General features: G+C 58.9%; 44 protein-coding genes and 1 pseudogene. 23 read left to right on the top strand and 22 right to left on the bottom strand.

Annotated elements, in window-relative coordinates; all coding sequences use genetic code 11:
* From EGI20_RS03870 to EGI20_RS03860, 3 genes and pseudogenes are all read left to right on the top strand, one after another.
* Window positions 1-190 (top strand): annotated as a pseudogene (locus tag EGI20_RS03870) (septum site-determining protein MinD); the annotation flags it as partial.
* The gene (minE, locus tag EGI20_RS03865; protein ID WP_498629773.1) at window positions 159-365 is read left to right on the top strand and encodes a cell division topological specificity factor MinE; all 207 of its coding nucleotides are present in this window, start codon (window positions 159-161) and stop codon (window positions 363-365) included. The pseudogene EGI20_RS03870 and the gene minE, both read left to right, overlap by 32 nt.
* Window positions 366-460: 95 nt before the next feature.
* On the top strand, window positions 461-1,387 hold the full coding sequence (locus EGI20_RS03860) for a LysR substrate-binding domain-containing protein (protein WP_498629771.1): 927 nt from the start codon (window positions 461-463) through the stop codon (window positions 1,385-1,387).
* Between the two features lie 231 nt (window positions 1,388-1,618).
* Here the strand turns inward: EGI20_RS03860 and aspS are convergent, their stop codons facing one another.
* From aspS to EGI20_RS03845, 3 genes are read right to left on the bottom strand one after another with little or no spacing between them, the layout of a single operon-like run.
* Window positions 1,619-3,421, bottom strand: coding sequence for an aspartate--tRNA ligase (gene aspS, locus EGI20_RS03855; protein WP_498629774.1), 1,803 nt, complete (start codon window positions 3,419-3,421; stop codon window positions 1,619-1,621).
* 13 nt (window positions 3,422-3,434) lie between these two features.
* Window positions 3,435-4,112, bottom strand: coding sequence for a DUF502 domain-containing protein (locus tag EGI20_RS03850; protein WP_498629769.1), 678 nt, complete (start codon window positions 4,110-4,112; stop codon window positions 3,435-3,437).
* A gap of 1 nt (window position 4,113) precedes the next feature.
* Window positions 4,114-4,353: an FmdB family zinc ribbon protein gene (locus tag EGI20_RS03845; RefSeq protein ID WP_498629767.1), complete on the bottom strand. Its 240-nt coding sequence runs from the start codon at window positions 4,351-4,353 to the stop codon at window positions 4,114-4,116.
* Between the two features lie 231 nt (window positions 4,354-4,584).
* Here EGI20_RS03845 and fabI point away from each other — a divergent pair, with 231 nt between their 5' ends.
* Genes fabI through EGI20_RS03830 form a run of 3 tightly spaced genes read left to right on the top strand, consistent with a single transcriptional unit; the run spans window position 4,585 to window position 7,455 of the window.
* Complete coding sequence (gene fabI, locus EGI20_RS03840; RefSeq protein ID WP_498629765.1) at window positions 4,585-5,361, top strand: enoyl-ACP reductase FabI; 777 nt, start codon at window positions 4,585-4,587, stop codon at window positions 5,359-5,361.
* Between the two features lie 10 nt (window positions 5,362-5,371).
* Window positions 5,372-6,304 (top strand): phosphate acetyltransferase, encoded by a 933-nt coding sequence (locus EGI20_RS03835; protein WP_498629763.1) that lies wholly within the window; start codon window positions 5,372-5,374, stop codon window positions 6,302-6,304.
* On the top strand, window positions 6,301-7,455 hold the full coding sequence (locus EGI20_RS03830) for an acetate/propionate family kinase (protein WP_498629761.1): 1,155 nt from the start codon (window positions 6,301-6,303) through the stop codon (window positions 7,453-7,455). The genes EGI20_RS03835 and EGI20_RS03830 overlap by 4 nt, the downstream gene beginning before the upstream one ends.
* Window positions 7,456-7,524: 69 nt before the next feature.
* Here the strand turns inward: EGI20_RS03830 and rpsT are convergent, their stop codons facing one another.
* Entirely contained in the window at window positions 7,525-7,788 is a 264-nt protein-coding gene (rpsT, locus tag EGI20_RS03825) for a 30S ribosomal protein S20 (RefSeq protein ID WP_124734128.1), read from the bottom strand.
* Window positions 7,789-7,917: 129 nt separating this feature from the next.
* On the opposite strand from rpsT, the gene murJ reads away from it, so the two are divergent.
* Window positions 7,918-9,453: a murein biosynthesis integral membrane protein MurJ gene (murJ, locus tag EGI20_RS03820; protein ID WP_498629759.1), complete on the top strand. Its 1,536-nt coding sequence runs from the start codon at window positions 7,918-7,920 to the stop codon at window positions 9,451-9,453.
* Between the two features lie 59 nt (window positions 9,454-9,512).
* Here the strand turns inward: murJ and EGI20_RS03815 are convergent, their stop codons facing one another.
* The 15 genes from EGI20_RS03815 to EGI20_RS03745 all read right to left on the bottom strand — a co-directional run bounded on the left by EGI20_RS03815 (window position 9,513) and on the right by EGI20_RS03745 (window position 28,014).
* A complete protein-coding gene (locus EGI20_RS03815; RefSeq protein ID WP_498629757.1) occupies window positions 9,513-9,860 on the bottom strand; it encodes a hypothetical protein in 348 nt (115 codons plus the stop codon).
* A gap of 93 nt (window positions 9,861-9,953) precedes the next feature.
* On the bottom strand, window positions 9,954-13,070 hold the full coding sequence (locus EGI20_RS03810) for an efflux RND transporter permease subunit (RefSeq protein WP_498629755.1): 3,117 nt from the start codon (window positions 13,068-13,070) through the stop codon (window positions 9,954-9,956).
* Between the two features lie 11 nt (window positions 13,071-13,081).
* Window positions 13,082-14,182 carry an efflux RND transporter periplasmic adaptor subunit gene (locus EGI20_RS03805; protein ID WP_498629753.1) on the bottom strand — a complete coding sequence of 367 codons (1,101 nt, stop codon included), beginning with the start codon at window positions 14,180-14,182 and terminating at the stop codon, window positions 13,082-13,084.
* A 17-nt stretch (window positions 14,183-14,199) separates the two neighbouring features.
* A complete protein-coding gene (mltA, locus tag EGI20_RS03800; RefSeq protein ID WP_498629752.1) occupies window positions 14,200-15,456 on the bottom strand; it encodes a murein transglycosylase A in 1,257 nt (418 codons plus the stop codon).
* Window positions 15,457-15,664: 208 nt separating this feature from the next.
* Window positions 15,665-16,036, bottom strand: coding sequence for a thioredoxin (gene trxA / locus EGI20_RS03795; RefSeq protein ID WP_498629750.1), 372 nt, complete (start codon window positions 16,034-16,036; stop codon window positions 15,665-15,667).
* Between the two features lie 131 nt (window positions 16,037-16,167).
* Window positions 16,168-17,373 (bottom strand): sodium/glutamate symporter, encoded by a 1,206-nt coding sequence (gene gltS, locus EGI20_RS03790; RefSeq protein WP_498629748.1) that lies wholly within the window; start codon window positions 17,371-17,373, stop codon window positions 16,168-16,170.
* Window positions 17,374-17,418: 45 nt separating this feature from the next.
* A complete protein-coding gene (locus EGI20_RS03785; protein ID WP_160794325.1) occupies window positions 17,419-18,369 on the bottom strand; it encodes a class I SAM-dependent methyltransferase in 951 nt (316 codons plus the stop codon).
* Between the two features lie 165 nt (window positions 18,370-18,534).
* A complete protein-coding gene (gene coaD, locus EGI20_RS03780; protein ID WP_220789266.1) occupies window positions 18,535-19,032 on the bottom strand; it encodes a pantetheine-phosphate adenylyltransferase in 498 nt (165 codons plus the stop codon).
* Between the two features lie 139 nt (window positions 19,033-19,171).
* Window positions 19,172-20,140, bottom strand: a complete 969-nt coding sequence (locus EGI20_RS03775) for a peptide ABC transporter ATP-binding protein (protein ID WP_124734118.1) — start codon at window positions 20,138-20,140, stop codon at window positions 19,172-19,174.
* Complete coding sequence (locus EGI20_RS03770) at window positions 20,137-21,114, bottom strand: ABC transporter ATP-binding protein (RefSeq protein ID WP_124734117.1); 978 nt, start codon at window positions 21,112-21,114, stop codon at window positions 20,137-20,139. Before EGI20_RS03770 ends, EGI20_RS03775 begins: the two co-directional genes overlap by 4 nt.
* A gap of 10 nt (window positions 21,115-21,124) precedes the next feature.
* On the bottom strand, window positions 21,125-22,045 hold the full coding sequence (locus EGI20_RS03765) for an ABC transporter permease subunit (protein WP_160794323.1): 921 nt from the start codon (window positions 22,043-22,045) through the stop codon (window positions 21,125-21,127).
* Window positions 22,046-22,055: 10 nt separating this feature from the next.
* Complete coding sequence (locus EGI20_RS03760; RefSeq protein WP_498629745.1) at window positions 22,056-23,084, bottom strand: ABC transporter permease subunit; 1,029 nt, start codon at window positions 23,082-23,084, stop codon at window positions 22,056-22,058.
* Between the two features lie 193 nt (window positions 23,085-23,277).
* Window positions 23,278-24,870, bottom strand: coding sequence for an ABC transporter substrate-binding protein (locus EGI20_RS03755; RefSeq protein ID WP_498629743.1), 1,593 nt, complete (start codon window positions 24,868-24,870; stop codon window positions 23,278-23,280).
* A 288-nt stretch (window positions 24,871-25,158) separates the two neighbouring features.
* The gene (locus tag EGI20_RS03750; RefSeq protein ID WP_498629741.1) at window positions 25,159-26,754 is read right to left on the bottom strand and encodes an ABC transporter substrate-binding protein; all 1,596 of its coding nucleotides are present in this window, start codon (window positions 26,752-26,754) and stop codon (window positions 25,159-25,161) included.
* A gap of 138 nt (window positions 26,755-26,892) precedes the next feature.
* Window positions 26,893-28,014: a beta-ketoacyl-ACP synthase III gene (locus EGI20_RS03745; protein ID WP_498629740.1), complete on the bottom strand. Its 1,122-nt coding sequence runs from the start codon at window positions 28,012-28,014 to the stop codon at window positions 26,893-26,895.
* Window positions 28,015-28,300: 286 nt separating this feature from the next.
* Between EGI20_RS03745 and iscR the strand changes: the two genes are divergently transcribed.
* The 10 genes from iscR to udk all read left to right on the top strand — a co-directional run bounded on the left by iscR (window position 28,301) and on the right by udk (window position 35,293).
* The gene (gene iscR, locus EGI20_RS03740; protein ID WP_498629738.1) at window positions 28,301-28,786 is read left to right on the top strand and encodes a Fe-S cluster assembly transcriptional regulator IscR; all 486 of its coding nucleotides are present in this window, start codon (window positions 28,301-28,303) and stop codon (window positions 28,784-28,786) included.
* A 29-nt stretch (window positions 28,787-28,815) separates the two neighbouring features.
* Window positions 28,816-30,033, top strand: a complete 1,218-nt coding sequence (locus EGI20_RS03735) for an IscS subfamily cysteine desulfurase (RefSeq protein ID WP_498629736.1) — start codon at window positions 28,816-28,818, stop codon at window positions 30,031-30,033.
* Window positions 30,034-30,090: 57 nt separating this feature from the next.
* On the top strand, window positions 30,091-30,474 hold the full coding sequence (gene iscU / locus EGI20_RS03730; RefSeq protein ID WP_124734109.1) for a Fe-S cluster assembly scaffold IscU: 384 nt from the start codon (window positions 30,091-30,093) through the stop codon (window positions 30,472-30,474).
* A 9-nt stretch (window positions 30,475-30,483) separates the two neighbouring features.
* Window positions 30,484-30,807, top strand: coding sequence for an iron-sulfur cluster assembly protein IscA (iscA, locus tag EGI20_RS03725; RefSeq protein ID WP_498629734.1), 324 nt, complete (start codon window positions 30,484-30,486; stop codon window positions 30,805-30,807).
* Window positions 30,808-30,869: 62 nt separating this feature from the next.
* Window positions 30,870-31,403, top strand: a complete 534-nt coding sequence (hscB, locus tag EGI20_RS03720; protein WP_498629732.1) for a Fe-S protein assembly co-chaperone HscB — start codon at window positions 30,870-30,872, stop codon at window positions 31,401-31,403.
* A 42-nt stretch (window positions 31,404-31,445) separates the two neighbouring features.
* Window positions 31,446-33,305 (top strand): Fe-S protein assembly chaperone HscA, encoded by a 1,860-nt coding sequence (gene hscA / locus EGI20_RS03715; RefSeq protein WP_498629730.1) that lies wholly within the window; start codon window positions 31,446-31,448, stop codon window positions 33,303-33,305.
* 12 nt (window positions 33,306-33,317) lie between these two features.
* A complete protein-coding gene (gene fdx / locus EGI20_RS03710) occupies window positions 33,318-33,659 on the top strand; it encodes an ISC system 2Fe-2S type ferredoxin (protein ID WP_124734105.1) in 342 nt (113 codons plus the stop codon).
* Between the two features lie 22 nt (window positions 33,660-33,681).
* The gene (iscX, locus tag EGI20_RS03705; protein ID WP_498629728.1) at window positions 33,682-33,876 is read left to right on the top strand and encodes a Fe-S cluster assembly protein IscX; all 195 of its coding nucleotides are present in this window, start codon (window positions 33,682-33,684) and stop codon (window positions 33,874-33,876) included.
* Between the two features lie 91 nt (window positions 33,877-33,967).
* Window positions 33,968-34,606 carry a glutathione S-transferase family protein gene (locus EGI20_RS03700; protein ID WP_498629726.1) on the top strand — a complete coding sequence of 213 codons (639 nt, stop codon included), beginning with the start codon at window positions 33,968-33,970 and terminating at the stop codon, window positions 34,604-34,606.
* Window positions 34,607-34,678: 72 nt separating this feature from the next.
* Window positions 34,679-35,293 carry a uridine kinase gene (gene udk / locus EGI20_RS03695; protein ID WP_498629724.1) on the top strand — a complete coding sequence of 205 codons (615 nt, stop codon included), beginning with the start codon at window positions 34,679-34,681 and terminating at the stop codon, window positions 35,291-35,293.
* A 73-nt stretch (window positions 35,294-35,366) separates the two neighbouring features.
* Here the strand turns inward: udk and EGI20_RS03690 are convergent, their stop codons facing one another.
* On the bottom strand, window positions 35,367-36,896 hold the full coding sequence (locus EGI20_RS03690) for a fumarate hydratase (RefSeq protein ID WP_498629722.1): 1,530 nt from the start codon (window positions 36,894-36,896) through the stop codon (window positions 35,367-35,369).
* A 157-nt stretch (window positions 36,897-37,053) separates the two neighbouring features.
* On the opposite strand from EGI20_RS03690, the gene EGI20_RS03685 reads away from it, so the two are divergent.
* The 6 genes from EGI20_RS03685 (at window position 37,054) to EGI20_RS03660 (ending at window position 42,755) form a co-directional block, all read left to right on the top strand.
* On the top strand, window positions 37,054-37,656 hold the full coding sequence (locus EGI20_RS03685; RefSeq protein WP_498629720.1) for a TetR/AcrR family transcriptional regulator: 603 nt from the start codon (window positions 37,054-37,056) through the stop codon (window positions 37,654-37,656).
* Window positions 37,657-37,749: 93 nt separating this feature from the next.
* Window positions 37,750-38,844 (top strand): N-ethylmaleimide reductase, encoded by a 1,095-nt coding sequence (gene nemA, locus EGI20_RS03680; protein ID WP_498629718.1) that lies wholly within the window; start codon window positions 37,750-37,752, stop codon window positions 38,842-38,844.
* A 72-nt stretch (window positions 38,845-38,916) separates the two neighbouring features.
* On the top strand, window positions 38,917-39,600 hold the full coding sequence (locus EGI20_RS03675; RefSeq protein ID WP_498629717.1) for a type 1 glutamine amidotransferase domain-containing protein: 684 nt from the start codon (window positions 38,917-38,919) through the stop codon (window positions 39,598-39,600).
* A gap of 121 nt (window positions 39,601-39,721) precedes the next feature.
* On the top strand, window positions 39,722-40,570 hold the full coding sequence (gene serB / locus EGI20_RS03670; RefSeq protein ID WP_498629715.1) for a phosphoserine phosphatase SerB: 849 nt from the start codon (window positions 39,722-39,724) through the stop codon (window positions 40,568-40,570).
* A 14-nt stretch (window positions 40,571-40,584) separates the two neighbouring features.
* Entirely contained in the window at window positions 40,585-41,085 is a 501-nt protein-coding gene (locus EGI20_RS03665; protein ID WP_498629713.1) for a hypothetical protein, read from the top strand.
* 368 nt (window positions 41,086-41,453) lie between these two features.
* The gene (locus tag EGI20_RS03660; protein WP_498629712.1) at window positions 41,454-42,755 is read left to right on the top strand and encodes a serine/threonine transporter; all 1,302 of its coding nucleotides are present in this window, start codon (window positions 41,454-41,456) and stop codon (window positions 42,753-42,755) included.
* Between the two features lie 82 nt (window positions 42,756-42,837).
* Here the strand turns inward: EGI20_RS03660 and mpl are convergent, their stop codons facing one another.
* Both mpl and EGI20_RS03650 read right to left on the bottom strand, forming a co-directional pair.
* Window positions 42,838-44,208 (bottom strand): UDP-N-acetylmuramate:L-alanyl-gamma-D-glutamyl-meso-diaminopimelate ligase, encoded by a 1,371-nt coding sequence (mpl, locus tag EGI20_RS03655; protein WP_498629710.1) that lies wholly within the window; start codon window positions 44,206-44,208, stop codon window positions 42,838-42,840.
* Between the two features lie 139 nt (window positions 44,209-44,347).
* Window positions 44,348-44,541 (bottom strand): adenylosuccinate synthetase (locus EGI20_RS03650; RefSeq protein ID WP_498629708.1); only part of this gene is annotated, 194 nt, incomplete at its 5' end.

The following is a 44,541-nucleotide window of genomic DNA, read 5'->3' as shown; positions in this document are numbered from 1 at the left end:
CAATGTGGTGAATAACGAGGCCAGCCTCAATCAGGCACTGATCAAGGACAAGAACTGCGACAATCTCTACGTATTGCCGGCGTCACAGACACGCGATAAGGATGCGCTATCGGAAGAAGGCGTAGAGCGCGTACTGAAAGATCTGGCCGACATGGGTTTTGAGTACATCGTATGCGACTCTCCTGCCGGTCGAACGCGGCGGTCGTGGTGCACCGGATTATCTGCCGGCCTTGCAGCGTGAATTGATGGAGGTCATTTCGAAGTACGTTGCCGTCAACCAGGATGACATCAAGGTTCAACTGGAACGTCAGGACAACTTTGAAGTACTGGAAGTCAACATCGTGCTGCCGGAAAAAAACCGCTAACACTGACAAGGCTTGCTGCCCATGCCTAAACGCATGGGCACGCCCCCTTTCGCCCGCCCTGCGAGGCACGCCTCAGGCGTAATTGACTCTTTTGTATGACGCTAACTGAACTTCGTTATATCGTGGCGGTTGCACGCGAGCGCCATTTCGGGCGCGCCGCCCAAACCTGCTTTGTCAGCCAGCCCACCCTCTCCATTGCCATCAAGAAACTGGAAGACGAACTGTCGGTCACGCTCTTCGAGCGCGGCGGACAGGAAGTCGCGGTCACCGAAATAGGCGAGCGGGTGGTGGAACAGGCAAGGCGCGTGCTGGAAGAAGCCGAAACGCTGAAACATCTAGCCGGTGAACACCAGAACGAACTGGCGGGTCCGCTGAAGCTGGGCGTCATCTTTACCATCAGCCCGTACTTGCTGCCCAAACTAATCCCGGCGCTGCGTATTCTGGCGCCCGACATGCCGCTCATTCTGGAAGAAAACTATACCGCGCGACTGGCCGAAATGCTCAAGCGCGGTGAAGTTGACGCCATTATCGTTGCCGATCCGTTTGACGAGCCCGGCACCCAGGCATGGCCACTCTATGACGAGGCCTTTGTCGTTGCCACACCCAAGGGTCACCCGTGGGAAAAGCGCAAGCATATCAATGCCGACGAACTGTCACACGAAAGCGTATTGCTTTTGTCTGCCGGCAACTGCTTCCGTGATCAGGTTTTGCAAAGCTGTAGCGAACTGGCCATGCGTCAGAGTCAGGCGGGCGGGCTGGCCAGTGCGGTACAGGGTAGCTCGCTCAATACCATACGCCATATGGTCGCCAGCGGCATGGGGATCACCGTATTGCCAGCCACTTCGGTATCCGCCGCCGACGAAGGTCTATTGTCCATCATTCCATTTGCGCTGCCGGCACCGACCCGCCGCGTGCTACTGGTGGCGCGCAAGCAATTTTTCCGCAAACAGGCACTGGACGCACTGCAACAGGCCATCTTCCGCTGCGGTCTGGAAAACGTCAGCATGCTGGAATCGCCTTAAAATGGCCAGATTGCGTGGGGAGCCTCCCCACGCAGCATGACTTGGCAACGACTGACAAACCCTTGGCACGCCGCGCCAGATCCCCGGCTACACCCTCTTCTACCCTCGTCCCGCGCCAACCCTTGACCCCAATAGCACGCATCACATGATGTAAATATCAACTTGCAATTGGGACATCACATAAAAAAAAGGGTGCCCCAAGGCACCCTTCTCTATCTGCACAACCACGATTTAAGCGGCAGGTTCGGCCTTCTGGCGCAGGCGCAGGTTCAGCTCTTTGAGCTGCTTCTCGTCGACATGGTTAGGTGCATTGGTCAGCAGGCACTGGGCGCGCTGGGTCTTCGGGAAGGCGATTACGTCACGAATAGACTCGGCACCCGCCATCAGCGTCACCAGACGATCCAGACCGAAGGCCAGACCACCGTGCGGCGGAGCGCCGAACTTCAGGTTGTCCAGCAGGAAGCCGAACTTGTTCTGCTGCTCTTCCGGGCTGATCTTGAGCGCGCCGAAGACCTTTTCCTGCACGGATGCCTGATGGATACGGATGGAACCGCCACCGAGCTCCCAACCATTGAGCACCATGTCGTAGGCACGGGCGATACAGGCTGCCGGATTGCTTTCCAGCAGATCCTCATGCCCCGGCTTGGGTGCGGTGAACGGATGATGCACGGCTACCCAGCGATCGGCCTCTTCGTCGTGCTCGAACATCGGGAAATCCACCACCCACAACGGACGCCATTCGCGCACGAAGAAACCGCCGGCTTCGCCACGCTCGTGACCGATCTTGATACGCAGCGCACCGATGGCTTCGTTCACGACCTTGGCCTTGTCTGCGCCAAAGAAGATGATGTCGCCATTGTCGGCACCGGTGCGTGCCATGATTTCTTCCAGCGCAGGCACAGACAGGAACTTGACGATAGGCGACTGCAGGCCGCTGGTTTCGTCATTGGTGATCTGGGTCTTGTCGTTGACCTTGATATAGGCCAGACCCTTGGCGCCATAGATGGAGACGAACTTGGTGTACTCGTCGATTTCCTTGCGCGAGATCGAAGCACCACCCGGCACACGCAGGGCAACCACACGGCCGTTAGCCATGTCGGCAGCACCACGGAATACCTTGAATTCTTCGGTCTTCATCAGGTCGGTCAGTTCGGTGAACTTGAGGTCCACGCGCATATCCGGCTTGTCCGAACCGTAGTAGAACATCGCGTCGGCGTAAGTCATGCGCGGGAAATCACCCAGCTCCACACCCAGCACGTCGTTGAAGATCTGGCGTGCCATGCTCTCGGTGATATCCATGATCTGGTTTTCATCGAGGAAAGACGTTTCGATATCAATCTGGGTAAATTCAGGCTGACGGTCGGCACGCAGGTCTTCGTCGCGGAAGCACTTGACGATCTGGTAGTAACGGTCAAAACCGGCCACCATCAATAGCTGCTTGAACAGCTGTGGCGACTGCGGCAGGGCAAAGAATTCACCCGGATGCACACGGCTAGGCACCAGATAGTCACGGGCACCTTCCGGCGTGCTGCGAGTCAGCATCGGGGTTTCGATATCGATAAAGCCCTGCGCGTCCAGATACTGGCGCACGCCCATCGCCACGCGGTAGCGCATACGCAGGTTTTTCTGCATCGGCGCACGGCGCAGGTCGATGACGCGGTTGAGCAGACGCACGTTCTCGGAGATATTCTCGTCGTCGATCTGGAACGGCGGCGTCACCGCACTATTCAGGATCTCGATGTCCTTGGCCAGAATTTCGATGGCGCCGGAGATCATCTTGCTGTTGGCGGTGCCTTCCGGGCGGGCACGCACGATGCCGGTAATCGACAGCACAAACTCGTTACGCGCGCTGTCGGCGGTGGCGAAGGCTTCAGGGGTGTCCGGATCGATCACCACCTGCACCAGACCTTCACGGTCGCGCAGGTCGATAAAGATCACACCGCCATGGTCACGGCGACGGTGAGCCCAGCCCTTGACGGTGACAGTCTGGCCCAGATATTTGGTATCAATCAGTCCGCAGTAATCGGTTCGCATCATATTCTGTTTCTTAAAGGGTTGAAGTGGGGTTCGCGCCGGGGGCTTGTCGCTTCTTGCCGGCCGGTTGGGGCGCGCCCGGCGCCACCATACCCATGGAAATTGCGTACTTGAGCGCCTCGTCGACAGTCATGCCGAGCTCGCGCGTCTCTTTCTTGGCCACCATCACAAAATAGCCCGAAGTCGGGTTAGGGATGGTCGGCACATACACGCCTATGTATTCGTCGCCGAGGTCAGCCAGAGACTGGTTGACGCTATCGGGCAAAGAGCCGGTCTGAAAAGCAACCGTCCACAAACCCTGATGCGGAAACTGGACCAGAAAGGGCTTCTTGAACGACTGGCCGGTATCGGAAAACAGCGTGTCACTGACCTGCTTGACACTGCTGTAGATGCTCTTGACTACCGGAATGCGCGACATCAGCGCATCCCAATAATCGAACAGGCGCTGCCCCAGCACATTGGCAGCAATCATGCCGGTACCCAGCAACACCAACACCGACAGCACCACGCCTAAACCTGGTACATCAAAACCCAGCAAGCTTTGCGGCCGCCAGGCATCGGGCAGCAGGACCAGTGTCTGGTCCAGCGTGCCGATGATCATGTCCAGCACCCACAAGGTCACCGCCAGCGGCAGCCAGATCAGGATACCAGTGACGAGATAAGCGCGCAGAGTCAGCTTGATATGTTTCATCTCAGCCACAGCCGCCACAACCGCCGGTACCACAGGCATGAGCAGCAGCGGGCTTGCTGCCGTTCTTGAAATCGGACTCGTACCAGCCCGAACCTTTGAGCTGGAAGCCGGCACAGGTCAGCATCTTGCTGTAATCGGCACTACCGCACGACGGGCACAGAGCAACGGGCTCATCGCTGAGTTTTTGCAAGTGTTCGTGCTGTTTGCCACATTTTTCGCAACGGTATTCATAAATAGGCATCTTTTTTCCCCGAGTCGACGACTACTTGATGCAAAATAACTATATTGCATCGCAACAAAGATATTCGTCCGTAGATGATGGACATCATCCCGAACAAGCGACCCGCTAGCAAGAGCGAAGTTTTAGCCGGGCATTATATCCGATTGCAAGGCAACACAAAAACGCCGCATCAACATAGCGGCAACAATCGCATGCAAGCATAGCGCCCTCACCAGCACACAAAGGAAAACCATGAACATCAATAAGCAGTTTTTGGCCGGCAAGAAAGGCCTGATCGTCGGCATCGCCAATGAGCACAGCATCGCCTATGGCTGCGCCAAGAGCCTGCGCGAAGCCGGTGCCGAACTTGCGATTACCTACCTTAATGCCAAAGCAGAAAAATATGTACGCCCTCTAGCCGACCAGGTCGATGCCCGTCTGGTCATGCCGCTGGACGTAGAAGAACCGGGCCAGATGCAGGCACTGTTCGAGGCGATCACCGAGCAATGGGGGCAACTGGACTTCGTGATTCACTCTATCGCCTTCTGCCCGATGGATGATCTGCACGGTCGCGTCACCGACTGCTCGCTGCCAGGCTTCCAGCAGGCGATGCGCGTTTCCTGCTACTCCTTTATCGAACTGGCCAGACACGCCGAACCGCTGATGAAAAACGGCGGTACCTTGCTGACCATGAGCTATCACGGCGCCGACAAGGTCGTCGAAAACTACAACATTATGGGGCCGGTCAAGGCAGCGCTGGAAAGTACTACCCGCTATCTGGCCCATGAACTGGGCGCCAAGGGCATACGCGTGCATGCCGTCTCGCCTGGCCCGCTAAAAACCCGTGCTGCCAGCGGCATTGCCCACTTTGATGCCTTGATCGACGACGCCACCCAGCGCGCACCACAACACCGTCTGGTCGATATCGAAGACGTCGGCGCGACCTGCACCTTCCTGGTATCCGATGGCGCACGTTCCCTTACCGGCCAGACCATCTATGTCGATGGCGGCTGCAACATCATGGCCTAAGGAATAGAAAATGACACATGACGACAACGCATTCGCCAACATCATGGCGCAGGCCCACCGCAATGGCCCGATACCGATGGCGGTGGCCCACCCTTGCAGCCGCGAAGCCCTGCAAGGCGCAGTCGAAGCGGCAGACAACAATATCGCCACCCCTATTCTGATCGGCCCGGCAGGCAAGATCCGCAAGCTGGCCGACGAGATGGAACTGGAGCTGGGCGATTTGCAGATTATCGACGTGCCGCACAGCCATGCGGCAGCAGAAAAAGCGGTCGAACTGGTACGCAATAGCCAAGCTGATATCCTGATGAAGGGCAGCCTGCATACCGACGAATTTATGCACGAGGTGCTGGACCGGCGTACCGGCATACGCACCGACCGCCGTATCAGCCACACCTTTATCATGAAGGTGGAGAGCTACCCACGCTATCTGTTCATTACCGATGCAGCCATCAATATCGAGCCGGATCTGACCACCAAGCTGCACATCTGCCAGAACGCCATTGATCTGGCACATGCGCTGGGTATCAGCCAGCCCAAGGTGGCCATTTTGTCGGCAGTAGAAACCGTCACCCCGGAAATCCGCTCCACCATCGATGCCGCCGCCCTGTGCAAAATGGCCGAGCGCGGCCAGATCACCGGCGCTTTGCTCGATGGTCCGCTGGCTTTTGACAATGCAATCTCCCATGCTGCAGCCGACACCAAGGGCATCCATTCCAGCGTGGCGGGCGAACCGGACATCCTGCTGGTGCCCGATCTCGTCTCCGGCAATATGCTGGCCAAGCAGCTGACCTATCTGGCGGCAGCTTCGTCCGCCGGCATCGTCATGGGCGCGCGCGTGCCCATCGTGCTAACCAGCCGCGCGGATGACGCACAGGGACGACTGGCCTCGACAGCGGTCGCCAATGTGCTGGCGCGCCACCGCCGTGTACGGGATCACGTATGACCCGCGTACTGCTCGCCGTCAATGCAGGCTCGTCCACGCTCAAGTTTCGCGCCTATCAAAGCGGCAGCCAGACCCTGCTGCTACAGGGCCTGCTGGATCGCTTCGGCAGCGAGCAGGCACAGCTGAACATCCGCGACCAGCATGGTCAAAGCCACAGCAGCGCAATTGGCAAGGCGGGGCGCGAAGCCGGCGTCGCCGCCATGCTGGATGCGCTGGCGCAGCATGCGCTGACACCCGAAGGCGTCGTGCACCGCGTGGTGCATGGCGGTGCACGCTATCAGCAAGCAACCGCCATCACCGCCACTGTACGCAGCGAGCTGGAAAAGCTGATTCCGCTGGCACCACTACACCAGCCGGCCAGTCTGGCCGTTATCGATGCATTCAGCGCACAGGATGGTGCCTTGCCGCAACTGGCCTGCTTCGATACCGCATTTCACGCCGCGCAAGACAGCGTGGCCACACGCTTCGCCATTGCGCGCCACTGGCACGATGAAGGGGTGCGCCGCTACGGCTTTCATGGCTTGTCCTACGCCGCCATCAATCGCCAGCTGCCGGCACTGGGGCTGGCGGCGGCGCGCACCGTCGTCTGCCATCTGGGCAGCGGCGCCAGCGCCTGCGCCATCCATGCCGGGTGCAGCATCGCGTCCAGCATGGGCTTTTCCGCGCTGGACGGGCTGATGATGGGCACCCGCCCCGGCAATCTGGATCCGGAGGTGGTGCTTTACTGGCAGGAAAAGCACGGCATGAGCGTAAGCGAAGTCAGAGACGAGCTCTATAAGCGCTCCGGCCTGCTGGGGGTATCCGGCATTTCGGCTGATATGCGCGAACTATTGGCCAGCTCTCAGGCGGAAGCGGCGCAAGCCATCGAGCTTTATTGCTGGCGCGCGGCACGCGAAGTTGCCTCGCTGGCGGCGGCACTGGAGGGGCTGGATGCGGTGGTGTTTACGGCAGGCGTCGGTGAACATTCAGCGAAAATCCGCGCATGCATACTCGCCAGGCTTGGCTGGCTGGGTTTTGCGCTCGATGGCCAGGCCAACAACACCGGGCAAACGCGACTGACGAAGGCAGACAGCCTGCGCCACGCCTATGTTTTGGCCACCGATGAGGAAGGCGAGATGGCCAGGCAAGCGGCCGGTTTTTTTACCCGCTAGAAAAATCGCCCAAAAAGCAAAAGCCCCGCTAATGCGGGGCTTTTGCGTATTCTGTTCGATCGCTTGGGATCAGGCCATAGCCTTGATCTGGGCGGACAGGCGGCTCTTATGGCGAGCGGCCTTGTTCTTGTGGAACACACCCTTGTCGGCGATACGGTCGAGAACCTTTACGGAAGCCTGGAATACGTCTTTAGCTTCGGTTTTGTTGCCGGCTGCGATTGTCTTAAGCACTTTCTTGACTGCGGTACGGAACGCAGTACGCAGGCTGGCGTTATGCGCGCGCTGCTTGAGAGCTTGGCGTGCACGCTTGCGAGCTTGTGCGCTGTTAGCCATGGATCTATCTCCTGATGAGCGGAATCTGAAACCCGCGATTCTAAGTGTTAAGCACTGGTTTTGCAACAACAATCCCGCGCGCGTAAACTGGCGGGCTATTGCCAACAGAATAACAAGTCGTCACTCCCCATGAATCTGCTCAAGGCGCTGGCTACGGTCAGCAGTTTTACCCTGGTTTCCCGCATTCTCGGTTTCGTGCGCGACGCCATTATTGCCCGCGTATTCGGCGCAGGCTTTGCGACAGACGCCTTCTTTGTCGCCTTCAAACTGCCCAATCTGCTGAGGCGCATCTTTGCCGAAGGCGCCTTCTCGCAGGCTTTCGTGCCGGTACTGGCCGAATACCGCCGCAACAAGACCGAAGAAGAAACCCGCGCCTTTCTGGCCGATATTTCCGGCTTGCTGGGTCTGGTGCTGGTCGCGGTCACGGCGCTGGGCATGCTGATTGCCCCGTGGATTATCTGGGTCTCCGCCCCGGGTTTTGCTGGCAGCCCGGAAAAATTTGCACTGACAGTTGACCTGTTGCGCATCACTTTTCCTTACATCCTGTTTATTTCGCTGTCGTCACTGGCCGGCAGCGTGCTTAACACCTGGCGCCAGTTTTCGGTGCCGGCCTTTACTCCTACGCTGCTGAATGTCTCGTTTATTGCCTGCTCGCTACTGCTGGCACCCTACTTCGACCCACCGGTGCTGGTGCTGGCATGGGCGGTATTTATCGGCGGTATCGCCCAGTTAGCCTATCAGCTGCCCTATCTGAAAAAGATAGGCATGCTGGTCTGGCCAAGGCTGAACCTGAAAGATGCGGCGGTATGGCGCGTGATCAAGCTGATGGGGCCGGCCATCTTTGGCGTGTCCATCGCGCAGATTTCGCTGGTGATCAACACCATTTTCGCCTCCTTCCTGATTTCGGGCAGCGTGTCGTGGATGTACTACGCCGACCGCCTGATGGAGTTCCCGACCGGCATCCTCGGCGTGGCGCTGGGCACCATTCTTTTGCCTTCGCTATCGCGCCATGCAGCGGAAAAGTCGCCCGAGGAGTATTCAAAACTGCTGGACTGGGGCATACGCCTGTCGCTCTTGCTGGCGCTACCGGCATCTATCGGCCTGGCGGTAATGTCCAAACCGCTGATCGCCACCTTGTTCATGTACGGCAAATTCTCGGCACACGACGCGCTGATGACGCAACAGGCGCTGATCGCCTACTCGATCGGCCTGACCGGTCTGATCCTGATCAAGGTGCTGGCACCCGGCTTTTACGCGCGCCAGGACATCAAGACCCCGGTCAAGGTCGGCATCTTTACCCTGGGCATGACCCAGCTAATGAACCTGGCCTTTATCTGGGAGCTGCGACACGCAGGCCTCGCGCTGGCCATCGGCCTGGCGGCTCTCATCAATGCGCTCACCTTGCTGATCTTGCTGATCCGGCGCGGCATCTATCAGCCGCAGGCTGGCTGGGCTGGTTTTACCCTAAAGGTCACACTGGCCTCGCTTGCCATGGCGGCCGTCCTGCTGGCGCTGGAGCAGTGGCTGCCGGGCAACTGGCATGGCCATGCCTGGCAACGCGCCTTGTGGCTGAGCGGCCATATACTGCTCGGCGCCATCGCCTACTTCGGCCTGCTGTTCGCCATGGGCCTGCGTCCGCGCGAGTTTATGCGCCGAGAGATGTAACACCAGCAGACGCACAAAAGCCGGCACAGAGCCGGCTTTTTTACATCAAGACACCACAATCAATCACGATAGAAACGGCGCCATTCGCTTTGTTTGAGCAGGCTGCGACATTCATAGCGGTTCAGGCGCTTTCCCATAAAGCGCCCGGTGCGATAAGCCTGGTCTCCCGCTTCGATAGCGCGGCGCCGCTCGCGCCGCGACATATCATCGACTTCGCGTGCCACGCGCTGACGCGCTCTTTTGTAGCTCCATTCTTTTTCTTCATAACGGTCGGCACAATACTTCATGGCACCGGCAAACGAACCCAGACGCTGCGGGCTGGCAGCCTGTACCGGCGCGGCCAGCACCAGCGCCGTCAATACACCTGCCAGCGCAACGCCACCCTTATTTCCCAAGAACATTTTCATGGTTGATCTTTCTTGCCAAGCCTGAATAATGCAAGAAAGATACTTTGCGCTATCAAAAATAGCAAGAAACTATCTGTTGCCAATTGTTGCGTATTAAGTATCCGCCTGAGCCTTGGGCTTGCCTGCCAGCAAACGATGCAGGCGCGTGCGCAAACCGTCCAGATAGGTATACACCACCGGCACCACGATCAGCGTCAGCAGCGTCGAAGTCACCATGCCGCCGATAATGGCCTGCGCCATCGGCCGCTGCGTTTCCGAGCCTTCACCGCTAGACAGCGCCAGCGGCAGCATGCCGAAGATCATGGCCAGGCTGGTCATCATAATCGGACGCAGCCTCACCCTGCCCGCTTCGACGATGGCATCCAGCCGGCTCATGCCCTCGCGCCGCGACTGGCCGATAAAATCGACCAGCAAGATGCCATTTTTGGCCGCCAGCCCCATCAGCATCACGATGCCGATCACCGAGAACATATTCAGCGTCGAGCCCCACAACCATAAGGCGACAAAGACACCGACAAAGGCCAGCGGCAAGGACACCATGATGGTGACCGGCAGGGTAAAGCTGCGAAACTGTGCCGCCAGAATCATGTAAATAAAGATCACCCCCAGCGCCAGCGCCTGCACCGCATAGGACAGCGACTCCTGCATATCCTGTTTCTCGCCCTGCTGCGACAGGGTGATGCCCGGCGGCAGGCTGCCAGCTGCCAGCACCTTGTCCAGATCGGCAAACACCGCCGCAGGTGAACGGCCGCTGATATTGGCGCTCACGCCCACCTCGCGCAGCATGTCGACCCGCTCTATCTGGCGCGGGCTGCTTTCCGGCTCGATACGGGTCAGCGCCGACAGCGGCACCATCTGGCGCGCACCATCTGCATCATTACTGCCGGCCACACTCAGCACATCCAAAAGCTCGCGCTGGCGCTCCGGCTGCGGCACCTGCAAGGTCACATCATAGTTTTCACCATCAGGTGCCTCCCAGGTGGTGACAGTACTGCCGGCCAGCAGGGTCGACAGCGTTTCGCCTACGCGTGCAAGATCCACCCCCAGCCCTGCCGCTGCATCACGCTCCAGACTGATGCGCAGACCGGGGTCGGCTTCGGCCAGACTGGACTGCACATCACTGACACCGGGAATGGCGGCGATTTTTTTCACCAGTTGCGCCGCCGTGGCCTCCAGCTCGGCGATATTGCCGCCACGCACCCCCACATTCAGCGGTTTGCCGCCACCGCCGTGCTGGCCAGAGGCAGAAACGGCATCCACTTCGATGCCGGCCACACCGGCTGCCGCCAGACGTGCGGCATCCATGAGGCTCTCCAGCGAACGCGTGCGGCCGGCCTTGTTGCCGACATCCACCGTCAGCCTGGCCTCGGTCTTGCCGGCACCAAAGCGGCCGCCGGCAATCTTGACAGCGATAGACTTGACCTCGGGAATATGGCGCAAACGCGTCTCGACTTCGCGCGCCTTGCCCTCGGTGTAAGCCAGCGTTGCCCCCGGCGCCGTTTTCAACACCACGACAAACTCGCCCTTGTCGGCGCGCGGCAGAAACTCGCCACCTATGATAGGTACCAGCATAAAGCTGCCGACCAGCGCGGATAGTGCCAGCAGCAGTACGCTCTTGCGCCAGGCCAGTGCCAGACGGATCAAGCGCACATACGCCCCCGCCAGACGGTCAAGCGAAGACTCGAACCAGTCCAGCATCCGGCCCAACGGCCCCTTATGCTGGTCGCCATGATGATGCGGGTCGTGCCAGATAGATGACAGCATCGGGTCCAGCGTAAAACTCACCAGCATCGAAATCAGCACCGCCACCGTCACGGTCAGACCGAACTGGTGGAAAAACTTGCCGATCACCCCTTCCATAAAGCCCACCGGCAAAAAGACCGCCACCACGGTCAGGGTGGTGGCCAGCACGGCAAGACCGATCTCGTTGGTGCCATCCAGCGCCGCCTGAAAGTGACTTTTGCCCATGGCAGCATGGCGCACGATGTTCTCGCGCACCACAATGGCGTCATCTATCAACAGGCCGATAGACAGCGACAGTGCCATCAGCGTCATCAGATTGAGGGTAAAACCCAGCGCCCAGATGGCAAACATGGTGCCTATCAGCGAAATGGGCAACGTCAGGCCGGTAATCACCGTGCTGCGCCAACTCCCCAGAAACAGGAACACAATCAGCACAGTCAGCGCCGCGCCCTCGAACAGGGTCTTTTGCACATCGGCGAGCGAATTTTTCACGTCCAGCGACTTGTCGCTGCTGATGGTCACCTGGGTGCCTGCCGGCATACCGCCTTTCAACGCCGCCAAGACTTTTTTCACGCCATCGGCCACTTCGACGATATTGGCACCACGCGCAGCGCGCACATCCACCCCGACCCCGGGCGCGCCATCGATCAGTGCCACGCTGGTTTTTTCCGCTTCGCCGTCCCGCACCTCGGCCACATCGGCCAGCCGTACATCGCCCCCGTCACGCCGCGCCACAATCAGGCTGGCAAAGTCATCGGCGCCTTTTAGCTTGCCGGCCAGGCGCAAGCTCAGCTCGCTGCTGCCGCGCGTCAGCTGCCCGCCTGGGTAGTCGCGGTTGGCGGCACGAATGGCATCAGCCACCTCGGGCAAGGACAAACCCAGCGCCTCCAGCTGCAACGGGTCGACATCGATACGTATCTCGCGCCGCACCCCGCCCACCACCTTGACTTCACCAACACCGGACACCGTCTGCAAACGCTTTTTCAGCGTATTGTCGACCCAGCCGGTCAGCTCGCGCGCGCTGACGTCCTTGCTATTGAACGAAATACTCAGCAGCGGTTCATCATTGGGATTGAACTGCGACACCGCCGGGGTGTGGATTTCACGGCGGAAGCTGCCCTGCACGCCGGAGACGCGGTCACGCACCTCCTGCGTCGCCAGATTGGGGTCGGTCGACAACTCAAACTCGACCACCAGCGTAGACATGCCCTGCATCGAATAGGAGCGGATATGCTTGATGCCGGCGATGGTATTGATCGCCTCTTCCAGCGGACGGCTGACTTCACTCTCCACCACCTCGGGCGAGGCGCCCGGATAACTGGTCGTGACGGCTGCCACCGGAAAACGGATATCGGGAAACTCTTCCACCGCCAGACGCTGCCAGGCAAACAGGCCCAGCACCGTCAAGGCAATCATCAGAACGGCGGCAAAATAAGGATTGTTGACGCTAACGCGGGTGAGCCACATGGCAGGGCGCCTTAAGGGGTAGGAGTGAGTTTGACAGCGTCGCCTGCATTCAAGCCGGCCAGCGCCGAACTCAATACAACTTCACCCGGCTGAACCCCGGCAACGGCGACCTGACGCTCGGCCATGGACAGCAGCTTGACCTCGACATTGCGTCGCACAAGCTTCCCCTTGCTGACCAGCATCACCCAGGGCCGGGTTTCCCGCTCGCGTAGCGCCCCTAGCGGCAGGCTTACCAGCGTAGTTTCCTGCGCCAGCACGATTCCGCCCTTGGCAAACTGCCCGGCCTTTAGTAGCCCCTGAGGATTGGCGACACGGACATACACATTGAAACTGCGGGTACCGGCATTGGCCACCGGATTAATGCGCACCACCTCGCCTGTCACCGCCTCCCTCCCACCTTCCAGCTGCAAAAGCACGCTTTGACCGGGCCTGACCTTGGCAATCAGGCGCGAAGGCACGCTGGCCACGGCCTCCAGCACAGACAGATCGGCCACCGCCAGCACCTTCTGGTTGCGCGCCACCATATCGCCGGCGTTGATCTTGCGCTGGTACAGCACACCGGAGATCGGGGCATGCAAGCGGGTATCGGCCAGACTGCGCGCCGCACGCGCCAATTGTGCCGCCTGCGCCTTAAGCTCCCCCTCGCGTATCCGGTAATCACTTTCCAGCTCATCTATCGCCAGCTTGGAGATAAATCCTTGAGCAAACAGCTCGCGCTGCTTGTTCAGTTTGATACGCGCCAGCGCCAGCCTGGCCTTTTGATTATCCAGTTGTGCCTGCTGCTCCTTGACCGACTCGCCCAGACTTTCGCTATCCAGTACTGCCAGCACCTGACCGGCCTTAACCTGCTCGCCTTCGCGCACCCGCACTTCGCGCACCCGCCCGTCGACCTCGGCAGCCATTTCGCTGAAATTAAGCGCCGTCAGGGTCGCCGTGACCGGCAGCGTATCGCGCACCGTCCCGTTCGCAACCCGCAGCACATCGCCCGGGCTTAGCGCACGAATAACACCCGGTGCCGAAGCGGCCTGCTTGCTTGGGGTCTCCACGCCTTTTTCGCCACAAGCGCCCAATAACAGCAAGGCCAGCAAACAGACTCGTCGGTCAATGCGCATTCCATCCCTCTTCTTAATTAAGTGGCCGACGCCGGTGGCGCCACGCCCTTGGGCAGCAATAGCCACAAGCTGCCTTTTTGTTTCATCCGCCCGGCGTACATACCCGCTTCGGTGCCGAAGCCCCAGAAAAAGTCGGCGCGGATTGCCCCGCGAATCGCCCCGCCGGTGTCCTGCGCCAGCATCACGCGCTTTAGCGGCTGCTCGGACAGAGGCCAGGTAGTACTCAGGAAGACCGGCGAGCCCAAAGGAATAAAGCGCGGATCGACCGCAATACTGTAACCATCGGTCAAAGGTACACCCAAAGCACCCAGCGGGCCGCCATCAGCGCTGCCCAACACCCGGAAGAATACATAACTCGGGTTCACATTGAATAGCTCATTCATGCGATCCGGATTTTTTTTAATCCAGTCCTGTATGCCCTGCATGGAGGCATTGGCCATGGTCAGCTCGCCCTGATCGACCAGATGACGGCCGATCGAGACATAGGGGTAGCCATTCTGCTCGGCGTAGCCCACGCGCAGCATGCTGCCATCTTCCAGCTGGATACGGCCGGAGCCTTGAATCTGCAGGAAAAACAGCTCCACCGGGTTTTCTACCCAGGCCAGAATCTGGCTGCCAGCCACACCCTTGCCGGCACTGATCTCGCCACGCGCGTAATAAGGGCGGAACTGATTGCCTTCGATACGCCCTTTGAGGCGGCTGGTACGGCTATCAATGGCAAACTCGGACAGTTTCGCCACCAGTTCGCCCCCGCCCTCCACCACCTGCAGGCGGTTGCTGCCCGCTTTACGCAAGCTCAAGGTCGTGCGGCTACGCTGCGCCGGCGTCACATCAACCACCACCAAGTCCGGCGGCACACCGTAGACCGGATAAGGCGTGCGGGCGCTCTGGCTACGCGAGCCATTTAACAGGGGTTCGTAATAACCGGTAATCAGCCCCTCGCCGGCGCTGCCGTCCAAAATGCGCCAGGCGGAGAAATCCTGTTCGAAATAACGCCGTACGGCAGCGGTGTCGGTCTCGTCCAGCGTCTGCGCCCGACTGCAGGCCTCGCCCCAGCCCGCTTTTTTCTGCAATACACGGCAACTGGTGCGCAAGGCTTCCAGCGAGCGCGTCAAGGCGGCATCGTTCCAGCCGGGCACGGCGGCGAGTGATGCCGCTTCGTAACGCACATTGCCCTGCGCGGGAATGGAGCCGGTAGACGTGGATGGCGGCGTCACACTGGAGCAGGCCGCAAGCCAGAGCAGGGGAAGGCCGAGCAGTAATCTTGATTTCATGATGATTTAAGCCGCAACAGGCATGGCATCCACCACGCCGGCTGCATGAATAGGAGAAAGGCGGGATTGTGCCTATCGGCATGCAATGCCACAAGACAAGGTGCTACTGTTCCGGCAATAAACAGGACACTGCCCCTATGAAGACATGGCCACAAAAAAGCGCCTGCCATTTCAAACGGCAGGCGCTATTTATAGCCAAGCAGCCAATTTAACCCTGGGCTACCTGCTCGGCGGCGACTTCGGCACGCACCTTGTCCATGTCCAGATCCTTGACCGCCTGAATCAGCTCGTCGAACTGAGGAGCCCGCATGGCGCCGGCCTGATTGAAGACCATAATGCCGTCGCGCATCACCATCAGCGTCGGAATGGAACGGATATTGAAGTGCCCGGCCAGTTCCTGCTCGCTTTCGGTATCGATTTTGCCGAATACGATCTCCGGATGCTTATCCGCAGCCGCTTCGAATACCGGACCAAACTGTTTGCACGGACCGCACCAAGGCGCCCAAAAATCGAGGATCACGATGCCCTCGGGCGTCACGGTATCGTTGAAGGTGTCGGCAGTAATATTGAGATAAGCCATCCTGGTCTCCCTTTAGCATGGAGGGCAGCCATAGGCAGCTGCCCCGATGGCATCACAGATGGGCACAATCCGCAGCGCCACAAGGGCGACTGCGGATTGTATTTGCCGATCAAAACGATAAAACGCAGCTATCAGGCGCCGACAAAAGGCAGAGCGAGGAATAGCTTGATGGTGATGGCGTTGATGATATCGATAAAGAAGGCCCCCACCATAGGCACTACCAGGAAGGCCAGATGCGATGGGCCGAAACGCTGGGTGACCGCCTGCATATTGGCAATCGCCGTGGGGGTAGCCCCCAGACCAAAACCGCAATGACCGGCGGCCAGCACCACCGCATCGTAGTTTTTACCCATCATGCGGAAGGTAATAAAGTAGGCATACAGGCCCATGGCGGTTGCCTGGGCGATCAGCAGCACAAAGATAGGCAGCGCCAGTGCGGCCAGGTCCCACAGTTTCAGCGACATCAGTGCCATGGCCAGGAACAGCGACAGACTGACGTTACCGACCAGCGACACTTCGCGCTCGAATACCTTGTGCACACCCATCATCTCCAGCCCGTTACGCAGGATGACACCGATAAACAGCACGCAGACAAAGGTCGGCAACTCGAATGGCGTACCCTTGATCAGCGCGCCGAGGGCGGTGCCGCCCAACAGGCTGACCGCGATCAAAGCCAGCGTCTCGATGAAACTGAACTGGGTGATCAGGCGCACATGATCGGGCTGCTCGAAGCCCTGCGGCTCGTCGTCGGCATTGTGCTCGGCGCCCGGCGCCTTGACCTTGCGCATCAACAGATTGGCCACCGGACCGCCGATCAGGCCGCCCAGCACCAGACCGAAAGTCGCCGTGGCGACGGCCAGCTCGGTTGCCGATGCCAGTCCGTGCTTGTTCTGGAACACCGCACTCCACGCGGCACCGGTGCCGTGACCGCCCGACAATGTGATCGAGCCGGCCAGCAAGCCCATCAGCGGGTCCAGCCCCATCAGCATGGCCAGCGAAATGCCCAGCGTGTTCTGCACGACCAGCAGGCCAGCCACAATCAGCAAGAAGCGTCCGACCATCTTGCCGCCGGTTTTTAGCCGTGCAAAATCGGCCGACAGGCCGATGGAGGCAAAGAAGGCCAGCATCAACGGCGTCTGCATGGCGAGGTCAAATTGGACCTGCACCCCCATGCTCTGACGCAAGACCAGCAGGATAATGGCGACCAGCAGGCCGCCGACCACCGGCTCGGGAATGTTGAAGGTACGCAGCAGCGAAGTGCGTGCGACCACCATGCGACCGATCAGCAGCACCAGCGATGCCGCCACCAGCGTGCCGTAAAAATCGAGTTGGATCATTAAATCTCCCTTTTTTTAAACACGCGCCATGCGCGTGTGAGTCGTTCAGGCCTCCTGATGCCGGACTTGCCAGCATTGGTGTATTTTTTTGTTGCGAAAATCTTCCGGCACCGAAGACGCGCTGATATCACGTATCCGGTAGCGTGCAGCCAATGCCGCATCCAGCGTAAAGCTGCGCAGATTATTGGAGAAGTACAGCACTCCGTCCGGCTTCAGCAAACGCATGGCACCATCCACCAGACGCGCCTGATCACGCTGCACATCCAGCACTTCCATCATTTTTTTCGAATTGGAAAAGCTGGGCGGATCCATCACGATCAGATCAAAAGCCTTGCCGTGATAAGCCGCATCCTCCAGATACTGGAATACATCGTCGCGCACCAGCTGATGCTGCTCCAGATCCAGACCGTTAAGAATGAAGTTGCGACGCGACCAGTCCTGATAGGTATTGGACAAATCCACCGTTTCCGATGCCACCGCGCCGCCCGCTGCCGCATAGACGGTGAAACTACCGGTATAGGCGAACAGGTTCAAAAAGCGCTTGCCGGCGGCTTCATCGCGCACCCGGCGCCGCGTGTTGCGATGATCGAGAAACAGGCCGGTATCGAGGTAATCATCCAGGTTGACCCAGAATTTTTCGCCCTGCTCGGTCACCACAAAGTTATTGCCGAACTGGCCGACTTTTTCGTATTGGTCCAGCCCCTTCTGGCGGCGGCGGGTCTTAAGCGAAATGCCGTCGCGCGCACAGCCGGTCACACTGGCGATGGTGTCCAGTACCGCAGCAATCCATGCGTGATATTCGGTATCTTCCATCTGCCAGCCGGTGTCGTACTCCTGCAGATGCACGCGCGTGCCGTAGATATCGACGGCAAAGGGAAACTGCGGAATATCCTTGTCGTAGACGCGCCAGGCCTCGGTTGGCTGGCGTTTGGCCCACTTGGCAAGATGCTTGAAATTCTTGGCAAGACGGTTGGCAAAAGGCGTGATGTCGACCATTTTCGTCTCCCTTGGTGTATACAAAACGCGCCAGTATAGCGCAGCTTGCTGCCAAACTCCCGCCAGCCAGCCAATGGCAGCGCCGGCAAGACAGCCGGACAAGGCAAAAAAATCGGGCCTGCTATTTAAACAGCAGGCCCGTCATGACTATGGTGCAAGGCAAAATCAGCCTTCTGTCCCGTATAAGGCCACCAGTTTGCGATATACCGACTCTGCCACATATTGGCGTATCACCTTCTCCCAGCCATTGGGTCCCACCAGGCCTTTGACCATGGTCGATGACACCTCGGCATACTCGCGCGGCGGCAATAGAAAAACGGTGGTGATATCCGGATGCAGATCGGAATTGATATAGCGCATGGTGCGCTCATACTCATAGTCACTGGCGGTGCGGATGCCGCGCACAATATAGTTGGCCCCTACGCTTTGGGCGTAATTGACCAGAAACTGGTTCTCGAATACCTCCACCCGCATCTTGCCCAGACCCTGCGTCACTTCGCGCAGCATTTCGGCACGCTCTTCCACGCTGAAGGTACAGTGCTTTTCCGGGTTGACCCCGATCGCCACCACCACTTCGTCAAACAGCTCCACGGCCTCGCGTATCATCCATAAGTGCCCATTGGTCACCGGGTCGAAGCTTCCTGCGTAGACGGCTCGTTTCAACGGCTCAATCCTTTTATAGAGGGCATAAATAGATGGCTAACTGTAGCGTGCAGCGGCCGGAGGGACAAGGATTTCTGCTGCAACGCAAAAAAACCCCGCTTTAGGCGGGGCTTGCGTCGACAATAAACCACACTGCGGTTTAATTAATCTCCTCGGCACGGTGGCACGCCACCTGATGCCCGCCGACTTCACGCAGCAGCGGCTCTTCTGCCGAACAGCGCGTTTCGGCAAACGGGCAGCGCTTATGAAAGGCACAGCCCGACGGCGGATTCAGCGGGCTGGGCAACTCGCCATGGATCTTGATCTTGATCTTGCGGTCCTCCGGATGGATGGACGGCGTCGCCGACAACAAGGCCTTGGTATAAGGATGCAAGGGGGTCGCGTACAGCGCCTGTTTGCTCCCCACCTCCACCGCCCGCCCCAGATACATCACCATCACATCGTCGGCCACATGCTCCACCACCGACAGGTTGTGCGACACGAAGACATAGGCCGTGCCCAGCTCCTGCTGCAAATCCATAAACAGGTTCAGCACCTGCGCCTGAATGGAGACATCCAGCGCCGAAGTCGGCTCGTCCGCCACCACGATCTTGGGCTTGAGCATCATCGCACGCGCGATGGCGATACGCTGGCGCTGGCCACCGGAGAACATATGCGGATAGCGGTAGTAATGCTCGGGACGCAGGCCGACGATGCTCATCATCTCCTTGACCCGCGCCTCGCGCTCGGCAGCCGTCATATTGGTATTGATCAGCAAGGGCTCGGACAACTGGGCGCCAATTTTCTGCCGCGGATTGAGCGAGGCATACGGATTCTGGAACACCATCTGCACCTTGCTGCGCATAGCCTTGATATCGCTCTTGCTACCCGAGGCGACATCCACGCCATCCAGCACCAGCGCACCGGCAGTCGGCTCCTCGATCAGGGTCAAGGCACGCGCTAGCGTCGACTTGCCGCAACCGGACTCGCCCACCACCGCCAGCGTCTTGCCGGCAGACAGATCAAACGAAATACCATTTAGCGCCTTGACCACCGCCTGCGGCTTGAGAAAGCCTTGCGACACCGTGTAATGGCGGGTCAACTCGCGCGCACTCAGTACCGTGCTCATAAGGCAGCCTCCTTGGCTAGCAGGGGGAAGTGACAGCGCACCACGCTGTTTTCGATCGCAGTCAGACCCGGGCGCTCGCTGCGGCAGCGCTCGGCAACATACGGGCAGCGCGGCGACAACAGGCAACCACTTGGGCGGTCATACTGGCCCGGCACAATGCCTGGCAAGGTATTCAGACGCGCCGCACCCTGGCTGTGCTCGGGGATGGAGGCAAGCAAAGCCTCGGTATAGGGGTGAACCGGCGTACGGAAGATGCCGGGCACTTGCCCAAGCTCGGCAACTTGCCCGGCGTACATCACCGCCACGCGGTGCGCGACCTCGGCAATCACCGCCAGATCATGGGTAATCATGATCAGCGCCATATTCTGGCTTTGCTGCAAAGACACCAGCAACTCCATGATCTGCGCCTGAATGGTCACATCCAGCGCCGTGGTCGGCTCGTCGGCAATCAACAGCTTGGGCTTGCACGCGATCGCCATCGCGATGACCACACGCTGGCTCATCCCGCCGGAGAGCTGGTGCGGGTAGGCATCCAGCCGCGAGGCCGCCGCCGGAATTTCCACCATTTCCATCAGTTCCAGTGCGCGTGCCTTCAGCGCCGCGCCGCGCAAACCCTGATGCACCTTCAGCACTTCCATGATCTGGTAGCCGACGGTGTAGCTGGGGTTCAGCGAAGTCATCGGGTCCTGAAAGATCATGGCAATATCCTTGCCGACAATCTTGCGGCGCTCGCGCGCGCTGATGGTGAGCAAGTCCTTGCCGTCAAAGCGCAGCGTGTCGGCCACGATGCGGCCCTGCCCTTCCAGCAGCCCCATCATCGCCATCATGGTCACCGACTTGCCCGAGCCGGACTCGCCGACAATACCGACAATTTCACCGGCGGCAACTGACAGATCCAGCCCTTCAACCGCATTAAACGGCTTGTCCTTGCTGCCAAACTGCACAGAGAGGTTCTTGATTTCCAACAGACTCATCACGCTCTCCTTAGGCTGCACGTTTGAGTTTAGGGTCAAGCGCATCACGCAGCCCGTCACCCATCAGGTTGATCGCCAGCACCGAGAACAGAATGGTCAGGCCCGGCATCGTCACCACCCACCATGCGCGCTCGATATAGTCGCGCGCCGAGGCAAGCATGGTGCCCCACTCCGGTGTCGGCGGCTGCACGCCAAGGCCGAGGAAGCCCAGTGCCGCAGCTTCGAGGATGGCCGAAGAAAAGCTCATGGTCGCATGCACGATCAAGGGTGCCATGCAGTTGGGCAGTACGGTCACGAACATCAGACGCAACTTGCCGGCACCGGCCACACGGCTGGCTGTGACATAGTCGCGGTTAAGCTCGGTCAAGGCCGAAGCGCGGGTCAGGCGCACATAGCCCGGCAATGCCACCACCGCGATGGCGATAATGGTGTTGATCAGGCCCGGCCCCAGAATGGCAACAATAGCCACCGCCAGCAGCAAGGCAGGCAACGCCATCATCACATCCATCAGGCGCATAATGGCCGGCCCCAGCACCTTGGGGGAGAAAGCGGCCACCAGACCCAGAATCACACCGGGAACCAGCGACGCCAGCACCGATACCACACCGATAAACAGCGACATGCGCGCGCCGTGCACCAGCCGCGACAGGATGTCGCGGCCCAGCTCGTCGGTACCGAACAGGTAAGCCATGCTGCCACCCTCGCTCCAGGCCGGCGGCGTCAGCAGATGGTCGCGAAATTGCTCGATCGGGCTATAAGGTGCGACCCATGGCGCAAAAATGGCAGCCAGAAAAACCACCACCATAAAAGCAAGGCCGGCAACGGCGCCCTTGTTGAAGGCAAAACCCTGCCAGAACTCGCGCAAGGGACTGGGGTAGTGCTGCACCGGCTCGTCGGCGGCCGGCAGGATGGTGCTGTTGTTTTGACTCATGGCAGCTTCCTTACTTGGCATGACGGATGCGCGGGTTGGCGATACCGTACAGGATGTCGACGACAAAGTTGGTCAGAATCACCAGCGTGGCAACGATCAGGATGCCGTTCTGGACGATGGGGTAATCACGGCGGCCGATGGCATCGATCAGCCATTTGCCGATGCCCGGCCAGGAAAAAATGGTCTCGGTCAGCACGGCTCCGCCCATCAGTACGCCGACTTGCAGGCCCATCACGGTCAGTACCGGAATCAGCGCATTCCTGAGGGTATGCACAAAAATCACCCGAGCCGGCGACAAGCCCTTGGCGCGCGCGGTGCGCACATAGTCTTCCTGCATCACTTCCAGCATCGACGAGCGCGTCATACGCGCAATCACCGCCAGCGGGATGGTTCCCAGCACGATGGATGGCAGAATCAGATGCATCACCGCATCTTTAAAGGCACCGGCGTTGTACTCGGGATCCATCGCCTCGGCGCGCCAGGCATCGATCAACATAAAGCCGGTATCCGGCGGAATATCGAACATCAGGTCCAGCCTGCCCGACACCGGCGTCCAGCCCAGAGTCACCGAGAAGAACATGATCAGCACCAGGCCCCACCAGAAAATCGGCATGGAAAAACCGGTCAGCGCCAGCCCCATCACGCCATGGTCAAACAGCGAACCGCGCTTGATTGCCGCCAGCACGCCGGCCAGCAGGCCCAGCACACAGGCAAACAACATGGCGCACAACGCCAGCTCCAGCGTGGCCGGGAACAGCGTGGTGAACTCGGTCCAGACGCTTTCGCGCGTGACCAGCGACTCACCCAGATTGCCCTGAAACAGATTGGCTAGGTAGTCGAAATACTGGGCATACAAGGGTTTGTCCAGCCCCAGACGGTGCAGTGCCTCGGCGTGCATCTGCGGGTCGAGCGAGCGCTCGCCCATCATGACCTCGACCGGATCGCCAGGGATCATGCGTATCAGGCCGAAGGTCAGCAAGGTAATGCCGAAAAAGGTCGGAATCAACAGACCCAGACGGCGCAAAATGAAGGTAAACATCGTTTTTCCACTCCCGATGTCCGGCATACCGGCATCGTTGTCAGCCCCCAACGCCAGGGCCTAAGCCCAGGCACTTTAAAATGGCCAGATCAAGCTGGCCATAAAACCGCAGCCTGAAGGTGTTGCTCTTAACAGGCACCATCCATCAGGCTGCGCCCTGCCGCGACTGCCGGCAGGGATTTAAACGCGATGATTACTTCACACCCACGCCATAGAAGGCATTCAGGCCAAACGGACTCACCTTGAAGCTTTCTACATTCTTGCGTACCGGCTGATTGATCGTCGAGTGAGCAATCGGCGTGATCGGTACTTGCGACTTGAGAATCTCCTGTGCCTTGGCGTACAGCTTGCTGCGCTCGGCGACATTGGTAGTGACCTTGGCCTTTTGCACCAGATCATCAAACGGCTTGTAGCACCACTTGGAGTAATTGCTGCCGGACACCGAGTCGCAACCATACAGATTGTTCATCCAGTTATCCGGATCCCCATTGTCGCCGGTCCAGCCGATCAGGATTGCATCATGCTCGCCCTTCATGGCGCGCTTCATATACTCGCCCCACTCATAAGTGACGATCTTGGCCTTGACGCCGATCTTGGCGTAATCCGCCTGCATCATCTCCGCCATCAGCTTGGCATTGGGGTTATACGGACGCTGTACCGGCATCGCCCACAAGGTCATCTCGAAGCCACTCGGGTAGCCTGCCTTGGCAAGCAAAGCCTTGGCCTTGGCCGGATCGTAAGCACTGGACTTGATTGCCTTGTTATAAGACCACTGCGTCGGTGGCAATGCATTGTCGGCTTTTTGCCCCGCCCCCTGATACACAGCCTGCAAGATGGCATCCTTGTTGATGGCCATATCCAGCGCCTGGCGGACTTCCAGCTTGGCCAGTTGCGGCTTTTTCACGTTGTAAGCCACATAACCCAGGTTAAAGCCCGGCTTGGAAATGACGGCGATTTTCGGGTCGGCCTTGATCGATGGCAAATCGGCCGGACGCGGATAAACCGTCACCTGGCACTCGCCTTTTTTGAGTTTCTGAGCCCGCACCGACGGGTCGGTCACGATGGCGAACACCAGATTGTCCAGTTTGACGTCGGCCGGCTTCCAGTATTGCTTGTTGCCGGCGTAGCGGATCTGCGCATCCTTCTGGTAGCGCTTGAACACAAACGGGCCGGTACCGATAGGCTTCTGGTTAAGATCGGACGCCTTGCCTGATTTGAGCAACTGGCCGGCGTATTCGGCAGACTGGATAGAGGCAAAGCTCATCGCCAGGTTCTGGATGAAAGCCGCATCAACATTCTTCAGCGTGAAGCGCACGGTCTGCGGGTCGAGCTTCTCGACTTTGCTGATATTGCCGTCCAGTCCCATGTCGGTGAAGTAAGGGAACTCGGTCGGATAAGCCTTGCGGAACGGATGGTTCTTGTCGAGCATGCGCTGGAAAGTAAACAGCACGTCGTCGGCGTTAAAGTCGCGCGCCGGCTTGAAGGACTCGTTGCTGTGGAACTTCACGCCACGGCGCAGCTTGAAGGTATAGATCTTGTTATCCGGGGAAATAGTCCACGACTCGGCCAGACCCGGAATCACCTTGGTGCTGCCACGCTCGAACTCGACCAGACGGTTGAAAACGGTTTCGGCCGAGGCATCGAAATCGGCGCCCGACAAATACTGCGCAGGATCAAAACCACTCGGGCTGCTTTCCGAGCAATAGATCAGTGTTCCGGCGGCCTGACTGGCTGCAGCGCTGGCCAGCAAGCCGGCTGCGATCAGTAATTTCCTGGTTTTTTTCATTATCAATTCCACTTCTCTTTTGGATGGGATGGCTGCAGTCTGAGTACACGCGCTGCATTCAAAATACATTATTTAATAACAATGAAATTGACAAGTGGCTAAACAGGGATAATACCAAAAATATGTCAAACGAAATTAAAAACAAGCAATTTAATGCCATTAAAAATAAGCACTTGATTATTATCAGCATATTCATTGCGAATGATTGTTGATCCATAAAAAAACAGCCCCCGGCAAATCATGCAGGGGGCTGGGCAACTCAAGGGCGCTTACACCCTGGAGCCAGGCTTATTTCACGCTGACGTTCTGGAAGGTGTAGTCACCGAACGGGCTGATCTTGAAGCCGTTCACCTCCTTGCGCATCGGCTGGTTGACGGTCGAATGGGCGATGGTCGACCATGGCATATCGCGCTTGAACACTTCCTGCGCCTTGGCATACAGCTTGGTGCGCTCAGCCAGATTGGTCGACTTGCGCGCCGCCAGTACCAACTGGTCGAACTCCTTGCTGCAATAACGTGCGTAGTTGGAGCCGCCAACCGCTTCGCAAGTCAACAACACGCCAAGGACGTTGTCCGGCGAGGCATAGTCACCGGTCCAGCCGATCAGGCCGGTGTCGTGCTCGCCATTTTTCATACGCTTGAGGTATTCGCCCCACTCGTAGCTCTGGATCTTGGCTTTGACGCCAATCTTGGCCCAGTCAGCCTGGATCATCTCGGCCATCAGCTTGGCGTTCGGGTTGTACGGGCGCTGTACCGGCATCGCCCACAAGGTGATCTCGAAGCCGTTAGGGTAGCCGGCCTTGGCCAGTGCCGCCTTGGCCTTGGCCGGATCAAATGCAGGATTTTTCAGCGACTTGTTATACGACCACAGGGTAGGCGGAATCGGATTGGATGCTTCAATGCCCTGGCCTTGGTATACCGCATCGATAATCGCCTTGCGGTTGATCGCCATATCCAGCGCTTTGCGCACTGCCGGATTCTTCAGCTGCGGCTTTTCGACGTTGTACGACAGATAGCCGATATTGAAGCCCTGCGAAGTCGTCATTTTGAGCTTGGGATCCGCCTTCATGCCGGCCAGATCGGTCGGCTTGGGGTAGGACATGATCTGGCACTCGCCGGCCTTCATCTTCTGGTAGCGCACCGACGGGTCGGTCGTGATGGCATACACCAGATTGTCGACTTTGACCGCGCCCTTCTTCCAGTAGTCCTTATTGGCGGCGTAGCGGATCTGCGCGTCTTTCTGGTAACGCTTAAGCACGAAAGGACCGGTACCGACCGGCTTCTGGTTGATGTCGCCAGCCTTGCCCGCCGCCATCAGCTGGCCCACATACTCTGCCGACAGTACCGACGCAAACGGCATGGCGATCTTGGCCAGCAGATCGGCATCCGGCTCTTTCAGCGTGAAGCGCACCGTTGTCGGGTCTACCTTCTCGACCGAGACGATATTGGCGTCTAGGCCAGTGTCGGAAGCATACGGGAACTCGACCGGATAGGCTTTACGGAAGGCGTTGTTCTTGTTGACCATGCGGTCGAAACTCAGCACCACATCGTCGGCGTTAAAGTCGCGCGTTGGCTTGAAGTTCTCGGTGGTGTGGAACTTGACGCCTTTTCTGAGCTTGAAGGTGTAGACCTTGCCATCAGGCGAGACGGTCCAACTTTCGGCCAGACCCGGCTGCAGCTTGGTCGAGCCCTGTTCGAATTCGACCAGACGGTTGTAAAGCGGATGACCGGAAGCATCGAAGCTGTTGCCGCCGGTATATTGGGCATTGTCGAAGCCTTCAGGACTGGCTTCGGAGCAGTAGATCAGCGTGCCACCAGCAGCATGGGCCAACTGGGCGCCGGCGATCAGGCCGGCGGCGAGCAAAACACGTGTCATTGTCTTCATGGTTTCTCCTCATGATTCCCGTGTATGGAAAGTACCCGGCGCACACGCCGGGCACATAGAGAAGAACACTAAGCAACAATCATGTCATTTGCAACAAAATACTTCACATTAAATGTATTTTGTATACCCTTGGTTGCGTCAGATTTTACGCAGTACCACACTACCGACCGAGTAACCGGCGCCAAAGGAAGACAGCACGCCAATCTCGCCCGCGGCCATATCGGCGTTGTAAAGATGAAAAGCGATCACCGAACCGGCCGAACTGGTGTTGGCATAGCGGTCCAGAATCACCGGCGCCTCGTCCAGCGTGGCCTCGCGCCCCAGCACGCGGCGTGAAATCAGCTGGTTCATCGCCAGATTGGCCTGATGCAGCCAGAAACGGCGTACCGATTCCGGCGCGATAGCAAGGCTGGCCAGATGGGACACGATATGCTCGCCCACCATAGGGCACACTTCCTTGAACACCTTGCGCCCCTGCTGCACAAACAGCTTGTCCGGCGCACCAATGCCGGCCTCGTCGCAGCGATTGAGGAAACCCGCGTTATTGCGGATATTGTTGGAGAACTGGGTCGCCAGCTTGCAGCCCAGAATTTCGAAGCGCTGGGCCGAAGTGGCCAGATCTGCACGCTCCAGCACCACGGCCGTCGCAGCATCACCAAAGATGAAATGGCTGTCACGATCGCGGAAATTCAGGTGGGCCGAACAGATTTCCGGGTTCACCATCAATACGGCGCGCGCAGAGCCGGTTGCGATGGCATTGACTGCGGCCTGAATGCCGAAAGTCGCCGACGAGCAGGCCACATTCATGTCGTAGCCGTAGCCGGCTATCCCCAAAGCCTGCTGCACCTCGATAGCCATGGCCGGGTAAGCGCGCTGCATATTGGAACAGGCCACTATCACCATATCGATATCGGCGGCCGTTTTGCCTGCATTCGCCAGCGCCTCGCGCGCGGCAGCCACCGCCATCTCGGCCTGGACAGACACCTCGTCATTGCTGCGCTCGGGTAAATGGGGCGTCATACGCTGGGGATCGAGCACCCCGTTTGCATCCATCAGGTAGCGCTGGTGAATGCCGGAAGCCTTGATAATGAACTCGGCGCTAGACTCAGCCAGCGCAGCCACGCGACCTTCGGCAATTGCAGCCTGATTTTCTGCGTTGAAGGCCTGTACATAGCTATTGAATGCGGCCACTAGCTGCTCATTACTGACGGCATTGGGCGGAGTAAACAGACCGGTCCCGCTGATCACAACCTTGTTCATGCAAGAAGCTCCATGGCCGGCACAACAACACCCGCCTTTTATCAATGTTATACACAAGTATTATCTGGCTGATAATACACCACGCCTTGCAATAAACAGCAATAAAACCCTCCCGGAACAGCATAATTCCTAGTAAAATTATCGGCTCTCCAGTCTCTCCTGCCTTATACAGCAAGCATAAAAAATTTCGCAACCAATACTTGACCAAAACACTCAGGTATAGACATAATCCGCTACGGATTGCGAAACAATATAAAAGCAGCAAAGACAGGGAGAACACTACACCATGCGCCTGACTACCAAAGGACGCTTCGCCGTCACCGCCATGCTCGACCTCGCCATGCGCGAAGCCGGCGGGCCGGTCACGCTGGCCGGCATCAGCGAGCGCCAAGGCATTTCCCTGTCGTATCTGGAACAATTGTTCGGCAAGCTCAGACGCTCGGAGCTGGTTGAAAGCACGCGCGGACCGGGCGGAGGCTACACACTGGCGCGTGAGGCTGAGACGATTTCGGTTTCCCAAATCATCGCGGCAGTGGATGAACCGGTCGATGCCACCCAGTGTGGCGGCAAGGAAAATTGTCGTGGCAGCCAGCGCTGCATGACGCACGATTTATGGACCGAACTGAACGCCACCTTGTACGACTATCTGTCCAAAATCAGCCTGGGCAGTCTGGTCGACAAGCAGCGCGCCAAGGAAGTCAATGTAATGCAGGACCAACGCGAGTCGCCAAAGCACAGGGCGCATGCCGAGGCCACACCCAGCGCCTTTTAAGCGCCGGCACCCATTCGGAGAATTCAAACATGAGCCAGCTCAAGCTTCCCATTTACCTCGACTACTCTGCCACCACGCCGATTGACCCGCGTGTGGCCGAGGTGATGATTCCCTACCTGACCGAAAAATTCGGCAACCCCGCTTCGCGCAGCCATCCTTTTGGCTGGGATGCCGAAGCCGCGGTAGAGAACGCGCGCGTCGAAGTGGCCAAGCTGGTGGGTTGTGACGCCAAGGAAATCGTCTGGACCTCGGGCGCAACCGAGTCCAACAATCTGGCCCTCAAGGGCGCGGCCCAGTTTTACAAGACCAAGGGCAAACACCTGATTACGGTCAAGACCGAGCACAAGGCCATCCTCGACACCATGCGCGAACTGGAGCGTCAGGGCTTCGAGGTCACTTACCTCAATGTACTGGAAAACGGCCTGATCGATCTGGAAGCGCTCAAGGCTGCGATCCGTCCGGACACCATTTTGGTGTCGGTCATGTTCGTCAACAACGAAATCGGTGTGATTCAGGACATCCCCGCCATTGGTGAGTTGTGCCGTGAAAAAGGCATCCTGTTCCATGTCGATGCGGCGCAAGCCACCGGCAAGGTCGATATCGATCTGGACAAGCTCAAGGTCGATCTGATGAGCTTCTCGGCCCACAAAACCTACGGCCCGAAAGGCATAGGCGCATTGTATATCCGGCGCAAGCCGCGCGTCCGTCTGGAAGCGCAGATGCACGGTGGTGGTCATGAGCGCGGTTTCCGCTCCGGTACGCTGGCCACACATCAGATCGCCGGCATGGGCGAGGCTTTCCGTATTGCCCGCATGGACATGCACGCCGAAAACGAACGCATCCGCATGCTGCGCGACCGCCTGTGGCATGGCATTCAGGATATGGAAGAGGTGTATATCAATGGCGACGTCGAGCAGCGCGTGCCGCACAACCTCAATGTCAGCTTCAATTTTGTCGAAGGCGAAAGCCTGATCATGGCGATCAAGGATCTGGCCGTATCCTCCGGTTCGGCCTGCACCTCGGCTTCGCTGGAGCCATCCTATGTGCTGCGTGCACTGGGACGCAATGACGAGATGGCACACAGTTCCATCCGCTTCACCATCGGCCGCTTTACCACCGAAGAAGAAATCGACTACGCAATCAAGCTGCTCAAAGAGAAAATCGGCAAACTGCGCGAATTGTCCCCGCTGTGGGAAATGTTCAAGGACGGGGTAGACCTGAATACCGTCCAGTGGGCGGCACACTGATATCGAAGGCCCCGGGCCGGCAAGCGTCGGCCCGAACCGGCAACAAGGAGAAATACCATGGCTTATAGCGAAAAAGTCCTCGACCACTATGAAAACCCGCGCAATGTCGGCGCCTTTGAAAAAGGCGATGACACGGTAGGCACCGGCATGGTCGGCGCTCCGGCTTGCGGCGACGTGATGAAGCTGCAGATCAAGGTCGGCGCCGATGGCGTGATCGAAGACGCAAAATTCAAGACCTATGGCTGCGGCTCGGCCATTGCCTCGTCCTCCCTCGTGACCGAATGGGTCAAGGGCAAGACGCTGGATCAGGCAATGGCCATCAAGAATACCGAAATCGCCGAAGAACTGGCCCTGCCACCGGTCAAGATCCACTGCTCGATACTCGCCGAGGACGCCATCAAGGCAGCCGTCAGCGACTACAAGCAAAAACACGGTCAATAAGGAGGCATCATGGCGATCACCCTGACTCAAGCCGCTGCCGATCATATCCGCAACTTCATGGCCAAACGCGGCAAGGGTCTGGGCATCCGTCTGGGTGTCAAGACCTCCGGCTGCTCGGGCATGGCTTACAAACTCGAATTTGTCGATGTACCAGCTGAAGACGACATTACCTTCGATAGCGATGGCGTAACCGTGTTTACCGACGCCAAAAGCCTGGCCTATCTGGACGGCACCGAGCTTGATTTTGCCAAGGAAGGGCTGAACGAAGGCTTCAAGTTCAACAACCCCAACGTCAAGAACGAGTGCGGCTGCGGCGAAAGCTTTAATGTCTGACAGTGAGTCCGGCTACGGCCGGATACACGCATAAAGGGGGCCTGCGCCCCTGCAGGACTGCCATGAATTCCGACTTTACCCAGGACTACTTTGCGCTGTTTGCCCTGCCACAGCGCTTCGCGCTGGATCTGGCCTTGCTTGAGCGCAACTGGCGTGCCATCGCCGCAGAAGTGCACCCGGACCGCTTTGCCAGCGCGCCGGACGCGGAACGCCGCCGCGCACTGATGGTGGCGACCCGTGTCAATGAAGCCTATCAGACGCTGAAAAAACCCATTTCACGCGCACGCTATCTGTTGTCACTCGCCGGCGTGGACACGCAGGAAGAAACCAACACCAGCATGCCTGCCGACTTTCTGATGTTGCAGATGGAATGGCACGAGGCACTGGCCGACGCCAAGGCTGATAGCGATATCGAGGCACTGGAAAAGCTGTCGCGCGAGATCCAGAGCGATATGCGCGAACTGGAAACGGCACTGACGCAAGGCATAGACAACGAACACGATCTGGAAGGCGCAGCGGTTTTAGTGCGAAAATTGCGCTTCCTGGAAAAAATCGAGCAGGACACCGGCGACGCCATCGAAGCGCTGCTGTACTAGAAACGCGGGTTTACGCTCGCACGACAAAGACCCGAAGACGCCATGGCCCTATTGCAAATAGCCGAACCCGGCCTGTCAGCAGCACCTCATCAGCATCGCCTCGCCGTCGGCATCGACCTTGGCACCACCAACTCTCTGGTCGCCACCGTGCGTAGCGGCACGGCGACCGTCCTGCCCGATGCCCACGGCCGCAGCCTGCTGCCCTCGGTCGTGCGCTACCTGAGCGATGGACAGAGCGTGGTCGGCATCGATGCACAAGCCGAACAAAGCCGCGACCCGCATAACACCAGTGTCTCGACCAAACGCTTTATGGGACGCAGCCTGTCCGATATCGCCGAAGCGGCGTCCCTGCCCTACCGCTTTATCGATACGCCGGGCATGTTACAGATCCAGACCCATAGCGGCGCCAAAAGCCCGGTCGAAGTGTCGGCCGAAATTCTCAAGACCCTGCGTCTGCGCGCAGAAGCCAGCCTGGGAGGCGAGCTGACCGGGGCCGTCATCACTGTCCCGGCTTATTTCGATGATGCGCAACGTCAGGCCACCAAGGACGCCGCGCGTCTGGCGGGTCTTCATGTCTTGCGCCTGCTGAACGAACCTACTGCCGCCGCTATCGCCTATGGTCTGGACAACGCTTCCGAAGGCACATACGCCGTCTATGACTTGGGCGGCGGCACGCTGGACGTGTCCATTCTCAAGCTGACCCGTGGCGTATTCGAAGTCCTGTCCACCAGCGGCGATGCCGCCTTGGGCGGGGACGACTTCGACCACCGCATCTATTGCTGGATACTGGCCGAAGCCGGCCTGTCCGGCCTGAATCCCCAGGACACCCGCTTGCTGCTGACCCGCGCACGCGAAGCCAAGGAGCACCTGAGCGAACACAGCGATGCCCGCATTACCGCCATCCTGTCCGATGGCCAGGCGCTGGATCTTGTGCTGGCACAGGACACCTTTCACAACATCACCCGTACCCTGATCGACAAGACACTGCTACCCATGCGCAAGGCGCTGCGGGACGCACGCATCGCAGCGGCCGATATTGCAGGCGTAGTCATGGTCGGCGGCGCCACACGCATGCCGGCCATCCAGCAGGCCGTCGGCCAGTTCTTCGGCCAGCCACCGCTGACCAACCTCGACCCGGACAAGGTGGTCGCGCTTGGTGCGGCCATTCAGGCCAATGTGCTCGCCGGTAACAAGGCCGGCGACGACTGGCTGCTGCTGGACGTGAACCCGCTGTCGCTCGGCATCGAAACCATGGGCGGACTGACCGAGAAGATCATCCCGCGCAACACCACCTTGCCGGTGGCGCGCGCACAGGAGTTCACCACCTTCAAGGACGGCCAGACAGCCATGAGCATTCATGTGCTGCAGGGCGAGCGCGAACTGGTGGCAGATTGCCGCTCGCTGGGGCGCTTTGTGCTGACCGGCATTCCACCCATGGTGGCCGGTGCGGCGCGCATCCGCATCAGCTTCCAGATCGACGCCGATGGCCTGCTGTCGGTATTCGCCCGCGAACTGACCTCAGGCGTTGAAGCCAGCATCACCATCAAGCCCTCTTACGGCCTGTCGGATGACGACATCAGCCGTATGCTGACCGAGTCCATGGACCATGTGCAGGATGATATCCAGGCGCGCAAACTGCGCGAAGCCATCGTCGATGCCCAAAGCCTGATGGATGTCACCCGCACCGCACTAGAAAGCGATGGCGATCTGCTGGACAACACAGAACGCGCACAGGTCGATACTTGCCTGGATGCGGTAGAGGGCGCGATTGCTCTTGGCCATACCCGCGCCATCAACGAAGCCACCGCCGCGCTAAACCACGCGACCGATACCTTTGCCTCACGCCGCATGGATCGCAATATCCGTCGCGCGCTTAAAGGCCACAATATTGCAGAACTCTAAGGACTGACCGTCATGCCCCGTATTATCGTGCTCCCCAACGCCGACCTGTGCCCGGATGGTGCCGTACTCGACGATGTTGCCAACGGCACCAGCATCTGCGATGCCCTATTGGCCCACGATATCGAAATCGAGCACGCCTGCGAAAAATCATGCGCCTGCACCACCTGCCATGTCATCGTGCGCGAAGGCGGCGAATCGCTGAACGAAGCAGACGAGCTGGAAGAAGATATGCTGGACAAGGCCTGGGGACTGGAAGCGCAGTCGCGCCTGTCCTGCCAGGCACTGGTCGACGGACAGGATCTGGTGGTCGAGATCCCGCGTTACACCATCAACCACGCCCGCGAACACCACTGAGCCCACGACACTGGAGAGCGCCATGAAATGGTCTGATATTCACGACATTGCCGCCGAACTGTACGACACGCACCCCGATGTCGACCCGAAAACCCTGCGCTTTACCGACTTGCACAACTGGGTGGTCGCCCTGCCCGGCTTTGACGACGACCACAGCCGTGGCGGCGAAAAAGTACTGGAAGCGATTCAGCAAGCCTGGATAGACGAGGCCGAGTAAGGCCTGCCGCAAGCAAATTTGATTGACACCCCGTCCTGCACGGGGTGTTTTTTCATCTAGAATGCATTATTTGCCCACCGGAGTCTCCACCATGTTCAGACTGGTTATCGCCGACAAGAATTTTTCTTCCTGGTCACTGCGTCCGTGGCTGGTGCTCAAAATGCTGGCAGAACCGTTCGAAGAAATTCCGCTACGCCTGTACCAGCCGGATACACATGCACGTATCCTGAAGTTCAGTCCCAGCGGCAAGGTGCCGGCCCTGCTCGACCATCAGCTGTGCATCTGGGATTCGCTGGCCATTTGCGAATATCTGGCCGAATGTTTTCCTGCTGCCGGCCTATGGCCGCGCGAAGCCACCGACCGCGCGACTGCGCGCGCCATTACCGCCGAAATGCACTCGGGCTTTAGCGCGCTGCGCCAGAACCTGCCGCTGAATGTGGTCGCGCAATATAGCGGTCTGAGCTTTGATGAAGCAACGCAAGCTGATATCGAGCGCATCAGTGAAATCTGGCAATCGCTACGCCATGACCATCAGGATGGCGGCCCCTTCCTGTTTGGTGGCTTTACCATCGCCGACGCCATGTATGCACCGGTGGCGCTGCGTTTTGCCAGCTATGGCGTAAGCCTGCCGCCACTGGCCCAGGCTTACGCCGACCATATACTGGCACTACCGGCCATGCAGCAATGGGTAGCAGAAGCCAGAGCCGAACAGGATGGCAAGGAGAGTTGATTTTTCCGCAAGGTGATGGCGCGCTATTTATTAGAGTTTGCTAAACTGTCGTGCTTATTCGGGAGCAGCACTATGAGTACACCCTTTATCATCAGCGTGGCCGGTGGCAGCGGTAGCGGCAAGACCACCGTCACCCGCAAAGTCGTTGAAACGATAGGCAGCGACAAGGCAGCCGTCATCATTCAGGACAACTACTACCGCGACCAGAGCCATCTGACGATGGAACAGCGCCTGCACACCAACTACGACCATCCACACGCCTTTGACTGGCCGCTGTTGATCGAACACATCGATGCGCTGAAAAACGGCGTGCCAATCGAAATGCCGATCTACGACTTTGCCAACCACACCCGCGCCCCGCAGACCGAAACCGTGGTCAGCGCTCCGGTCATCGTGATCGAAGGCATTTTCGCGCTGTATGACGCGGCACTGCGCGATCTGATGTCGCTGAAGATCTTTGTCGACACCGATGGCGATGTGCGTTTTATCCGCCGCCTGCAGCGCGATATTGCCGAGCGTGGCCGCACCATGGCCAGTGTGATCGAACAATATCTGGGCACGGTTCGTCCAATGCACAACCAGTTTGTCGAGCCAACCAAACGCTTCGCCGACGTCATTCTGCCGCATGGCGTCAACGATCCGGCAGTCGATTTGATTACCGCACGGGTAGGCAATCTGTTGAAATAACGGTCAGCCTTTGGTACGACACCACATAAAAAAAGCCGGAACGAATTCCGGCTTTTTCTATTTCACACATGAATCAGGCTGTCTTGACCGGAATCTTGTTGCCGATCTTGACCCGCCATTCGGCCGGGCCGCTCTGGTGGACCGCCGAGCCCTGACTGTCGACCGCCACCGTCACCGGCATGTCTTTCACCTCGAACTCGTAAATCGCCTCCATGCCCAGATCGGCAAAACCGACCACACGCGAGCCCTTGATCGCCTTGGACACCAGATAAGCCGAGCCGCCAACTGCCATCAGGTACACCGACTGGTGCTTCTTGATCGCGTCGATGGCCGCCGGGCCGCGCTCGGCCTTGCCTATCATCCCCAGCAGGCCGGTCTCGGCCAGCACCTGTTCGGTGAACTTGTCCATGCGCGTGGCGGTAGTCGGGCCAGCCGGGCCGACCACTTCGTCGCCGACCGGATCGACCGGGCCGACGTAGTAAATAAAGCGCCCGGCCAGATCCACCGGCAGTTGCTCGCCCTTGTTGAGCATATCGACGATGCGCTTGTGCGCGGCGTCGCGGCCGGTCAGCATCTTGCCGTTCAGAAGCAGCACCTCGCCCGGCTTCCAGCTCGCCACCTCCTCGCGGGTGACGGTGTCCAGATTGACGCGACGGCCACCGGCAGTGCCGTACTCGATCTGCGGCCAGTCTTCCAGCTTGGGGGCTTCCAGTTGCGCCGGGCCCGTGCCGTCCAGATGGAAATGCACATGGCGCGTGGCGGCGCAGTTGGGGATCATCGCCACCGGCAACGAGGCTGCATGGGTCGGATAATCCATGATCTTGACGTCCAGCACCGTAGTCAGCCCGCCCAGACCCTGTGCGCCGATACCCAGCGCGTTGATCTTTTCCAGCAACTCCAGACGCAGCTCTTCGACGCGGGTCAGCGTCTCGCCGCGTGCGGCTTTTTCCTTGACCAGATGGATATCCACCGGCCCCATCAGGCTTTCCTTGGCCAGCAGCATCGATTTTTCCGGCGTACCGCCGATACCGATGCCGAGGATGCCCGGCGGACACCAGCCGGCGCCCATGGTCGGAATGGTCTTGAGCACCCAGTCGACCAGCGAATCCGACGGGTTGAGCGCGACAAACTTGGACTTGTTCTCCGAGCCGCCACCCTTGGCCGCGCAGATCACCTCGACGTGATCGCCCTCGACAATCTCGTAGTGCACCACCGCCGGGGTATTATCCTTGCTGTTAGTACGTGTGCCGGCCGGGTCTAGCAGCACCGAAGCACGCAGCTTGTTGTCCGGGTTGAGGTAGGCACGGCGCACACCCTCGTTCACCATCTCCTGCACCGACAATGTCGCATCCCAGCGCACATTCATCCCGACCTTGAGAAAGACCACGGCGATACCGGTATCCTGACAGATAGGGCGATGGCCTTCGGCGCACATGCGGCTATTGACCAGAATCTGTGCCATCGCATCCTTGGCAGCCGGGCTTTCTTCCGCCAGATAGGCTGCGTACAGTGCGTCGATAAAGTCCTTGGGGTGGTAATACGAGATGTACTGGAAAGCGTCGGCAATGCTCTGGATAAAATCATCCTGACGGATAGGGCGCATCGGGTTTCTCCATGGTTTGGGCTTCAGGCCGTTACCCCTCAGCAGCAGGGCGCGGCCTGTTTCGTCATTGGCCGCTATTGTAGAATGCCCATACGATATACGTCACGCCTGATTATGGCACTTGCAATTAGACGACCGGTCTAATAAGATGCGTTCCATGTCCAGACACCCGCTCTACCCTGACACCCAGGCCCATATCCTTGATACCGGCGAGATGCTGATCCAGCACCGCGGCTTTACCGCGCTGGGCTTGGCCGAACTGCTGCGCGAGGCCGGCGTCCCCAAGGGCTCGTTCTACCACTATTTCAAGTCGAAAGAAGACTTCGGTGTCGCCCTGCTCAGCCGCTACTTCGCCGATTACGACACCGCCTTGCAGCTTGGTCTGGGTGAAAACGCGCCCGGCAACCAGCGCGAACGCCTGCTGGCCTATTTTGCACGCTGGGTCGAGCGCGCCGAGTGCCACGATCACAGCAATACCTGTCTGGCGGTCAAGCTGTCGGCCGAAGTCTCCGATCTGTCCGAGCCTATGCGTGAAGTGCTCAAGCGCGGCATGGATCAGGTCATGGCCCGTCTGGCTAGCGCCATCCAGGCAGGCATCGCGGAAGGATCGCTGGCGCCGCACCCCCAGCCGGGGGTACTGGCCGAATCGCTCTACGCCAACTGGCTGGGCATGGCCTTGCTAAGCAAGGTTGCACGCGACAGCACGCCACTACGCCGCCTGCTGACCGAAACAGCACAACGCTTGCAAGCTGAGCCTTAACTGATCCACCCCCCTTAAACCAAACTGCCAGCCGTCTTTTGATGTACTGGCATACACAACAACTAGCCGACCGGTCTAATCAAGGAAGAAAGCATGCAACTCGACAAACTGTTCACCCCGCTGACCATGGGTGCTGTCACCCTGAAAAACCGCGTGCTGATGGCACCGCTGACCCGTCTGCGCAATACCGAGCCGGGCGACCTGCCAACCGACCTGGCCCGCGACTATTATGTGCAGCGCGCCAGCGCCGGCCTGATTATCAACGAAGGCACCCATATTTCCCCGACCGCCAAAGGCTATGCCGGCGCACCCGGCATCTATAGCGAAGCGCAGGTTGCCGCCTGGCGCGATATCAATCAGGCCGTCCACCAAGCCGGCGGCCTGATGGCCATCCAGCTATGGCACACCGGCCGCATTTCGCACACCAGCGTGCAACCGCATGGTGAAGCGCCACTGGCGCCTTCGGCGATTGCAGCCCAAAGCAACACCAATATCCGCGATGAAAACAAAGACCTGGTGCGCGCGCCCTGCTCCACGCCGCGCGCACTGGAGGCCGCCGAAATCGAAGACCTGATCGAAGACTACCGCCGCGCTACCGACAATGCGCGCCGCGCCGACTTCGACCTGGTCGAGATCCATGGCGCCCACGGCTATCTGCTCAACCAGTTTCTGTCACCTGAAGCCAATACCCGCACCGATGCGTACGGCGGCAGCATCGAAAACCGTGCGCGCTTGCTGCTGCAGGTGGTAGACGCCGTCATCGCTGAATGGTCGGCCGACCGCGTAGGTATCCGTATTTCGCCGCTGGGCGTGTTCAACGGCCTGTCCGATGTCGGTCAGGAAGACATGGCGATTTATCTGGCTGACGAACTGGCCAAACGCAAGCTTGCCTATCTGCATATCTCCGAACCGGACTGGGCCGGTGGTCCGGCCTACAGCGAAGCATTCCGCCAGACGCTGCGCGCCCACTATCCGGGCTGCATCATCGGTGCCGGCGGCTACACTGCAGACAAGGCTGAAGCCTTGCTGGAGAAAGGCTACATAGATGCCGCCGCCTTTGGCCGCAGCTTTATCGCCAACCCGGATCTGCCGGCACGCCTGCAAGCAGGGGCAGAACTGAATGCACTGAACCCGGCGACGCTCTACGGCGGAGGCACCGAAGGCTATACCGACTACCCTGCGTTGTAAGCGATCGCGTCATCAACGCGTCACACTACGCACACAAGCTATGCACTACCGCCCCCTTTGAAGGAGAGCACGATGAAACGCGTTCTGTTTGTTCTGACCAGCCACGACAAGCTGGGGGACACCGGCCACCGTACCGGCTTCTGGATTGAAGAGTTTGCCGCACCCTATTACCTGCTGCACGATGCGGGCGTAGAGGTGACGCTGGCATCCCCCCTGGGGCTGCAGCCGCCGATTGATCCAAAAAGTGCCCTGCCCGAGTTCCAGACCCCGGCCACCGTGCGTTTCAATGCCGACACTGTGCTGCAGGACAAACTGGCGCACACCCTCACCCTCAAGGAAATCGAAGCGGCAGACTTCGATGCCGTGTTCTACCCCGGCGGTCACGGCCCGCTGTGGGACCTGACCAATAACGAAGCCTCCATCCTGCTGCTGCAGGCCTTCGAGTGTCAGGGCAAACCGATTGCTGCCGTCTGCCATGCGCCGGCCGTCCTGCTGCATGCCAAGAAAAGCGATGGCACACCCTTGGTCGCCGGGCGTCACGTGACCGGCTTTACCAATGGCGAAGAAGCCGCGGTTGGCCTCACCCATATCGTGCCCTTCCTGCTGGAGGATGCGCTGATCGACGCGGGCGGCCTCTACGCCAAGGGCGCGGACTGGGGCGTCTTTACCCAGCAGGACGGCCAGCTGATCACCGGGCAAAATCCGGCGTCCTCTGAAGCTGTCGCCATAAAACTGCTAGGTCTGCTTAACGCCTAAGCCGGATAAAGCGGCATCGGCAACACCCGATGCCGCTTCTTGCAGTTTTCCAGCACGCCCTTATCCTGCTCCCGATTTACACATGGCATAATCCGCACACAAACTTACTCGTGTGAGCACCATGTCCTATCACCTTATCGTCCAGGCCCCCCAACTCAACGATCAGGCCTTGCAACAGTTGGCCGGCCTTGCCGGTGCTAGCCATATCCAGCGCCTGTCCACCTCCTGCGCCCGCCTGTCTCCTGCTACCCCCACCGCACGCGCAGCGCTCATGGCCGCAGCACAGACACTGGCGGTCGATGTCGCACTCATGCAGGATGGACTGCACTTTTCCGATTTCGGCTTATTGGTGTCCGACATGGACTCGACGCTGATCACCATCGAGTGCATCGACGAAATCGCCGACATGCTGGGCATCAAGCCGCAGGTGGCCGCCATCACCGAGCGCTCGATGCAGGGCGAACTGGACTTTGCCCAGTCGCTGACCCAGCGCGTGGCCTTGCTTGAAGGACTGGAGGAAGCTGCACTGGAGCGCGTCTATCGCGAACGGCTGAGGCTTAGCCGCGGTGCCGAAACCCTGCTGGCAGCATGTCGTGCGCACGGCGTGCGCTTTATGCTGGTCTCCGGCGGCTTTACCTTCTTTACCGAACGCCTCAAGGCGGAACTGGGGCTGGACTACGCTTACGCCAACGAGCTCGAAATTGTCGACGGCCGCCTGACCGGGCGCATCAAGGGCGGGATTGTGGATGCGGCCGCCAAACGCCAGTTGCTGATAGCCAAACGCGAGGAACTGGGTCTGCGTCCGGAACAGGTGATCGCGATGGGCGATGGGGCCAACGACCTGTTGATGCTGGCCGAAGCCGGACTGGGCATTGCCTTCGACGCCAAACCGGTGGTGCGGGCACAGGCGGACGTTGCCATCAACCATGTCGGGCTGGAGGGGGTCATCGGCCTGTTTGAAGCCCTGTAACCAGAAAGACCAGTATGCTGCCCGAACTCGACACTGTCTCCTTCGACGCCGACCTGCCGCTGCTCCTGCGCCCGGCACAAAACTACAGCAGCAAGCTTGCGCGCGAGACGCGGCTGGCATTACGGGTGCTGGCCGCGCCAACCGGCATCCCGGACGGCGCCGACCCGCAACTGCAACGACTGGAGGCCAAGCTCGATCTGGCACTGGAAGTTGCCCTGCTGTCCCGCTACCCGGAAAGCGCCCCCTTGCACGGCTGCCGTCTGGGCCTGAACAGCCTGGCCTGGCATAGCAGTCAAGAGCAAAGCCCCGGCGAGACTCTCCTGCTTGAGTTAAGCCCGCATGCCGACTCGGCTCTGACCCTGTTTCTGCCGGCCACGGTATTGGCCTGCCAGAACCAAGGGCCACAAACCTATACGGTCACGGCTTCAATCGAGGATGCCTTAAGCGAAAGCACCCGTCCTTTGTGGGAAAAGTGGATTTTTCGGCGTCACCGCGAACAAATTTTCCGACGTTAACAAGCATTCACTTTCGAACAATGCAAACCAGCTTCCGACTGTAATTTCCAGGCAGACACCAGCAAACCATGTAAATAATCGCAAACGAACTAACAAAGTCATAAATCGAACAAAATAAAAATCAAAATACATAAAATGAGCACCCGCGCATTGTTTGCGAGTGCTCATTTTTTATTGATCTTAATAAATAAATGATAATAAAATGATCTTAACAAATATAAACAATTCTGATTACGGGCATAAAAACCCTAAATAAGCGGGGCGGGCAAACAGCGTTTAATGTCAGTACAGCATGAATTCTGACATCCAGCGCAGGCTTTATCGCCAGACAATAGCAACAACCATTTACGCATTACGGATACTAAAACATGACTCACGAAGCCGTCGCCACACCGGACAACAAACCGTCCAGCTCGCATGTCAAAGCCACTCAGCCTGCTTTCCCGGCCTGGAATAGCCGCGATACGACCTGGATGCTCAGCCTGTTCGGCACCGCTGTCGGCGCCGGCATTCTGTTTCTGCCTATCAACGCAGGTATGGGCGGTTTCTGGCCGCTGGTACTGATGGCACTGTTGATCGGCCCGATGACCTTCCTCGCCCACCGCGGTCTGTCGCGCTTCGTCTGCTCGTCGGCCAAAGAAGGCAGCGACATCACCGAAGTCGTCGAAGAACACTTCGGCGTAGGTGCGGGTAAAGCCATCACTCTGCTCTACTTCTTCGCGATCTACCCTATCGTCTTGATCTACGGCGTCGGCATCACCAACACCGTGGACAGCTTTATCGTCAACCAGCTGGGCATGGAATCGCCACCGCGCGCGCGGCTGTCCATCGTGCTGATCATGGGCATGATGTCGGTGATGCTGGCCGGCGAAAAGCTGATGCTCAAAGTGACCCAGTTCCTGGTATATCCACTGGTCGGCATTCTGGCCTTTATGTCGCTGTATCTGATTCCTGACTGGAAAATGGATGCCCTGATGGTGATGCCGTCGGCTGTCGATGCCCTGGGCACCGTGTGGCTGACTATCCCGGTTCTGGTATTTGCCTTTAACCACTCGCCTGCCATTTCCCAGTTTGCCGTCGCCCAGCGCCGCGAATACGGTGTACATGCCCGCAAGAAGGCCGACCAGATTCTGCGCAACACATCCTTCATGCTGGTTGGCTTTGTGATGCTGTTCGTATTCTCTTGCGTATTGTCGCTGACCCCGGCCCAGCTGGCGGATGCCAAGGCGCAGAACCTGCCTATCCTGTCTTACCTCGCCAACGTACACGATAGCGGTTTTGTCTCCTACTTCGGCCCGCTGGTTGCTTTCGTTGCCATCGTCTCCTCCTTCTTCGGCCACTATCTGGGCGCGGCAGAAGGCATGAACGGCATCATCGTCAAACAGATGCGTAGCAGCGGCAAAACCCCGGACGCCAAGAAGATCAACCGCTTCATCCAGGTATTCATGGTACTGACCATCTGGGCCGTTGCCGTGATCAACCCTAGCATTCTGGGCATGATCGAAGCACTGGGCGGCCCGATTATCGCGGCCATCCTGTACCTGATGCCGATGTACGCTATCAGCAAGATCCCGGCGATGAAAGAGCATCGCGGTGCAATCAGCAATGTGTTTGTCGTCGTAATGGGTCTGCTGGCAATGACCGCCATCCTGTTCGACTTCATCAAGTAAGCTGCATATGATCAGCACTGCGCTGACATGAAAAAAGGAGGCCCGTTGAACGGGCCTCCTTTTTTACATCACGCAGCGCGCTTTAAGCGAGTGCCGCCAAAAGCTTGCCGTGTATCCCGCCAAAGCCGCCATTACTCATCACCAGAATCTGGTCACCCGGCTGCGCTTCGGCCACGACGGCACAAAGCAAGGCATCCAGATCATCAAAGCTGGCCGCAGCATCTCCCAGAGGCACGAGTGCCTGTGCCGGGTCCCAATCCAGATTGGCTCCATAGCAATACACCAAATCGGCATCACCCAGCGAGCCTGCCAGCGCATCCTTCATCGCACCGAGTTTCATGGTATTGGAGCGAGGCTCCAGCACCGCCAGAATGCGTGCATTGCCCACCTTGGCGCGCAAACCGGCGACCGTAGTGGCAATCGCTGTCGGGTGATGGGCAAAGTCGTCGTACACGGTTACCCCGTTCGCCACGCCTTTCACCTCCATGCGCCGCTTCACATTCACAAAGCGGGACAGGGCATCGATACTCTGCTTGACCGTCACGCCGGCATGGCGTGCCGCGGCAATCGCGGCCAGTGCATTCAGACGGTTGTGCTCCCCCATCAGGCCCCAGCCTACCCGGCCCTGCTGCACGCCATCCAGCAACACCTCGAAGCTGCCGTCAGCGGCGACATCCCCCACCTGCCAGCCGCCATCGACACCGAAAGGCTCGACCGGCGTCCAGCAACCGCGCGCCAGCACCCGCTCCAGCGCGGCCTCGCGGCCATTGGCCACGACCAGTCCTTTGGACGGCACGGTACGCACCAAGTGATGAAACTGGGTCTCGATCGCCGGCAGATCGGCAAAAATATCGGCGTGATCGAACTCGAGATTGTTCAGCACGGCGGTGCGCGGGCGGTAGTGGACAAACTTGGAGCGCTTGTCGAAAAAAGCAGTGTCGTATTCGTCGGCCTCGATCACGAAAAACGGGCTTTCGCTGGCCGGATCCTGCTGTGGCGAGCCCGGCAGGCGGGCCGAGATACCGAAGTTCTCAGGAATGCCGCCAATCAGAAAGCCCGGAGCCAGGCCGGCATCTTCCAGTATCCAGGCCAGCATGGCACTGGTGGTGGTTTTGCCATGGGTGCCGGCCACCGCCAGCACCCAGCGTCCCTGTAAGACATGCTCGGCCAGCCACTGCGGGCCGGAAATATACGGCAGGCCGCGATCGAGGATCTCTTCCATCAAGGGTTTGCCGCGCGTCACCACATTGCCCACCACATACATATCCGGCTCCAGCGCAATCTGCTCGGCGCCAAAGCCTTCGATAAGCTCGATGCCCATCGCTTCGAGCTGGGTACTCATCGGCGGGTAAACATGGGTATCGCAACCGGTGACGCGGTGCCCCGCCTGCTTGGCGATGGCGGCAATACCGCCCATAAAAGTGCCACAAATGCCTAGGATATGGATGTGCATGGAAAACGTCGCGTAGATAAGGCCATAAGGCCGAAAAACGCAAGCTTACGCACGAAGCGCGTCCCCCTCAAGCATACGGTGTCGCTGGAAATGCAAAAAGACCCGCCAGGCGGGTCTTTTTATCGGGGCAGAACAGCGCTTACAGGCCGTAAGGGTGCTGCAGCACGATGGTTTCTTCGCGATCCGGACCGGTAGACACGATGGCAACCGGTGCGCCGCACACTTCGGCGATGCGTGTCAGGTAAGCCTGAGCATTGGCCGGCAGCTTATCCCAGGTTTTGGTACCGAAAGTCGTTTCGCTCCAACCCGGCATCACTTCATAGATAGGCTCGC

The sequence above is a fragment of the Aquitalea sp. S1-19 genome (assembly GCF_024343515.1).
The sequence above is the reverse complement of the archived record's forward strand: the minus strand, read 5'-3'. Positions and strand labels throughout refer to the sequence as shown.

What these genes read in the sequence shown, in the direction of transcription:
- EGI20_RS03860 (WP_498629771.1), top strand. Translation starts at nt 461, where the DNA reads ATGACGCTAACTGAACTTCGTTATATCGTGGCGGTTGCACGCGAGCGC.
- aspS (WP_498629774.1), bottom strand. Translation starts at nt 3,421, where the DNA reads ATGCGAACCGATTACTGCGGACTGATTGATACCAAATATCTGGGCCAG.
- EGI20_RS03850 (WP_498629769.1), bottom strand. Translation starts at nt 4,112, where the DNA reads ATGAAACATATCAAGCTGACTCTGCGCGCTTATCTCGTCACTGGTATC.
- EGI20_RS03845 (WP_498629767.1), bottom strand. Translation starts at nt 4,353, where the DNA reads ATGCCTATTTATGAATACCGTTGCGAAAAATGTGGCAAACAGCACGAA.
- fabI (WP_498629765.1), top strand. Translation starts at nt 4,585, where the DNA reads ATGAACATCAATAAGCAGTTTTTGGCCGGCAAGAAAGGCCTGATCGTC.
- EGI20_RS03835 (WP_498629763.1), top strand. Translation starts at nt 5,372, where the DNA reads ATGACACATGACGACAACGCATTCGCCAACATCATGGCGCAGGCCCAC.
- EGI20_RS03830 (WP_498629761.1), top strand. Translation starts at nt 6,301, where the DNA reads ATGACCCGCGTACTGCTCGCCGTCAATGCAGGCTCGTCCACGCTCAAG.
- rpsT (WP_124734128.1), bottom strand. Translation starts at nt 7,788, where the DNA reads ATGGCTAACAGCGCACAAGCTCGCAAGCGTGCACGCCAAGCTCTCAAG.
- murJ (WP_498629759.1), top strand. Translation starts at nt 7,918, where the DNA reads ATGAATCTGCTCAAGGCGCTGGCTACGGTCAGCAGTTTTACCCTGGTT.
- EGI20_RS03815 (WP_498629757.1), bottom strand. Translation starts at nt 9,860, where the DNA reads ATGAAAATGTTCTTGGGAAATAAGGGTGGCGTTGCGCTGGCAGGTGTA.
- EGI20_RS03810 (WP_498629755.1), bottom strand. Translation starts at nt 13,070, where the DNA reads ATGTGGCTCACCCGCGTTAGCGTCAACAATCCTTATTTTGCCGCCGTT.
- EGI20_RS03805 (WP_498629753.1), bottom strand. Translation starts at nt 14,182, where the DNA reads ATGCGCATTGACCGACGAGTCTGTTTGCTGGCCTTGCTGTTATTGGGC.
- mltA (WP_498629752.1), bottom strand. Translation starts at nt 15,456, where the DNA reads ATGAAATCAAGATTACTGCTCGGCCTTCCCCTGCTCTGGCTTGCGGCC.
- trxA (WP_498629750.1), bottom strand. Translation starts at nt 16,036, where the DNA reads ATGGCTTATCTCAATATTACTGCCGACACCTTCAACGATACCGTGACG.
- gltS (WP_498629748.1), bottom strand. Translation starts at nt 17,373, where the DNA reads ATGATCCAACTCGATTTTTACGGCACGCTGGTGGCGGCATCGCTGGTG.
- EGI20_RS03785 (WP_160794325.1), bottom strand. Translation starts at nt 18,369, where the DNA reads ATGGTCGACATCACGCCTTTTGCCAACCGTCTTGCCAAGAATTTCAAG.
- EGI20_RS03775 (WP_124734118.1), bottom strand. Translation starts at nt 20,140, where the DNA reads ATGAGCACGGTACTGAGTGCGCGCGAGTTGACCCGCCATTACACGGTG.
- EGI20_RS03770 (WP_124734117.1), bottom strand. Translation starts at nt 21,114, where the DNA reads ATGAGTCTGTTGGAAATCAAGAACCTCTCTGTGCAGTTTGGCAGCAAG.
- EGI20_RS03765 (WP_160794323.1), bottom strand. Translation starts at nt 22,045, where the DNA reads ATGAGTCAAAACAACAGCACCATCCTGCCGGCCGCCGACGAGCCGGTG.
- EGI20_RS03760 (WP_498629745.1), bottom strand. Translation starts at nt 23,084, where the DNA reads ATGTTTACCTTCATTTTGCGCCGTCTGGGTCTGTTGATTCCGACCTTT.
- EGI20_RS03755 (WP_498629743.1), bottom strand. Translation starts at nt 24,870, where the DNA reads ATGAAAAAAACCAGGAAATTACTGATCGCAGCCGGCTTGCTGGCCAGC.
- EGI20_RS03750 (WP_498629741.1), bottom strand. Translation starts at nt 26,754, where the DNA reads ATGAAGACAATGACACGTGTTTTGCTCGCCGCCGGCCTGATCGCCGGC.
- EGI20_RS03745 (WP_498629740.1), bottom strand. Translation starts at nt 28,014, where the DNA reads ATGAACAAGGTTGTGATCAGCGGGACCGGTCTGTTTACTCCGCCCAAT.
- iscR (WP_498629738.1), top strand. Translation starts at nt 28,301, where the DNA reads ATGCGCCTGACTACCAAAGGACGCTTCGCCGTCACCGCCATGCTCGAC.
- EGI20_RS03735 (WP_498629736.1), top strand. Translation starts at nt 28,816, where the DNA reads ATGAGCCAGCTCAAGCTTCCCATTTACCTCGACTACTCTGCCACCACG.
- iscU (WP_124734109.1), top strand. Translation starts at nt 30,091, where the DNA reads ATGGCTTATAGCGAAAAAGTCCTCGACCACTATGAAAACCCGCGCAAT.
- iscA (WP_498629734.1), top strand. Translation starts at nt 30,484, where the DNA reads ATGGCGATCACCCTGACTCAAGCCGCTGCCGATCATATCCGCAACTTC.
- hscB (WP_498629732.1), top strand. Translation starts at nt 30,870, where the DNA reads ATGAATTCCGACTTTACCCAGGACTACTTTGCGCTGTTTGCCCTGCCA.
- hscA (WP_498629730.1), top strand. Translation starts at nt 31,446, where the DNA reads ATGGCCCTATTGCAAATAGCCGAACCCGGCCTGTCAGCAGCACCTCAT.
- fdx (WP_124734105.1), top strand. Translation starts at nt 33,318, where the DNA reads ATGCCCCGTATTATCGTGCTCCCCAACGCCGACCTGTGCCCGGATGGT.
- iscX (WP_498629728.1), top strand. Translation starts at nt 33,682, where the DNA reads ATGAAATGGTCTGATATTCACGACATTGCCGCCGAACTGTACGACACG.
- EGI20_RS03700 (WP_498629726.1), top strand. Translation starts at nt 33,968, where the DNA reads ATGTTCAGACTGGTTATCGCCGACAAGAATTTTTCTTCCTGGTCACTG.
- udk (WP_498629724.1), top strand. Translation starts at nt 34,679, where the DNA reads ATGAGTACACCCTTTATCATCAGCGTGGCCGGTGGCAGCGGTAGCGGC.
- EGI20_RS03690 (WP_498629722.1), bottom strand. Translation starts at nt 36,896, where the DNA reads ATGCGCCCTATCCGTCAGGATGATTTTATCCAGAGCATTGCCGACGCT.
- EGI20_RS03685 (WP_498629720.1), top strand. Translation starts at nt 37,054, where the DNA reads ATGTCCAGACACCCGCTCTACCCTGACACCCAGGCCCATATCCTTGAT.
- nemA (WP_498629718.1), top strand. Translation starts at nt 37,750, where the DNA reads ATGCAACTCGACAAACTGTTCACCCCGCTGACCATGGGTGCTGTCACC.
- EGI20_RS03675 (WP_498629717.1), top strand. Translation starts at nt 38,917, where the DNA reads ATGAAACGCGTTCTGTTTGTTCTGACCAGCCACGACAAGCTGGGGGAC.
- serB (WP_498629715.1), top strand. Translation starts at nt 39,722, where the DNA reads ATGTCCTATCACCTTATCGTCCAGGCCCCCCAACTCAACGATCAGGCC.
- EGI20_RS03665 (WP_498629713.1), top strand. Translation starts at nt 40,585, where the DNA reads ATGCTGCCCGAACTCGACACTGTCTCCTTCGACGCCGACCTGCCGCTG.
- EGI20_RS03660 (WP_498629712.1), top strand. Translation starts at nt 41,454, where the DNA reads ATGACTCACGAAGCCGTCGCCACACCGGACAACAAACCGTCCAGCTCG.
- mpl (WP_498629710.1), bottom strand. Translation starts at nt 44,208, where the DNA reads ATGCACATCCATATCCTAGGCATTTGTGGCACTTTTATGGGCGGTATT.